We start from the raw sequence: 57201 nt of genomic DNA, 5'->3' as shown, positions 1-57201 counted from the left end.
GCGTTCCTGTTGATCGTGGTCATCGGTGGCACTGCACTGACAGGAATAACGCTGCGCGGCGGAGAATTGCCAACGATCGCGGCCTCTGGCGCTGCAGAGCGATTGAGGTCCATCGCCCGCCCGAAGAATCTCCTCACGGTCACGGTAACGCTACTGACCGGCTGCGCTTCTCTGGGGCTTTATACCTACCTGACCGTCGTACTGTCCGCGGGAAGCCTTGCGTCGCATCAGACCATGGCAATTTGGGTTTGGGGGTTCGGTGGAGCGGTCGGAGCGTTGGGCATCGGGCGTTTCGTGGACAGGTGCAATCCGCTGCGGCTTAGCGCTTTCATCCTCACTGGCCTCACCTGTGCGCTAGTCGGTATGACTCTGGGGCAGGTCCCTGGGATCGTGGTGGTCAGTCTTTTCGTCTGGGGACTGTGCGGTTGGGCTTCTCTCGCACCCCAGCAGCATGTACTGCTCCAGACGAATCCTGCTGATGGTGCTACGGCGGTGGCTGCGAATGCGTCGGCGAACTATTTGGGCTCGGCGCTGGGTGCGGTCATTGGCTCACTGTTGGTCGCTGCGCATGCGACGCCTGCCATGCTGTGTGGTTCCGCGGCGGCACTTGCAGCAGTCGCACTGCTCTGCCAGCTTGCTCGCCAGCGCATGGATTCCGAGTCGTAGACGTGCATCCCAACGTCGCGTTCAGCCAAGGCCACCAGCCCCACGCGGTCTACAGGAGCCAGACTCCCATTTGACGATTCACCAACGTGCCCCGTCGGCACTGCTACAGCAGCTCGACGAGGAAGGACAGCTCGTCCGGGTGGTAGAACGCCAGGTAGTTGTCCTGAGCGTCGCCCACGGCGAGTTCGGCATCTTGGTCGCCGAGATCGGCGGCGTCGATAAGCTCAGTGGCTTTTTTCGTGGCTTCTTCGGCAGCGGCGATGTCGACATGGATCGCGGCGACATCCTCGCGGTTGATGGCCACGGACAGCTTGACCACGGACTCGCCCATATCGGGCTGCGGGACGGCGTCGACGTCGGCGGAGATGACCACGCGGCGGTGTGGGAAATCCGGCTCGTCGCCGATGGCGAGCAGGCGCAGGGAGGCCAGCGCGGCATCGTCGAATGCGACGGCCTCGATCTCCTCCTCGTCGCCGGAGGTGAAGAACTCGACCAGTGCCGGCGTCGCGGCGAAACCCCAGCCGCTGCGGGCGTGAATGGTGCCCTCAGCGTCGAGCTCCTTGAGCATCGCGAAGGTGGCGGGAATGTAGACGCGCACTAGAACTCGCCCTCGATGCCGTAGAGGGACTGAATTTCCACCACAGTGCGGTCGAATGCGGTGTGCAAGATGCCGATGAGGCCCGCTTCAACAGCGCCACGGACGTTGAGGATGTCGTCGTCGATCATCGTGCAGTCCTCCAGCGGCATGCCGATCGCATCGGCGGCTGCCTGGAATGCGGCCTTTTCCGGCTTTTCCGCGCCGACCTCGCCGGAGAGGATCACAGCGTCGACGTGGCCGCGGAACTCCCATTCGCGGATGGCGTCTGCCTCCGGGCCGCCCGGGTCATTGGACAGGATGGCGGTGCTGATCTCGTTGGCCTTGAGCTCTGCAAGCAGCGTCTGCCAGCGCTTGATGTCCTCGGCGTCCGCGTCGAGCACGCCAGCATAATCGATAATCAAACCCTGCATCAACGACCTCGTTTCCTCGCTTTGTTCTTCATTGTCTACTTCAGTAGACATCAACGACCGTGTTTCCAAGGACAACCGGTCCGGATTCCGGCACAATACTACCTAGCCCACGCCGCGTCTGCCCCTGGGGTGAAGCGCCGCGGAACACTGAATTTTCAAGAATCTGTTCTCGCTGGCGCACGCACACACTAGGAGGCTAGATAGATGTATTACCCCGTTCCCGGTCTCACGCACATGAAAGTGCTGCTGCCTGCACCAGGCAGACGCGCAGCACCGCCGCCTATATCCGGCAAAGCTGGCGCAATGACCGGCGATACACCGACATTCTCACCGCTCATCCGGGTCGCGCTCGATGCGGCCTTTGGTATTCGGGATCTCAAAGCGCTGCAAGCACGCACCTTCGCGCCGATGGTGCGGACGTATGTCCGGGCACGCCGCATCGGCGGGCTGCCGCCCGGAGTGGTCAAAGTGTCCACCAGCCGGCGGCGCGGCCAGGAATTCTACGGGACGGCCGAAGCTGCGGGCGCGCGCTACGCCTGGGTGGCGCGCGTCAACGCCGGCCGCCTCGTGTCCTTCCGGGTGCTGTGAGGGCGCCGCCTATGCCTGCTCGGTCGTCGGCTGCTGCTCCTGCTGCTCGAACTGCTTGCGCAGCATGAACAGCTGGCGGACGGTCTCTTCCTTCACGCCGTCGTTCATGGCGTTGAACATGTCGCCACCCTCCTTCTGGTACTCGACCAGAGGATCGCGCTGAGCCATCGCGCGCAGGCCGATGCCCTCCTTGAGGTAATCCATCTCGTAGAGGTGCTCGCGCCACTTGGTGTCGATGATCGGCAGGATCACCATGCGCTCCACATTGCGCATCTGGTCTTCGCCGCCGATGGAGATGACATTGTCCTCGAGCTTGTCGTAGGACTCGTGGGCATCATCGAGCACTGCCTGACGCAGCTGGGAAGAGGTGAGCTCGCCGGGCGAGCCGTACTCGGAGCCGTCGATAAGCTCCTGCGGTGTGACCGTCGGCCCGTACAGCGAATCGAGCGCATTCCACAGCTCGTCCAAGTCCCAGTCCTCGACGTAGCCGTCGTACGTGGCACCGTCGACGTACGCGCCGATGGTGTCATCGATCATGCTGCGGATCTGGTCCTTGATGTCCTTCGACTCGAGGATCTCCAAGCGCTCGCGGTAGACGACCTTGCGCTGCTCGTTGAGCACCTCGTCGTACTTGAGAACGTTCTTACGGGTCTCGAAGTTCTGGTTCTCCACCTGGGACTGCGCGCCCTTGATGGAGCGGGAGACCATGCCGGCCTCGATCGGCACATCGTCCGGGACGTTAAGGCGGTTCATCATGTTCTCCATGGACGCGCCGACGAAGCGGACCATCAGGTCGTCGCGCATGGAGAGGTAGAAGCGGGTCTCGCCCGGGTCGCCCTGACGGCCAGAACGGCCGCGGAGCTGGTTGTCGATGCGGCGGGACTCGTGGCGCTCGGTGCCGATGACGTACAGGCCGCCGGCCTCACGCACCTCGTCGCCAAGCTGCTTGGAGCGCTCCTTCGCCGCCGGAAGCTGCTCGTCCCACGCTTCCTGGTACGCCTCTTCGTCCTCGAACGGGTCGAGGCCCTGCTCCTTGAGCTTGGCGTCCAGCAGGACTTCCGGGTTGCCACCCAGCACGATATCGGTACCACGGCCAGCCATGTTGGTGGACACCGTGACATTGCCGGGCAGACCCGCCTCGGCGATGATGCGGCCCTCTTCCTCGTGGTGCTTCGCGTTGAGGACGTTGTGCTTGATGCCCTTGCGTGCCAGCAGCTGGGAGAGGTACTCGGAACGCTCGACGGACGTGGTGCCCACGAGGACCGGCTGGCCGTTCTCCACGTGCTCGGCGATGTCCTCTGCGACGGCAGCGAACTTCGCTTCCTGCGTCTTGTAGATCAGGTCATCCTTGTCCTGGCGGATATTCGGCTTATTCGGCGGAATAGCCACGACACCGAGCTTGTAGATCTGGTTGAGCTCCGCTGCCTCAGTCTCAGCGGTACCGGTCATGCCGGCGAGCTTGTCGTAGAGACGGAAGTAGTTCTGCAGCGTGACCGTAGCCAGGGTCTGGTTCTCGTTTTTGATCTCCACGCCCTCTTTGGCCTCGATGGCCTGGTGCATGCCCTCGTTGTAGCGGCGGCCCGGCAGGATGCGGCCGGTGAACGAGTCGACGATGAGGACCTCGCCCTTGCGGATGATGTAGTCCTTGTCGCGCTCGAAGAGCTCCTTCGCCTTCAGCGCGTTATTGAGGTAGCTGACCAGCTGGGAGTTCTCCGGCGCATAAAGGTTGTCGATGCCGAGCTGATCCTCGACGAACTCGACACCTTCCTCGGAAACGCCGACGGTACGCTTACGCTGGTCCACTTCGTAGTGGATGCCCTCACGCATGCGGGGCGCCAGCTGGGAGAAGACGGTGTAGAACTGGCTCGAACCGTCGACCGGTCCGGAAATGATCAGCGGGGTACGCGCTTCGTCGATAAGAATCGAGTCAACCTCGTCCACGATGGCGAAGTTGTGGCCGCGCTGGACCATATCATCCACCGACTTGGTCATGTTGTCGCGCAGGTAATCGAAGCCGAGCTCGTTATTGGTGCCGTAGGTGATGTCGGCGGCATAGGCCTGCTTGCGCTCCGGCGGGCGCATTTCAGACAGGATCACGCCGACCTCGAGACCTAGGAAGCGGTGGACACGGCCCATCATCTCCGCGTCACGCTTGGCCAGGTAGTCGTTGACGGTGACGATGTGGACGCCCTTGCCCTCCAGGCCGTTGAGGTACGCCGGGAGCACGGAGGTCAGGGTCTTGCCCTCACCGGTCTTCATCTCGGCGACGGAGCCGAAGTGCAGGGCGGCACCGCCCATGACCTGAACCTTGTAGTGCTTCTGGCCGAGCACGCGCCACGACGCCTCACGCGCGGTGGCGAATGCGTCGAGCAGGATGTCATCCATGGACTTGCCGTCCGCAAGCGCTTCCTTGAACTCCTCGGTCTTAGCCTTGAGCTCTTCGTCGGTCAACGCGGCGTAATCGTCCTCCAGAGCGAGAACGTCGTCCGCGATCTTGGAAAGGCGCTTTACTGTGCGGCCTTCGCCGGCGCGCAGCAGCTTGGACAGTCCGAACACGTTGTGCTTCCTTTTTCGGTTGGATACATCGGGCGTAAGCGAGAGCTAGGGCGCTTAGTCAACGCAACAACTCTGCTCGTTATTCAAACCGCCATTGTACGCACGCGCATGTTTGCAACCACTTTCAGGCGTGCAGTTGTCCTGGCAGAAAGCTGTGAAAACGCTGCTGCCCGCTCCCCCAGCACTCGGTGCGGGGAAACGGGCAGGCGGTCAGCGGGGCTGGGACTAGTTGTCCGCGCCCTCCTCAGGCACGAGGGTGATCAAGCCGTAGTCGTACGCGTGGCGGCGGTACACCACGGACGGGCGAGAGGTCTCCTCATTGATGAACAAGTAGAAGTCGTGGCCCACCAGCTCCATCTCGGACAGCGCGGCATCCACGCTCATCGGGGTGGCCGGGTGCTCCTTGGTGCGCACGACCTGGCCCGGCAGCTGATCCTCGATCTGCGCTGCGTACGGGTCGGCGGGCTGCTCCTGGTTCTCCTTGGCGCGTGCCTGCTCTGCCTCTGCGGCGAGTTCGGCTGCGATCTCGCCGGTGGACTTCGGCTTGCGGTGGCCGCCCATGGAGATCTCGCGGCGGACCTTCACCTTGCGCAGGGAGCGCTCCATCTTGCCGATCGCGGATTCGAGTGCGGCGTAGAAGCTGTCTTCCTTGGCCTCGGCGCGTGCGAGGTGGCCCTTGCCGGTCGCGGTGATCTGGATACGGTTGGCCTGTGCTTCACGGCGCGGGTTCGGCTCGTGCTGCAGCTCAACGTGGAAGAAGGTCAACGTCGGATCGAGCTTTTCGATCTTGGCCAGCTTGCCATTCACGCGCTCTTGGAAGTGCTCCGGAACTTCGACGTTGCGGCCCGTGATGGTCACCTGTGCGGCGGGGCTCAGGGCTTCGTTCTTGTTCTCGTTTGCAGAGGTCATCTGCTTTCCTCCTTCTAGTCGGACACGTCGAACGCGATCGCTCGCTCTACTTAGAATTATACCTACCGCCATCGCACGGTTTACATGAGTTCACATGTTTGTAACGCGGAAATCAGGCGGCTGCCAGAACGACGCACCCACGCACATCCGCGCCGTGGGCAAGCAGTATCTCAACACTCGCTTGCAGCGTCGCCCCCGTGGTCACCACATCGTCCACCACGACCAGGGGGCCGGATGGGACAGAGTCGAGGAAGACATTGCCCTGCAGGTTCCGCCGACGCCCGGCTTCACTAAGTGCACCCTGGTCGGGAGTGTCCTCCGCCAGCCGAAGCACATTGTGCACGGTCCGGCCGCTGAAGCCGCAGACTCCGGCCACCGGGTCTCCACCGCGGTCGCGGGCCGAGGACGGCCGTGTCGGTGCGGGAACGAGCGCTGAGCACTCCGCCAACTCCCCGTTGGCTTCGAGCCGGAACAGCATCGCACCGAGTACCGCGCCGATCTCGCGCCGCACCGCGAGATTCTTGCGCTCCTTCATCGCGAGGATCACACCGCGGTGCGGGTCGGAATATGTGCCGAGCGCATACACCGGAACGTGAACCGGAACGCGCGGTGTGACGCGGAAAGGCGGCGATAAAAGCTGCTTCTGGCACCGCTGGCACAGCTTTTCTCCGGGAGTCCGGCATCCGGCGCACTGGCGCGGAAACAACAGGTCGAAGATCATGGCCGCGGCACAACCGGGGCGGCGCGCACGCCTTGCTGGCCGGGAACCTCACGCCAGTTCAGCGAATCTTTCGTGGGTAGCGGCATGTGCATGAGCACCTTCGAGTCAGTGATGTACATCATCTCCGCGGTAGCGCCGACAGCGACGACGGGACCGCCGACATTGCCGGACGGCAGCGCGGTAAGCGAAGAGCCGTCCTGCTCGACACGCACCACGGGGCGCTGGCTGGCGGACGTGCCCACCAGAAGCGAACCGTCCGGCTGCCAATCCACGCTGACAGCGGAGCCGTCGAGCTCCACCTCGGCGTATTTGACGGTGTTGACCACGGCGCGCTGACCATCGTCGCGGCGCTCCACCACACCGACGATGAGGTGGCCGTCGACGATCATGGCCACCCGGGAGCCGCTGCCGGACAAGCGCAGGTAGGTGATTTCACCGTCCACATTCTCGGGCAATTCCACCTGCACACTGTTCACGCTCACCTCGCCGGTCGCCGTGGAGCGTTCAGCGCGGATCACGCCCTTGCCGTCGGCCACCGCCCAGGCGGCATTGTGGTCGGGCTCTAAACTCGGGCGGGTGAAGCTGCCGGCGCGCTGCACTTCTTTGTTGGTGCCGTCGACATCGCCGACCACGAGCGCTTGCTCGTCGTCGCTGACGTTGATCACGGCGGCGAAATTGCCCTCGTCGCCGATGTCCACCGACGACACGCTGCCGAGCTTGTTGAGCGATTCGACGGGCTCCACCACCGGCTCTTCTTCCTCGGAGACGGTGTCCACACTGCTCACCCGCCCATCGCTCAGGGTGTACAGGGCAGGTCCGCCCTCGAGCTGCTTGATCGGGTTGAGGTCCCGGAACTGATCTGTGGACAGCTCCGTTGTCTCCCCCACGACCGGCACGCCGTTGAGGGTGACCGGGTACGGGCCGGGCACACCGGCGGCAGCGAGTGTCCACACCACTTGCGCGGCGAAGCGGGCGCGGGTCTTTTCTTCTGCATCGGCCAGACCGGTGAAGCGGTACACGCCGTCGGTGGAGCCGGTGTAGGCGACATCGTCTGCCACGGCGGTAGACGCGGCCGGGGCGATCACGGACGAGGGGCCGCCGACGAGCAGGTTGAGCAACGCGTCCTCTTTCGACGCAGCACCGGCGTAGACCCAGCGGCGGTCCGGGGTGAGCCCCTGGTCGGTGGAGTCGTAGAAATAGACGTTCCGGGGCTCGTAGTGGTTGCGCAATTCGATGCGGTCCACCACCACGTCGTTGGGCAGGCCCGCAATGCGCCACTGGCCGTCCTCTTGCGCCAGTTCCATCGTGGCTTCGTACAGTTGGTTATCCGGGCGGAACACTCCGCCGGGGCCCAGCCTGCCCACGATGCGTCCTTCCACCACATACGACCGCTTGGACTGGTCGGTCATGGGCCGGGAGGTGAGCTCGAAGGTGTCCAGGATGAGCGTTTCCTCGTGCGGCTCCCACGCCTGCCCCATCGGCCCGGTGAGGTAGCGGCGCGCCGCTTCGTACTGTCCGGATGGGTTGGCGGAGGCCGCGAAGAATTCGCGCAGTAAGAGATCCGGTTCGGCATCCGGGGTCGGCTCCATGACCAGCTGCGGGTCCGGCCGCCCTTCGAAGGCGTGGAGAACGTGCGGCTCTGTACTCGTGGGCAGAGTCGCGCAGCCTGCGACTGTGAACAGCATTGCTGCCGAGCAGACACCGAGTGCTCCTCGGACCCACCCAGTCTTCTTGGTCACCTGTGCGTGCATCACTGCTCACGCTCCTCGGCCGACTCGGCGGAGCCTTTGGGCGCGGCGAAATCAGAGGCGTCCATCGACGTCGCTGCCTCGGGCCGGGACGTGCCAGAAGGCAGGGCCGGCAGGTCGCGCTGGGTGCGCACGAGCTCAGGCGCTTCCTCTTCCTCGGGCGCGCCGGGAGCACGCAGCTCGAGCGGTGCCTGTGTGTAACCGGCCTCCGGGTCACGCGGCAGCACGAGACGGAACTGGGAGCCGACACCGGCGGTGCCGGCTGCGTCGAGGATGCCGTGGTGAAGTTGCGCGTCCTCGCGGGCGATGGCCAGGCCCAGGCCGGTGCCGCCGGAGTGGCGTTTGCGGGAGGAATCGGCGCGCCAGAAGCGGTTGAACACCAGCTCCTCCTGCCCTGGTTTGAGCCCCACGCCGCCGTCGGTGACGGTGATGGCCACGGCTTCGTCGTTGGCGGCCAGTTCGAGGCACACCGGGTTGCCCTCGGAATGGTCGATCGCGTTGGCCAAAAGGTTGCGCACGATGCGCTCGATGCGGCGGGCATCGCCGACCATGTGCACGGGCTCGTCGGGCACGTCGAATTCGACGGCCACATCGAGCTCCTCGGCCAGCACAGAGGTCTGGGCCCAGGCGGATTCGATCGGCGAGCGCGCGTCCATTTTGGCGGCGGACAGGTCGGCCACACCGGCGTCGTGACGCGAAATCTCCAGCAGGTCTGCGAGCAGCGCTTCGAAGCGGTCGAGCTCGCGGATCATGAGCTGGGAGGCGCGCTGGGTGTGCGGTTCGAGGTTCTCCTCGTCCCCGGCGATCATGTCGGCGGCCATGCGCACTGTGGTCAGAGGTGTGCGCAGCTCGTGCGAGACATCCGAGGTGAACTGACGTTGCAGGTCGCCGTATTCCTCCAGCTGTGTGATCTTGCTGGACAGGTTGTCGGCCATGTCGTTGAAGGACAGCGCCAGGCGCGCCATCTCGTCCTCGCCCTCGACGGCCATGCGTTCGCGCAGGTGTCCGCCAGCGAGCCGCTCGGCAATGCGCGATGCGGAGCGCACGGGGGCGACGAGCTGTTGCGATGACAGCCACGCGATGCCCACGAGCAGCACCACGACGACGATGCCGGCGGAGGTGAGCAGGCCGCGCATGAGCGCGAGCGTCTGACGCTCCGACTGCATGTCCATGACGAGGTAGAGCTGCAGCCCCGGAATATCGGAATCAGTCGGTGTGCCGATGATCAGCGCGTCGTAGATCCGCTCGCCGCTGTTGACGGGGTTGAACTGGTAGGCCACCTGCCCCTGGGCGACGAAATCGGTGAGGCGCTGCGGGACCGTGAAATTCTCCGGGGAGGTGATCACCCCGTTCTTCTGCGGCACCACCAGCACCGGCTCGTAGGCGCCGGTGGCGGGTTGGTCTTGTTGGGAGCTCTGCGCCAATGCCGCACGCGCGGTGTTGAGGCGCCCCTGGGTGGACGCGCCCGTGGCGGAGGTATTGCGCAGCTGCTCCTCCACCGTGCCGCGGACACGCTCGAGGTCGTTCTCTGCGTTTTCCAGTTTCAGGTCCACGAGGCGCTGCGTGACCACGGACGCGAGGGCGAGCGCGAGCACGCCCATGACGATCGCGGAGACGATGAGCACCGTGCCCACGAACCGGACCTGCAGCGAGGTCCGCCACCGTTGGGCAAGGTTGTCCCTGGCCCGTTTCAGGTTGGTAACCAGGGTCTGTTACACCCCCGGCCGTCCAGTCTTGTAGCCCACTCCGCGGACGGTGAGGACGATCTCGGGATTCTCCGGGTCGTGCTCGATCTTGGAGCGCAGGCGCTGGACGTGCACGTTGACCAGTCGGGTGTCAGAGGCATTGCGGTAGCCCCACACGGATTCGAGGAGTTCCTCGCGGGTATGCACCTGGTGCGGCTTGCGCGCCAGCTCGACGAGCAGGTCGAATTCGAGCGGGGTCAGGTTGATCTCGGTGTCGCCGCGGGTGACGATGTGCTGAGGAACGTCGACCGTCAGATCGCCGATCTCGAGCACTTCGCTGGGTTCGTCGGTGTTCTGGCGCAGCCGCGCGCGGATGCGGGCGACGAGCTCACGCGGTTTGAACGGCTTGGTGATGTAGTCGTCCGCGCCGGATTCCAGGCCCAGGACCACGTCGACGGTGTCGGTCTTGGCCGTGAGCATGACGATCGGCACAGCGGATTCCTTGCGGATCTCCTTGCAGATATCCACGCCGCTCATGCCCGGGAGCATGAGGTCCAACAGAATCAGGTCCGGCTGGTATTCACGGAACGCGGGGATCGCCTCAAGGCCGTCGACGACGGGCTTTGCTTCAAACCCTTCAGCCTCCAGCACGATGGTCAGCATCTCGGAGATCGCGGGGTCATCGTCCACGACGAGGATCTTGTTCGTCATCTTTGACTCCTTGCTGCGTTGCGTTACCGCATACCTTAGTGCGCGGGTGGGCGCGAAATTGCGCCGATAGATTGCATGATAGGCCCCGTTTCGCTCGCGCGGAGCCACCGGCCCTCCCAGTCGTGTTCCGCCATGTCGACGTAGGCCGCGTACGTGGCGTCTTGCAGGGCGGTGTCGCGTTCGTAGCGGTCGCGGGTGCGAGAGGCGTCGAGGCTTTCGCGTTTCGCGGCGCGTTCGCGCGCGGTCTCCGGCGAGGTGTCGACGAGGACGTGCAGGTCCGGCCGCGGCAGGCCGAGGCGCTCAAATTCGAGCTCGGCGACCCACGCGCGGTCGCTGGTGCGCCCCGTGCGCGCCGACGTGTACGCCGCATTCGACGCGACGTAGCGGTCGAGCAGGAGCACATCGCTTATCGACGACGCCCAGCGCCGCAGTTCATCCACGACCCCATGCCGGTCAAGCGCGAACATGACGGCCATCCCGTGCGCGGAGTCGGTGAGGTCCCCCATCTTCCCGTGCAGGGCGTCGGCGGCCAGCTGAGCATGGATGGACTCGTTATAACGCGGAAACGCCATCGTGGCCGCGCTGTCGATCCCGTCGACGGTCGGGAGTTCGCGGATCAGTTTTTGAACCAGGGTGTGCTTGCCGGCGCCGTCGATCCCTTCGAGAGCAATGATCATCATGCCACCTCGCTGCTAACTGAGCTCTGCGAAGTTAGTAGCGGTAGTGCTCGGGCTTGAACGGACCAGCGACGTCGACGCCGATGTACTCGGCCTGCTCCTTGGACAGCTCGGTGAGCGTGCCGCCCAGGGCTTCGACGTGAATGCGCGCGACCTTCTCGTCGAGGATCTTCGGCAGGCGGTACACCTGGTTCTCGTACTGGCCGTTATTGGTGAACAGCTCGATCTGCGCGATGGTCTGGTCGGCGAAAGAGTTGGACATGACGAACGACGGGTGGCCAGTGGCGTTGCCCAGGTTGAGCAGGCGGCCCTCGGAGAGCACGATGATGGAATTGCCGCTGGGCAGGGTGAACAGGTCCACCTGCGGCTTGATATTCATCCGGGTGACATCCTCGCGGTGCAGCAGCGAGGCCATATCGATCTCGTTGTCGAAGTGGCCGATATTGCCCAGCACAGCGTGGTCCTTCATCTTGAGCATGTCGTCGAAGGTGATGATGCCCAGGTTGCCGGTGGCAGTGATGATAATGTCGGCATCCCCGATCGCCTCGTCGACGGTGACGACCTTGAAGCCGTCCATGAGCGCCTGCAGCGCGTTGATCGGGTCGACCTCAGTGACGGACACGATCGCGCCCTGGCCGTCGAGCGACTCGGCAACGCCCTTGCCCACGTCGCCGTAGCCGCACACGAGCGCCTTCTTGCCGCCGATGAGCATGTCGGTGCCGCGGTTGAGCCCGTCGATGACGGAGTGGCGAGTGCCGTAGCGGTTGTCGAATTTGGACTTGGTCACCGCGTCATTGACGTTCATCGCCGGGAACGGCAGGGTGCCCTCGTTGGCGAAGTGGTAGAGGCGGTGCACACCGGTGGTGGTCTCCTCGGTGACACCCTGGACGCGATTCGCGGTCTCGGTCCACTTGGTGGAATCCTCCGCCAAGGTTTCGCGGAGCATGTTGAAGAAGGCGACCTGCTCGTCGGAATCGGTGTCCGCGGCGGACGGGACAGCGCCGGCGTTTTCGAACTCGGCACCCTTGATCACAGCCATGGTGGCGTCGCCACCGTCATCGAGGATCATGTTCGGGTACACGCCCTCACCCCAGGTGAAGATCTGCTTCATGCACCACCAGTACTCGTCGAGGGTCTCGCCCTTCCATGCGAAGACGGGCACGCCCTTCGGGTCCTCCGGCGTGCCGTCCTTGCCCACGACGATGGCGGCTGCGGCCGGGTCCTCGGTGGAGAAGATATTGCAGGACGCCCAACGCACCTCGGCGCCAAGGGCGGTCAGGGTCTCGATGAGCACCGCAGTCTGGGTGGTCATGTGGATCGCACCGGCGATGCGTGCACCGGCCAGCGGCTGCTCTTCTGCGTATTCGCGGCGCAGCTGCATAAGTCCCGGCATCTCGTGCTCGGCCAGGTCGATCTGCTTGCGTCCTGCCTCATGCAGGGACAGGTCGGCGACCTTGAAGTCCTGGCTGAGATCCTGGTTCATTGATTTCTCTCCTTGATAATGCAAATGCGCGTCAATGATGTGTCGTGGCCAGCTTAAGGGTTCGGCCGCAGTGCTTAGGACAGTGCCTCGATGAACTGGTCGACGTCCTGCTCGGAGTCGACGTCCTCGAGGATCGTCACCGCTGCATCGATAAGCTTCTCGTCGAGCTCGACGGAAGACGCGCGCAGGAAAGAGTAGGTGTCTGCGGTCTCGCCGGCGCTGAACGGCGCACCCGCCCAGATCGCGGCGATGGTGGCTGCGGCCTGGCCGTTGAGGAGGTCGTCCTCGGAGGCGTTGTCCTTGTCGCGGGCCAGCAGGCACGCATCACGCACCGCTTCTACCCTTTCGTCGAAGTCCATTTCCGCTAGGTCGTCGAGAAAATCGACGTTCACATCCTCATCGAAGATGGCCATGTCCCAGGTGCTCACGCCGTGCTCCTTCCGGCTCGTCCCGTGCGCTTAAGTCAACTACGTCAAGGTCCACTTCTACTGTCTCGCTGGCGGGATGTCCACCACCTATTTCGGGCTCTGCGGGAGGCAGACGCGGTATGTGCGACACGCCGGGCCAAGAATTGGGGGTGGATTCACGCACGATTAATTGGTAGCTTGTTATCGAGTTGTTATGAGCACCACGTGGCCGGGCTCACACGCAGGTCACGGGGGCCTCACGGAACACAATGAAGCACGAGTTAACGCTGAGTCATCAATAGCGATATACCAAGTAACAAGCACACCGCGCAGCCGAACGCGAAAAACACTCAGGGAGGTAAGGAGATGCCGGAGATGGAACTGACCAATCGCCGCTTCGCCATTTTCCTTACCTCTGGCCTGACTCTGGCGGTGCTCGTCGGCCTGCTGGTGTGGAAGGTCTCTGACTCGGGTGTGACCCTGAACAGCCAGGAGACGGAATTCGCTGGCCAGCCTGTCGCCGCCACGGACGCGACCGCGCAGCAGCGCACCGCGGATGAGCCCACGTCCTCCGAGATGTCATCCAGCGAGACCACTGACGGCTCCGCAAGCGCTGGCATGGACGCTTCCACCGGTGCTGGCAATGGCAACGGCGGCGGCAACGTCGCGGGCCCGGTCAAGGATCCGCTGGCCCCGCCGAACGCGAATTTGAACGGCAACCGCGGCGAATCCGCTGAGCCGTCCTACTACCGTCCGACGAATGCCGCGCCGGCACCTGCCCCGGCTCAGCCGCAGCAGCAACAGCCGCAGCCGCAACAGCAGCAGAGCGTCCGCACATCCGCCCCGGCGCCGCAGCGCGCACCGGATAGCGCTGACTCGTCCACCCCGCAGGGCGAGGCACCGGAGGCGACGACGCCGTCGGGCTCCACGACCGTGGTGCCGAATGAACCGTCCGAGCCTAAGCGTCCGTCCGAGCCTGCGGAGCCCGGAGTCCAGGAAGGTGCGCACCCGCCGGCGGTTGATGCGGAACTGCAGTCCGGCAACGACACGATCGAGATTGCCCCATCGGATGCGAGGGCCGCTGCCGAAGCACTGGGTGTCGCTCCCGCTGCCGATGAGAAGCAGGACGCGCCGAAGAAGCGCCCGGAGGACCCGTTCTCCGCATCCACGCGCGTGCAGCAGGCCCCGGCTCCCGAAAACGCCAAGGACGAGGTTCCGGAAACGGCCGAAGGCGCTGCACTGCCCCCGAAGTCGGACGCGCAGGCGAATTCCGCGGAGACCAACTCCACAGAAAAATAGCTAGAAGCAGCTACTTCCCTACCCGCGCGTAGAACACTTCCGCTTGGTCAGAACCGTCACGAGCGCTCACGCGCACATCCGGGTCGCAAGCGGGAATCCACGCGGCGGTGCCCGGGGTCAATTCGAGCGGGCCACAATCGACCGCACCGTCGGTGCACAGAACGATCGCCGGACCAGCGGAGACCGCATCGAAGCCGGCACCGTCAGCGAGCTCGTAGCGGGTGAGGTGGAAATCCCGCACCGGCACGTCGAAAGCACACGCGCCGTCGACCGCATTAGCGGGCACGCGCGGGTTCACCAGCGTGGAAAAATCGGTGATGCGCACCAGTTCCGGCACGTCCACATGCTTGGTGGTCAGCCCGCCGCGGAGCACATTATCCGAGTTCGCCATGATCTCCACGGCCATGCCCGACAGGTAGGCATGCAGCCGCCCGGCACCGAGGTACATCGCCTCGCCGGGGGCGAGCTCAACGAAATTGAGCAGCAGCGACGCCAGCACACCGACATCGCCCGGGTGCGCCTCGTCCAATTCGACGAAGCAGCGCGCGGCTTCGCGCATCCAGTCCGGCGTGCCGGAAAATGCACGCTTATCGACGCATCCCCGCACCCCGTCAATCACCTCCACCCGCTTGGCGCGCGGCAGTGAGATCCACGTGGTGAAAAGTGCCCGAAGGCCTTCTTCCTCGTTTTCCGATTGGAGCATGGCCGAATAGCGGCTGAGCACCGGGCAGTCGAGGTAGTCGAAGAATTCGAGTGTCTGCTTCGCCGGGCGCAGCCCCGCGAGCGCGCGGAAAGGCGTGAGCGCGACGAGCAGTTCGGGCTTGTGGTTCGGGTCTTTGTAATTTCGCTCCGGCGCATCCAGCGCGATCCCGGCGGCGTTCTCCGCCTCGAATCCGGCGCGGGCTTGCGCCGATGTCGGGTGCGCCTGGATGGACAGCGGGGAATCAGCCGCGAGGATCTTCAGCAAGAACGGCAGCGAGTCGCCGTAGCGCCCGCGGACCTCTACCCCGAGTGCGTCGGCGGGGTCATCGGCGATGACCTCGTCCAGCCCCACGCCCTCGATCGTGGCGGGTGCCGCGGGGTGCGAACCGAACCACAGCTCCGCCTCCGGTGTCGCCGACGGGGACTCATCCCCGCGCAGGTCCGCCAATAGTGTTCGCGAGCCCCACGGATAGGTCTGCAGCGCTGGTGTGAGCAGCTCCACGTGTGTTCGCCTCTTCTCCTACTGCGTGTTCTGTTTGCTGTAGTTATCTCACTCGACCTGCATTGCCGTAGCCGCTAGGCCACGCACGATGAGCCGGAGCGCCGCGGAGAACTCGTCTCCTGTAACGGCCGCGCCGTCGGCCTCGACGTATTCGGCGCGTGCCCCGAATAGGTGCGCGTCACGCTGCGCCCAGACGATGGTCTTCACCGGCACCTGGGCGGGCGGCCCGTCAATGAGGGGGTCATAGAAGATATCGTCCGCCGCCCCGCTCGAGTTACCCGCCGACTCGGCGGAAGTCTGCTCCAACGCCCGAGCCAGGTCCTCGCGGCCGACAAAGCCGCTGGGCAGGCCATGGGCGGACCATAGCGCTGAGACCAGCGCGGCCACCGCGGCACCGACAGGGGTGTATCCGGTGTGCAAGATCCGTGCGCCGTCGACGAATTCACGCAGCTGACGCGCAGCATTGACCGACACGTCGCGTTCCGGGGAGAGCTGGCGGAGTTCGAAGTCGATGGCGTCGGCGGGGCCGTCGATAAGCGCTTGCGTGTCCGTGAGTGCGGCGCACACCGCGGCGATCGCGGCGATGGTGCGCAGCGGGGACGCGCCGTCCGCTGTCGGCGGGGCGGGCAGGCAGATCACGCCGCGCGGGATGTCCTCGACCACCGGGCCGGATGCGGGACCGGCGAGCACGACCTCGGCGCCGCGGCCGGCAGCCGCGCTGATCAGGCGGGTGGCGTTCTCCGCGTCGGGGGCATCGCCCACGGCGATGACGACATCGAGGGCGCCGACGAATTCAGGCACGAAACGGGTGACCATCACTGGGGCGCGGCCGAAATCCAGCAGCGCGACAGCGCACTGTGCCGCGGCCTCTGAGACAGCGTCGGTGACCAGCACGACGACGCTGCGCGGCGAGGTGTTCCGCAGTCCGTCGAGAAGCTCTGCTGCTTGCGCGATAGCCCGGACGTGCGCACCTTCGTGGGCGACGTCGAAGAAGCGGACGGACTCGATGTCGTAGCCGGCTGCCCCGTCGTAGTAGCTCCGGTCGTCGGCGCCCAGGTCAGAATTCGTCTCAGGTGCCATTTTCCACGCTCCTTAACCGCGGATGATGCCCAGCACGTCAGCGACGAGCGCGTCGACCTCGTCCTGGGTCTCAGCCTCCACGTTGAGGCGCAGCAGCGGCTCGGTGTTGGAGGCGCGGACATTGAACCAGGCCTTCGTGTCCTTCAGCGATATGGTCACGCCGTCGAGACGGTCGACATTCTCCGTGCGGTCGGCGAAAGCTTCGACCACTGCCTCCATCGTCGCGTCCTGGTCGGCGACCTCGGAGTTGATCTCGCCGGATGCGGCGTAGCAGTTGTAGCTGGCCATGAGCTCGCTCAGCGGGGCGTCCTGCTCCGCCAGGGCGGCGAGCACGTGAAGGGCGGCGACCATGCCGGAATCTGCGTTGAAGAACTCGGCGAAGTAGTAGTGCGCGGAGTGCTCGCCGCCGAACAGCGCACCCTTATCGGCCATCTCAGCCTTGATGTAGGAATGGCCCACGCGCGTGCGCACCGGGGTGCCGCCCTTAGCTTCAATCAGCTCCGGCACAGCCTGTGAGGTGATCGCGTTGTAAATGATCGTCGCACCCGGAGACGCCTTGAGCGTGCGCTCTGCCACCAGCGCGGTGATCGCCGACGGGGAGACTGGTTCGCCCTTCTCGTCTACAACGAAGCAGCGGTCGGCGTCGCCATCGAAGGCGAGGCCGATATCCGCGCCTTGCTTGACGACGAACTCCTGCAGGTCCACCAGGTTCTTCGGATCCAGCGGATTCGCCTCGTGGTTGGGGAACGTGCCGTCGAGTTCGAAATAGAGCGGACGGATATCGAGGTTCTCCTCAGCTCCCAGCACCGCCGGGACGGTGTGGCCAGCCATGCCGTTGGCCGCGTCGACGGCGACGACCAATTTCCGGTCGTTCGGCACCGGAACAAGGTCGCGGAGGAAGTCCGCGTACTCGCCGAGAATATCGCGCTGGCTGACCGTGCCAGACTCGCCGTCGTAGGCGGGCACGCCCTCAACCAGCATGTCGGTGATCTCCGCCAGACCCGTGTCCTGGGAGACCGGGGTGGCGCCGGTGCGGCAGAGCTTGATGCCGTTGTACTGCGCCGGGTTGTGGGAGGCGGTGAACATCGCACCGGCGCAGCCGATCACGCCGGCGGCGAAGTAGAGCTCGTCGGTAGACGTCAGGCCCAGTTCGATGACGTTCAGGCCCAGGCTGGTCACACCGCGGCCGAATGCGGCGGCCAGCGCCGGCGACGACGGGCGCATGTCGTGGCCGACAGCGAGGGTGGTCTCCCCTTCCCCACGCAGGATGGAGGCGAATGCTGCGCCGGCATCGAAGACGAAGTCCTCGTCGACAGTGGCCTGATCAGCCGGTTCGACGACACCGCGAATGTCGTAGGCCTTGATGGCCGCCTCGACATCCTCGCGGGAGCGAGTGCGGGTGCGGTTCTGGTGTGCGGGCTGTGACGGTTGTTCAGTCATGACCCCCGATCTTAAACGCGTTCGGGGTGCTACGGGTCGACCTGTCGGCCACTCCCAGAGCAGTCCCAGGCGCCCGCTAGCGTGAATCGGCGCTCGCTAGCGCGAATCGGTGTCTGTCTGTTCTGTATCTGTATCCGTATCCGGATCGGGCACGACAGTCAGGTGCGCGCGGCGGGCGGCCTTGTGCTCGGCGAGGTGCTCGCCGACACGCTTCGTCCGGTACACGGGGTGGTTGGACGTGTCCGGGTTGGTGAAATCACGCTCGGTGTCGAATTCGATCGGGTCCTGAGTGGTATCCACCAGGCCCGTGGTCACGCGCCCGGCCTCGCTGACGGCCTGGGCTAGGGCGGTGATCTCTTCTTCGTCGGAGAGCTCGATATTGTCGATGCGCACCATCTCCCAGCCCACGGGGGCGGTGATGTGCTCGGAGTGGCGCTGGCACAGATCCCACGCGTGCGGGTCCGGCGACGGGGACAGCGGCCCGACGATGGCGGTTTTCTCGGAGTACGCGTAGACGAGCGTGGCGATGGCGGGGCGGCCACACCCGGGGCGACAGCAACGGCGGAAGGTACTCACGGGGCAATAGTCTAAACCCAAGGTTTAGTTTTTGGCTCGCGACGCGCGGCGCGTCCGCACTCGCCCCACTGGCGCACAGTCCTAGATTGATAGCTATGACTCACCCCGGCGCACATCCCGCACGCTTGGACACCAGCTCCGGCAACGGCCCCGGCCACGGCCCGGCCGCAGGCGCAGGCACGGACACCGCGCGCCTTCCCGTGCGGCGCGACCGGCACGGCCACAGTGTGCGGGGGCCGCTCATGCCGGTGTCCGTCCCGCGCTACCGCACCCGCTCCATGGACTTCGACCAGGCAGTGCTCGAAGCATATGCGCCGCTGCAGAACCGCTATTTCGACCATCTGACCGGCGTGGACCTGGCAGTAGACACGATCCCGCGCATGCGGCTGCGTTCCGACATGATCATGCCCGACGAGATCTACGCCGACGGCCCGATCCCGCTGGGCCGCGTACTGCAGGCGGGCGTGGACCGCGCCGGGAATCCGACGCGCGCACGCATCGTGATCTTCCGCATGCCGATCGAGCAGCGCTGCACAAATGCAGTAGAGCGGTCAGAACTACTCACTGTGGTTCTGACCGCTCTGGTCGCGCATTATCTGAATCTGGACCCGCGGGATATCGACCCGAATTTCCAGTACTGAGTGAAGCGTTAGCCGATCTGCTTGCGCAGGCGGCGACGCTCACGGTCGGAGAGACCGCCCCAAATGCCGAAGCGCTCATCGTGCTCGAGTGCGTATTCAAGGCACTCGTCGCGCACTGCACATGCCTGGCAGATGCGCTTTGCCTCGCGTGTGGATCCACCCTTTTCAGGAAAGAATGCCTCCGGATCGGTCTGAGCGCACAGGGCCTGGTCCTGCCACTCCTGCTCGACGGTGCCGAACAGTTCGTCGAGGGTCATTCCGCCCGCAGCCGCGCCGCGGAGAGTGGCGCCTGAAACCATGTCTTCCACGCCGTCCCCTTTCTGAGTCTTGTTTGTCGCCGTGTTGCTGTCGTGGCGCTGATTGCCAATGCCCGCCATAATGCCATGCCGTCAGCACCGCCCCCACCGTGTGGCCGCCGCTGATTACACAAGTGTGATTCAACCCTCGCGCACTAAATAGCGTCAACACGAAGCGGGACAAAACTATCGCTTCGCTGGGCATTAGCGCGGGTTTCGGCCGTCGCACGCAACATCAGTCACATGCGCCACATACCCCTCGCGGCGGGGGTGGAGCGCGGGGGTACTAGATATAGTGGTGGGTACCCCCGCGAGCAACTAATGCGCTGGTTCCCCGGCGTGTCGCTACGCGTCCGGCGAAAAACGCACTCCCAGGTCTGGAATATCCACGCCCGGCCACACACGCATTCCGCCCTGCAGCTCGCAGCGCGCACCGATATTCACGCCGTCGCCAATCACGCAGTCCTGGATGCGCGCATTCGCACCGATGGTCGTGCCGGAGGCGATGATGGAGTCACGGATCATGGCGCCGGGCTCGATGGTGACACCGTCGAAGACCACGCAGTCATCGAGGCGGCAGCCCGCGCCGATGGTGGAGCCGCGGCCGACAGAGGTTCCTCCGACGAGGATGGCGCCGCCAGCAACACCAGCGGATTCGTCGATAAGCGATTCTCCCGTGCGCCCCTCCAACAGCGGACTGGGCGCGATACCGCGGACGAGGTCCGACGAGCCCTGGACGAAGTCCGACGGGCGGCCCATGTCGCGCCAGTAGCTTGCATCGACGTGGCCGTAGACGCGTGCGCCGGATTTGAGCAGGCCGGGGAATGTCTCGCGCTCGACGGAGACGACGCGGCCTTCCGGAATCGCACGGATGACGTCGCGCTCGAAGACGTAGCAGCCGGCGTTGATCTGGTCTGTCGGCGGCGCCTCCGTCTTCTCCAGGAAGGCCTCCACGCGGCCATCCGCGTCAGTGGGCACGGAGCCGAACTGGCTCGGATCCGGCACGCGCACGAGGTGCAGCGTGACATCCGCTTCCTTATCGGCGTGCGTCTGCAAAATGCCGCTCAAGTCCGCACCGGAGAGCACGTCGCCATTGAAGATCATGGCCGTGTCGAAGCGCAGGCGCGACTCGACGTTGCGGATGCCGCCGCCGGTACCCAGCGCTTCCTCCTCCACGACGTACTCGATATCCAGGCCCATCTCGGAGCCGTCGCCGAAGTATTCCTCGAAGACCTCCGCCTTATAAGAGGTACCCATGACCACGTGCTCGATGCCCGCGGCCTTGATGCGCGCGAGCAGGTGCGCCAAAAACGGGTAACCGGCGGTGGGCAGCATCGGCTTGGGCGTGGACACCGTCAGCGGACGCAGGCGTGTTCCCTGCCCGCCGACCAGCACGACTGCATCGATCTGGGAGGGGTCTACCGTGGGAGCCATTGTGTGGTGCGGCCTTTCTGTTGGTTGCTACCGTTCGTCGTCTCGTTGATGAAGGTATGGAATTGAACTCACCCGCAGCGGCACCGCCGCGGGAGAAGCTTGCGCATTAACCTAACGGTTCGGTCTGCCAATAGGGCGCTTTGACGGGGCCAAGCGACTGGACAGTGGCTAGGAACTCGCCTGGAAAGCCCTCTTTCAAGCACTGCCCCACAGGCCCGCGAGCGCGGCGCGGCCTTTGAGTCCCAGCCACAGCGCGGCGCGGATCGGCGCCTGCCAGGCGTGCGGGTGACGGTCGGCCTGGAAGCGGTAGGCGGAATCGTGGTGCGCGGGCACGGTGACGCGGGAATGCTTCTTCGCCGAGTGGCCCTGGTCGTGGAAGATCACGGAATCAGGGCAGAAGATATTGTCCCAACCGGCGCGGGATAGACGGTCGCCGAAGTCGATGTCTTCGAAGTACATGAAGTAGCGCTCGTCAAAGCCGCCGATCGCGTCGAAAGCTTCCCAGCGCACGAGCAGGCACGAGCCCGACAGCCAGCCGGCGGGGCGGACCGTCGTTAAGTTCTCCCCCGCTTTATATGCCTTACTGAAGGGGTTGCCCGGCCACACCGGGTAGAGCACGGCGTGCCCGATGCCGGTGACCAGCGTGGGCACTTCGCGCGCTGACGGGTAGGCCGAGCCGTCGAGCTCCTCGATACGCGGACCGACCGCCCCGGCGCGCGGGTGCTCGCGCGCGCACTCGAGCAGTCGGTCGAGGGAACCGGGGCTGAATTCCACATCGGGGTTGACGATGAGGAAGTACTCGCCGTCGATCTCGCCAGCCTCACGCGCCGCGGCGAGGTGACGGGCAGCAGCGTTGATGGCCGCACCGTAGCCGATATTTCCGCCGGTGGGCATGAAGTCCACGTCCGCGCGCTCCGCGGCCAGCGCCTGCGGCACGCCGTCGGTGGAACCGTTATCCGCGCAGATCAGGCGCGTTTCGCATTCAGAGGCGGAGCTGAGCGTATCGACGAGCCCCGCCAGGTGCTTCCCCGGCGAGAACGTCACAGTGATCACGGCCAACGGGGCAGCGCCCTGCCCCGCCGCGGCATCTCGTCCAAAAGTCGTACTCACAGTGTGGCAGCTTACAGCCGACAGCTGCTGCTGGATCCCGGCGCGCGCGGGAGTGTGCACTATACTTTCCACCTAATGTGAACAACCCTCCGCGCGGGGTTCCGCTGGGCTGCTCGTGGCAGCCCGCACCTCCGCACGGCAGGCGGCGTGTGGACGAGACTTAGAGGGGCAATTTTCGTGAGCGTGAAATACCGGCCGGTGCGCGATATCCAGCCGGCCCCTTCCCGCGTGAAGGACATCAGTCAGGCAGGCCACCCGGCACTGAAGGCAGTGCTGGCGGTGCTGTCTGCCCTCATCCTGCTCGTCTCCGCGTTGGGGTACTACTCCGTGGGCCGCTTGGGCGGGAACCTCTCCTCCACGGATCTGACATTGTCGGACGACAACCTCGACGGCGAGGACGGCGCAGTGGACATCCTGCTGGTCGGCTCCGATTCCCGCACCGATGCCCAGGGCAACCCGCTTTCCGCAGACGAGTTGGCGCGCCTGAATGCGGGCGAGGCAGACGGTGAGCTGAACACAGACACGATCATGGTGATCCGTGTGCCCAACGACGGTTCCCGCGCCACCGCCGTATCCATCCCACGCGACACGTACATCCACGATTCGACCTACGGCAATACGAAGATCAACGGCGTCTACGGCCAGTACGCGAACGATAAGCGCGAGGAACTTCTCGAAGACGGGGAGAAGGAAGGCAAGGAGCTCGAGGAGAAGGCCGCCCAAGCTGGGCAGCAGGGGCTTATCGACGCCGTCGCTGACCTCACCGGCGTCGAAGTCGACCACTACGCCCAGGTGGGCCTGCTCGGCTTCGTGCTGCTGACCGACGCTGTCGGCGGCGTGGAGGTCTGCCTGAACGAGGCAGTCGACGAGCCGCTGTCCGGCGCGAAATTCCCCGCCGGCCGCTCCACTTTGGACGGCACGAAGGCTCTGGCATTTGTCCGCCAGCGCCACGACCTGCCACGCGGCGATCTGGACCGCATCGTCCGCCAGCAGGCATTCATGGCCTCCCTGGTCAACGAGGCGATCTCCGCCGGCACCCTGTCGAACCCGGCGAAGCTGCGCGAACTGTCCAATGCGGTGGAGCGTTCCGTCAATGTCGATTCCGGCTGGAATGTCATGGGCCTGGTGAGCCAGATGTCCGACCTGGCCGCCGGCAATGTCACCTTCTCCACCATCCCGGTCACCTCCGTCAACGGCGTGGGCGATTATGGCGAGTCCATCGTCACCGTCGACCCGCAGCAGGTCCACGACTTCATGGACGACTTGGCCCAGAAGCAGGAAGAGACCGCCGAGCCGACCGACGAGACCGGCACCGACAACCCCGATGGCACGGACGGCGCCGCCGATATCTCCGCCGCTTTGACCGGTGCGTCGGTCACTTTGCTGAACGCCGGCAGCACTCCGGGCTTGGCTGCTGCCGTCGGCGGCTTCCTGGAGGAGAAGAAGCTCACGATCGAGAGCATCGGCAACGCCACCCCCGGCATTTACGCCACCTCCCAGGTCGTCGCCCCCACCGCCGACGACCCGGCTGCTACGGAACTCGCTGAATTGCTCGGCGGCCTGCCCGTCACCGTCAACGAGTCCCTCGACCCCGGCTCCGTCATCGTGGTCACCGCCGACGATTACACCGGCCCCGCCTCCGACGAAGTCGACCCCGATGCCGGTGCCGACGAGCTGACGGAGGAAGACACCGTGGGCACCCCGGGCGAGGACTTCGGCGCCGCCGAGGTCGCCCCGGAGATCAACGCCGGTGGCTCCGGCCCCCGCTGCGTGAACTAACTCCCCGCTCACCCGGCCGCAGCGTTTTCCCTACGATGGGTTGCCATGAGCCTGCTCACGCCGATCGTGTCCACCGACCCTGCCAGCCCCCGGCTGACGGTCTACGACGAGACCGCCGGCACGCGGATGGAGTTCTCCGGCGTGACACTGGAGAACTGGGCCAACAAGATCGCCAACATGCTCGTCGAGGAATTCGAATTCGACGACCCCTCCGCCGCACCCACGATCGTCGTGGACCTACCCATCTCCTGGCAGGCCGCCGTCCTGCCCATCGGCATCTACAACGCCGGCCTGACCTTCACCGTCAGCCCGGGCGCCGGCGACACAAACACCGATGCCGGTGATACAAACACCCCGAACCCGAACCTGGTCTTCACCACCGTCGACCGGCTGGAGAACTGGCCGAAGGGCACCGATGTCGTGGTGGTCTCGAATGATCCTTTCGGCCGCGGCGTGACGGAGACCGGCGGGACGCTCCCGCCCGGCATCGTCGACTTCGGCCCGACCGTCCGCTTCTACGGCGACCAGTACTTCGGCGACTCCCCCGAGCTCGCCGACTGGAGCGCCCCCACAGACGGTGAATCAGCAACGGGAACGACAGCCGAACGCATTCTCATTCCCGCTTGGTCATCGCGCGAGGAATTCGACGCGAATGTGATGGCGCCACTCGCCGCTGGCGGCTCCGTGGTGGTCATCGCCGGGATGGCGTCCGCCGACCGCATCGAGCAGATCGCCGAGACCGAGAAGGTCACCATCCGCCGCGCCTAGTCGCCGCCGGGCGAGAAGCAGCTTCTACCGCCCGAACCAGCGACGGACGAGTTTGCGCCACACCACCCGTGCGGCGGAGTGCGGGACGGCGATGATCTCCCGGGAGTAGTTCTTCAACCGGGACGTCTTCGGCGTCGGAGCAGCCACTACCGTGATGGGCACGCCGAGGTGCGCGGCCCAGACTTTCGTGCGCGCGACATGGAAACCGTTGGTGACCACGATAAGTCGCGCGGCATCCGGAAAGAGCTTCCGGGAATTCTCCAAGTTCTCGTTGGTGGAGGTCGCCTCGGGTTCCTCCACGATGCGTGAAGCGGGCAGACCGTGCTCGATGAGCCAGCGCGCCATCACTGCTGATTCCCCTTTTCCCGTCACCACGACGGGGGCGGTGGAATGCGTCGACGCGACAGACAGCGCCGTTGCCAGGCGCGCTTCGAGCATGCGCGACGGCCGGCCGTCGATAATGCGCGCCCCGAGCACCACCACGGGGTTCGGGGTACTATTCACCGCCGCCGAGGAGACGCTCGCGCAGCGCCTCGTCCTTGCGCTCGACCTCTTGGGCCATATTCGCCTGGTAGTCGACCATGCGGCGCTGGATCGCCGGGTCCGAAGAGCCGAGAATGCGCGCGGCGAGCAGGCCGGCGTTCTTCGCGCCGCCAATGGACACCGTGGCCACGGGCACCCCACCCGGCATCTGCACGATGGACAGCAGCGAGTCGAGGCCGTCTAAGTCCTTCAGCGCACGCGGGATGCCGATGACCGGCAACGGCGTGGCGGCAGCGACCATGCCCGGCAGGTGTGCCGCACCACCGGCGCAGGCGATGATGACCTGCAGGCCGCGCTCATGCGCACCCTTGGCGTACGCCAGCATTTTCTCCGGCGTGCGGTGCGCGGAGACAACCCCGACCTCGAAGCGGATGCCGAACTCAGCGAGGATCTCCGCCGCGGGCGCGACGGTGTCCCAGTCCGAGTCGGACCCCATGATGATTCCTACCTGCGGTTCCATGCGTGCTCCTTATGCGTCCTGCAATGTCCTAGTCTTGCCCGGCAGCACCACTGCCGTTAACGATGATGTCCGCCGCCGCGGTCGCCCGCTCCAGCACGGTGTCCAAGTCCGTGCCGGAGACATTGACGTGCCCCATCTTGCGGCCCGGACGGTGGCCCTTGCCGTAGAGGTGGACCTTGGCGTCCGGGTAGCGGCGCATGACCTCGATGACGCGGTCTTCCATCGGCTCTTCCGGCTCGGTGTCCGCGCCGAGGGTGTTCACCATGACGGTGTACACCGCGGTGGTCTCCACCGAACCCAGCGGCCAGTCCAGCACCGCGCGCAGGTGCTGCTCGAACTGGCTGGTGACACAGCCATCCTGCGTCCAGTGGCCGGTGTTATGCGGGCGCATGGCGAGTTCGTTGACGATCACGCTCTTTTCCTCATCCGCGCATTCGAAGAGCTCCACGGCGAGAACGCCGGTGACATCCAACTCGGTGGCGATCTTCTTCGCCAGCTCGCGGCAGTACTCCGCCTGCTTATCAGTCATACCCGGCGCGGGCGCGATCGCTTCGACGCAAATGCCGTCGCGCTGGCGCGATTCCACGACCGGCCATGCACGGACCTCGCCGGATGGGGTGCGCGCGACCATGGCGGAGAGCTCGCGGCCGAAATCGACCTTGCGCTCGGCGTACAGCGGCGTGCCCTTGTCCAGCAGATCCGCCACGAGGCTTTCCGCCTCCTCGCGGGTATCCGGGAACCAGACACCGTGGCCGTCGTATCCGCCGCGGGTGGCCTTCAGGCACATCTCGCCAGCGACGGACTCGAAGAACTCACCGGCATCCGTGGCTGACTCGATCGGCGCGAATTCCGGCACCGGCGCACCGATCTCCTTCATTTTGCGGCGCTGCTCGAGCTTGTCCTGGGCGTAGATCAGCGCCCGCGGCTGCGGCTGCACGCTGACACCCGCCGCGATGAGTTCGTCCAAGAACTCGTTGGGCACGTGCTCGTGGTCAAAGGTGGCGGCGGTGGCACCGTCGCAGACTTTCTGCACGTCGTCGAGGTTCTTGTAGTCGCCGATGACGACATCGCCGAAGACTTGCGCTGCCGAAGCATCGTAGCTGCCTGCAAGGATGCGGGGCTTCAGGCCGAGTTCAATTGCCTCGGTGTGCATCATGCGGGCGAGTTGGCCGTCGCCGATCACGGCGACGATGGGCATTCCTTGGGGATCTCTCACGCCTGACTAGCTTAGTGAGCCTTGACGACGGGAAAGAGCCCAGGCACTAAAACGCACCACACACAGCACCCAGTGCACGGCCAGCACAGCCAGAAGCGCCTGACTTATCGCATTCATCCAGCCCCACCCGTCCAGCTCCGAGAGCAGGTGCATCCCCAAACACAATGTGCCCACCGGGAAGGTCGACCCCCACCAGCCCGGGGTGTAGTTGGCCCAAGCAGCCACGCCGCGCAGCAAGCGCTGGGAAGCATAAATGAACGGCAGCACACCGATCGCCAGGATGGTCACGCCATAAATTAGGCTGGCGCGTTCGTCGAAAAGCACGTGCGCGGCGGCCGTGGACTGCCCCACCACACCGAGCGGGATCCATGCCGTGCCGGCCAATCCGTCGGGAATGTTCATGCGCCCGCGCAGCAGAGACACGTAGCAGTATCCGAAGACCGGCAGCGCCGCGCATATCGCGAGTAGGAAAGATGCCACGCCAGCCCCGTGGTACCCCAGCTGACCGGCGCTCGTTGCGGCGACCATCGGTGCGACGAGTGCGAGGCCCCATTGGAAGGTCGGCGAGCCTTCGAAACGCCTCAGCTGGTTCAAGCACACCGCCCACCCCAGCGGAGCACCGATCCACCACGACAGCACCTGCCACGACTGCGCGCCGGTGACCTCCGCTGCTGCGGACCCGAGCGCCAACACCCCCATAGAGAACATGCCCCACGGCCCCATCGCGGCACTGTCCCACCCCGGAGTGCGGTGGCGCAGCCATCCGGCCACGATGACCACCAGCACACACACGGCCACAGCAAGAAGTACCCACGGCGCGACGGGCACGCCGTGAATGTGGCACAGGGTGGCCAGGATCGCCGTGCCCATCAAGGAGCCGGCCCAAGCGGGTCCCGGCGGCGGCAATTGGTTCATGCCGCAACGCTATCCCCGTGAGGCGCCCAACACGGATGACGAGCTTCCCTGTGAGGGGTACCATGCAATCATGTATCCCGCTTTACCTGCGATGGCGGACCTTGAGACGTTGCTGGCCGTTGCCCACGCCGGCTCGATCTCTCGCGCCGCACGCACGGCTGGACTCAACCAGCAGACGATGTCCACCCGCGTCTCCAGGGCCGAAGAAACGCTGGGAATCACGGTCTTCGAACGCTCGCCATACGGCGTGCGGCTCACAGACCCAGGAGCGTTGCTTATCGGCGCCCTTCCCGACCTGATCCAGGCCCGCACCAAGTTCCTCGACACGGTGCAGCGGCTCAGGGACTCCGGCACCCCGCGCCGCATGACGGTCGCGGTGTCCAACACGGTGGCGGAAGTCTACTACCCCGCCTGGGCGGCCCGTTTCCACGCCGCACACCCGGCGGTGAAGATGACCATGATGCAGGGCAATTCCCACGAGGTACGTGAGGTCGTGGCCAGCGGGAAGATAGACCTCGGTCTCGTTGAGGGAGGGCGACCCCACCATGACCTCGCAGAGACTGTGCTGTGCCGCGACGAGCTGGTGTTGGCTGTACCGGCCGGTCACCCGTGGGCCAGCGCCGAAACCGCAATCACCGCCGCGCAACTCCGCAAGACCCCGCTGGTTGTGCGCGAGCCGCAATCCGGCAGCAGGGCGCTCGTCGAGAAGGTCTTGGGCGAGCTCGCCGAACCGGCCGGTGAGTTCGGCTCGCTGTCAGCGCAGAGGGCGGGCATGCTTGCCCTTGGGGAGCCAACTGTTATTCCACAGGCGGCGGTGACCGACCAGGTGACGCTCGGCGAGGTGGCCATCGTGAAGGCTGAGCCGCTCTTCGTTCGCGACATCTCCGCCGTGGTCCGCCGTGGCTCGCAGCCCTCTCACGACGTAGCGGCCTTCATCGCGATAGCTCTCGCCTCCGAATAGCTACCATCGGCCACATGAACGCTTTCAGCCGCCACACGGTTTTCCAGAATTCGCTGATGTCCGCGCTCCTCGACGGGATCTACGACGGGGAGATGACCATCGGCCAGATCCTGTCCAAGGGCAATTTCGGCCTGGGCACCTTCGACGGCCTGGACGGCGAGATGATCATCCTCGACGGCACGTGCTACCAGCTACGCAGCGACGGCACGGCGACTATCGCTGACCTTGACCAGAAGAGCCCGTTCGCGCAGGTGACCAATTTCGTGCCGAAGATCGTGGAGCCCGCACCAAAGGGCATGAAGCGCAAGGAGCTCTCCGCGTTCATCGACGATCTGGAGCCGTCGGGCAATTACTTCCACGCGGTGCGCATTTCGGGCTCGTTCACCAACGTTGTCACCCGCACGGTGACGAAGCAGTCCAAGCCGTACCCGCCGATGCGCGATGCGGTGGGCGACGACAAGGAGATCACGTTCGACAACGCCCGCGGCATCATCGGCGGTTTCCGCACCCCGAAGTACGCGAAGGGCATCGGCATCCCAGGCTGCCACGTCCACTTCATCGATGAGGAGCGCACTTCCGGTGGCCACGTCCTCGACTACACGGTCGACGACGCGACAATCGAGCTGTGCCCCGGCACCGACATGGAGCTCCACCTGCCGCTCACCGCGGACTTCGCCGCCGGCAACCTCTCCCCCGACGACATCGACGAGCAGATTCACACCACAGAGGTGAAGAGCTAAACTCCGCCCCCACGACGACGCTCTAGGAGCACAATGAACTCAAGTAGAGACATCACCACTTTTTCCACATCCATGCTCGTCAGCGCGTTGGACACGTTGCAGATTGCTGCCGCGGAGGACGACGGCGACTGGGGCGCGGAGTTCCCGCAAGGCACCGTCATCTTCGTTCCCGACGGCGACTACTTCACCATCCGCATTGAGTCCTCCGGGATTGTCCCGGAGGACTCAATGCCAGTGGCCATGAACGCCATTAACGCGATGAACGACAACCTCGCCTTCGGCAAAGTGGTGCCCAACGTCATCGAGGGGCGCCCGACAATCGTTTTCCGCAACCATTTCAACTTCACCCAGGGCGTGTCCCAAATGCAGCTAGACACGCTTATCGACGCAAGCCTGCAGGTCGGTTTCAATGCGCTGGACCAGATTGAAACCCTGCTGAAAGGAGCGAATTAAGACCATGGGGTTGTTCGGAAAAAATCAGCCAGCACTACGCGAAGCATCTGTCGAATCCATCGGTGAAGCGCTCACCGCGCAGGGTTTCAGCTGCTCTCCGCTGTCCACCGGCGGTCTGCTGACTAAGGTGAACGGGGTTCCGGTCTACATCGTGGACCAAGACCAGAACATTGGTATTGGCGGGATGATTCAGGCGCGTCAGTCCGCGGGGGAGGATTTCAACTGGATCAGCGACTTCAACAATCGTGCGCTGTGGCCGGTGGTTTTCCGCGCAGAGCAGAATGGCACAAGCGTCATTCACGCTGAGCACCGGATCATCAAGGGCGTTGAGTACTCCGAAGCACAGCTGCGCGACGAGGCCGAGCTCGGGGCCACGCTCGTCGCTGACACCTTGCTTCGTTACAGCGCGGAGCACCCGCAGTAAGGCTGCGGCAAGTCGGTCTAAACCAACCGCTCCGCGATCATCGCCTCGACCCGCTTCGCACGCCCGACATCGGGGAAGTGCACGGCCTCGCCGTAGCCGAGCAGGCCGATGTCGATGCCACCGCGGCGTCGGCGCACGTCGCTGATTTGGGCGAAGGGGATAGATTCGGTTCGCCCGCGCCCGCCGGGGACGAACATGACGCGCTTGTTGGTCACCATGAAACGTTGGCGCCGCTGCCGGATGAGCGGAAGCAAAAACCGCCAGAGCACGACGAGGAACCAGATGCCCACGACAGCGTTGCGGATGCCCGCGTCCATGCCAGCGGTATCCATCCACCCGATGAGCATCCAGAACAGGGCGGTCGCGATGATCAGCTCAAGGAAGGGGTAGATCACGCCGCGCAGCGGCGGCGCCATGTCCGCCAGGACTACTTCTCCCCTACCGAGCTTGATCTTTGCCACGGCCAAAAGATTAATCGCTCGTACGCAGGTGCGTCACGTCGCCAGTGGAGTAACTGACACCATCGACGACAATCGCGCCACGCTTATCGACGTCCCCCGCAAGCCCTTCCACGATCCCCTCCACCGTGTCGAGCCGCACCGCCTGGCCAAGCGTGGCCGACACCGCGCGGTAGTCGTCCAGCAATGTTTCGTCGCGGTCCTGCCACTGCTCCAGTCGGCGTCCCAGGGCCTTCAGCAGATCGATGGTGAACTCGTCCCAGTCCACGTCGATGCCTTCGAGGTTCAGCGCCGTTGACCAGTCCGTGGGCAGGTCCTCCTGGCGCCATGCCACATTCACGCCGAGCCCCACCACGAGTTTCGGGATCTCCGCAGTCGTGTCGATCTCGCCGAGAATGCCCACGAATTTCTTGCCGTTCAGCAGCACATCGTTCGGCCACTTCAGCTGTGCGTTCGGGATCACGTCGGTCACGGCCAGTCCCGCCGCCAACGACACCAGCCCCAGATCATCAGTGTGGACCAATTCGATCGCCACACTCATGAGCAGGCTCGCCCCAGCGGGCGCTTCCCACACGCGTCCGAGCCGGCCCTTGCCGCCGGTCTGCTGCTCGGCGATGAGCACGTGCCCCGGCTCCCCCGACGCCATCAGCTCCGTGTTCGTCGAGGACGCCGTTTCCACGTAGCGCACCTGCCCCCAATACTGGGCTACTTCAGATTCAATTCGGGCAATGTCCTGAACTGTCATGCGCACCAGAATATCTGGCAGCCCGAGCGGATCGGGACACCCCAGGTGGGTACAAAAGTCTCCTATGGAGATACGAACTTTCCTTGCATGCGTTAACTCCGTACTCAGCAGGTAGCGCACTTGTAATTTCGAATGTTTTCAACCAATTCGGACCACAGGAGATCCCACTAACTATCCTCGGCGATCCCCCAGCCAGGTTCACATCGGCAAGAGCTGGATTTTGTCGATTCTCATCACAGCCATTTTCATGCACGCCCCAACGCTATTCAGCGACAACCATGTCCCCTACCGGGCGTGCGGCCTGAAATTCCTCGCGCTGCTCGCTGGTATCTACACAATCAGCAGCATCACCCTTCCAAAGGGGCACAGAGTTGGTTGTCTCGGCTGCGCCAGAATCCGAAATCGGTGGAATCGATTCCTTTTCGGGGTACCTACGTGTTCTCAAGGTCGCCTTTTTGTGCGGCCTAAACTATGGCTCCCCGGGCCATCGGGCGAACAGAGTCTTTCACCCATGCTCTCGGTAATTTCCGGAGTCTTCTGAGCGACGCTTGGATTGAAAACAGCATATTCTGCATGTGTGCAAAACATCCCTGGCTTTATCTCGGCTTTTAATCTAGAGACTTGGTGGACGACGAGGTTAACACCCAAAGAAAGAGAAACGTTCGTCGATGTGCTTTTGGATTATGACCCAGAGGTACTTCACCCGAACTACGCCGGCTCTCCCGATTCCGTCGATTCAGAAGGAAATCAAGTTTCCCGCCTGTCTACAGAGCTTGACCGGATAGTAAATGGCCCTTTCACACGCGCGATCTACGCACCAATTCGGGTAAAAATTCTCCAGCTTTACTTGCTGGTGCTCGAGGAAGAGGGCGACATTTTTAGAAAACATCTAGCTTTGACGTGGCTAGGAGATGCTTACTACAAAATGCGAGATATCCCTTTAATGATCGAGCATGCTGTTGAAGCGTACGAAAAATGCCTTGGCATGAGCACCGAAGTCGCACAGAACTTGCCGTGGGATGGCCCTTTGCCGTCGCATAACGCAGCGAAGAGATTATCCATAATTTACGCGGACTGGGGTGATTACCCTGCCGCTCTGAGAGTCAACTTCAAAATGAAGTTAGAGGGTTGGAACGGCGATTGGGACAAACGGATCTCACGCATCGCCAAAAAAGGGCAGTTTTCCGATGAAGAGTTGGCGCTAATCGAAATGGGCGTAGACGTATCGCGGCCCATACTCGAACACAAGCACATCGATATTCCACCGACAGTTAGTTATCACCACGAACTATTGGTGCAGAGATCCGGTATCTCCATCACTATCGATATGGGAAACCAATGCTTTGAAGTCAACGCAAGCGGCACTAGAAAAACTGCATCTTTCCCACCCCACGAAAGCTCCGGCTCCGCGGTCACATGGCAAGAATTCTTAAACGTAGTGGCTTCCCTAACAGCTCGTGAAGGGAACCAAGTCGAGGGATCAGACCAATGGTGGCTACTGGAAACAGATCCCCTAGATCTTGAGCACGCCTATGGAGCTGAGATTCCTCCCCACACGCTTACTCTGTTGAAGGGCAACCCCTACGGGATAGTGTTCCCCGAGGATCCGTTTCCGCGCCGGTTCCGTGAGGAAGCTCAAAATTCGAACCTAAAAAGCCTTTATTCAAAACCCAGCACAACAGACAACTTTTCTGCCTATCTCTACACATACGCCGACCACAGAAGTAAGCGTGATAGCTGTGGTTTTATTTCCCCGACCGGCGAGGAGTCTTGGGGTAGTCGCGTGGAACTTGGCGGATCCTATGGAAATCAAAATCTGGATTTGTACAGTGAGCTGCGTTGGACAATCGAGCAAGGCCTTAAGGAAGGCCTCACTCCTACGGGCCCCTGGATTGGAAGAATAATCACCGGCCCCCTAGACGGAATGTTTCGATCTACCTTTTATGCATCTGCAGAATTTAAGCCTCCTGGATTCAAACAACCCTTGTGGAGATGAAAATTAACCTGGCCCTGAACTTACACTGGGCGCCATGTCGGACATGAAGCTTTTCACCATCGGATATTCGAAGAAGAGCGCGGAAGAATTCTTTGACCTGCTGCGCGAAAACGGCGTGAAGCGGGTGGTGGACATCCGGCGGCACAACACGAATCAGCTCGCCGGCTTCACCAAGAAAGACGATCTCGCGTGGTTCCTCGCGACCATCGCGGACATCGATTACGAGCACGTTCTGGAACTCGCGCCGAGTGAGGAGCTCATGCACGCCTACAGGAAGGACGGCCTGCCGTTCGACGAGTTCGCGGACAAGCTCCGCGCACAATTCGACGACCGGGAGATGCCCACCAAGGCCACTTTCGACCACGCGGCCTTGCTGTGTTCCGAGGCTGACCCCTCCACGTGCCACCGCATCGTGGCTGCGGAGTACCTGGCGGAGAAGTGGTCTGGGGTGGACGTCGTCCATCTCTAACACCCCGAACCTGTGGAAGAGTGAGTTCAAGGAACCGAGACGAGGGAAACACCCATGCCACTGCCCGACCTGACAGACGAAGAAAAACAGGCCATCGTTCAGGCGCTCCAAGAAGCGAATACCAGTTGGCCTGGCTTCCAGGCCGAGGCGGAGTGGTACAAGGATTTTCTCGTCGTCGGCTACTGGTGTCCAGAATTCGACACTGAACCCGACTTCGTAGTCATCGGCCACGGCCCCGCGATCGTGGATACCCGCGACAACTCCGTTATGTTCTATGGATCAGCCCCAGTCGGATGGACTGATGTGGTCTTCGCCGACGACTTTCCCCACGGGGTCGTTCAACTCTCCGACGAGCCGATCCCGGGATGCCCGGAGATCAAAGGGGAGCCGATCCCTGAAGAGGAGATCCGCGCAACGCCGAGGAATACCTGGCAGGGATTGCGTCGGTGGGAAAACTAGTCGTTCCCAAGCACGTCACCGACGAGTGCGCGGACTTTCGCGTCAATGTCGTCGCGGACCAAACGCATGCGCTCCATGCCCTCAATACCGCGTGTCGACGGCTCGTCCGTCACCCACCGCTCGAGAGTTCCGCTCGCATCGTCGGGCAGTTCGAGCTGTGCTTCTTCACCGATGACCACAACACGGTCCGCGGTGCGGAGAAGCTCCGGGTCGATCGCTTTCGGGTGCCCGCCCGACATGTCTGCGCCGACCTCTTCCAAGGAGGCTGCCGATTCAGCGTTGATCGACGTTCCCGGTTCCGTGCCGGCGGAGTGGATGTCGAGCTTGTCCCCCGCGTGCTTTTCCGCCAATGCAGCAGCCATTTGGGATTTGCCGCCGTTGCGGACGCACACGAACAGAACTTTCGGAGTGTTTGCCATCATGAGTCCTTTCTACGCCGCAGTGCTGACCGCGGTCGTCCGATTAGGCAACGTCGGGTCGCCAGGGAACAGCTTCGGGCCAATCCCCCGCATGACGTAAACGAGACCGACCAGGATCGGGATTTCGATCAGCGGACCGATCGTGCCAGCCAGCGCCTGCGCCGACTCCGCACCGAAGGTGCCGATGGCCACCGCGATCGCCAGCTCGAAGTTATTGCCCGCAGCGGTGAACGCCACCGATGCCGACTGCGCATAACCCATACCCGACATCTTGGATGCGATGAGCCCCAGCGCAAACATGCCGACGAAGTAGATCAGCAACGGAACCGCCACCCGCGCCACCGTCCACGGACGGGCGATGATCTGCTCACCCTGGAGGGAGAACAACAGCACGATCGTGTACAGCAGGCCGATCAGCGCCAACGGGGAGATCGCCGGAAGGAATTTCTCCTCGTACCAATTACGCCCCTTGGTCTTCTCCCCGATGATGCGCGAGAGCACGCCAGCAAGCAGTGGAATGCCCAAGAAAACCAACACGGAAGTCACGATCGCCCAGAAGGAGAAGTTCACAGACGTGGTGGACAGCCCCAGCCAGTTAGGCAGGATCTGCAGGTAGAACCAGCCCAGCACGCCGAACATGAGTACCTGGAAGACCGAGTTGATCGCCACGAGCACCGCTGTCGCTTCCCGGTCCGCGCACGACAAGTCCGACCACACCAAGACCATCGCGATACAACGCGCCAGGCCGACGATGATCAGGCCCGTGCGCAGCTCCGGTTCATCAGCGAGGAAGATCCATGCCAGCGCGAACATGACCGCCGGGCCGACGAGCCAGTTGAGGATGAGCGACACCGTCATCAACCTCTTATCGCTGGTGATCTCCTTCGTCTTGTCGTAGCGCACCTTCGCCAGCGGCGGGTACATCATCACCAACAAGCCGAGCGCGATCGGCAGAGAGATTCCACCGACCTCCATGCCTTGCAATGCACCGCTGAGCCCAGGGAACCAGTTCCCTAGCCCAAGGCCCAGTGCCATCGCCAAGATGATCCAGACAGGCAAAAATCGGTCGAGAAATGACATGCGCGCAGGTTCCCGCGCCGCAACCGGGTCGGACATAGCCCACCTTTCGTATCGACGACTATCAATACGAAACGTAAGGCTATTATTGATCCCTGTCAATATGAGAGAGTGAGAATCATGGCCGCCCCGAACACCCCACCAGCAGCAGATCCGACAGCCTGCTGCTCGCTGAGCTCCGGTCTACTCACCGACGAGGAAGCCGACCGCTACGCCCAGCTCTTCAAAGTGCTCGCCGACCCAGCCCGCCTACGACTCCTCTCCCAGCTCGCCGAAGACGGCTGCGGCCCGATCAGCGTCTCCGAGCTCGCCGAGCAATCCGGCCTGAGCCAACCCACGGTCTCCCACCACCTGAAAAAGCTCACCGACGCCGGCCTACTCACCAAAACCCGCCGCGGAAAAACCGTCACCCACAGCGTCTGCCCCGCACCATTCGCCGAGCTGCGCACGGTCCTGCAGATGGATTAGCGCTGGCCAGGAAGACCACCATGAAACCGCAGCCGGTTACATCATCTGGGCCGCACAGTTTTCGGTCCATCCACTAGTGCCGTCGGTGAAGAATGTCGTGCCAGTCTCGTGAATGCTCGGATCACCGCAGGACGCGATCTGCTTTTCCATGACGTGTGGTTCTTCTTGTCCCGGCGCCTCGGTGTAACCGACGACCGGATCCTCCTCAGTTTCAGCTGGAGCTGCGGGCGGCTGTTCAACGGTCGTTTTCTCAGCCGGCTGCTCGGACTTCTCCGTGGTCTGCTGGGAAGTCGACTCTGAGGTGGTCGCCTCTTCGGCAGCCTCTACCTTCGTGAGATCGAATTTCGAATTAGCAATTCCGAGTTCCTTCGCGCCCTGCGGGATGAGATAGGAACCGTAGATCCTCACTTTCTCGTCCATTTTCGCAGGGAGGGAGTTCCACAGCTCCTGCTGTTGTGGGATGTCACAGAACTTTGCCCATTCAGCTGTCGTCTTGAAGTCCTCAGAATCCCAGGCAACTGGTGTCTCTGGCAACGCCCCTAGCTCGGCACCGGTGTCGTCGGTCACTTCCTTCGTAGCGGTAAGAACGCCACTGATCTGAACCAGCTGCATTCCTTCAGGCGCATCCTCCGCAATTAACGGAACTTCGCACTCACCACCGAGCTGGATCTTTTCGACCTTCAGTTCACCCGAGCATTCATTTCCCGCGCAATCCACCGGAATTGTGTCACCGATCTGTGCAAACTCCGGCTTGACTTCTTCGGTAGTCGTTTCCTGAATTGCGGTCTCCTCAGCATGGTCCGTGGTGTCCGAACATCCCGCGAGCAAAAGAGCACAACTAGCCAAGGTGGCACCGATAATCCGCTTCATCATCCATCCTTCTTCAGTTTTGGAAGCAACAGTTCGGATCCTATGGTGCGGGAACGACACAGGACGCCGATTGGTCGATTATCCGTTCGACTGACCGATGAAGTCTCAGTTCTACTTCTCCGACACCGGCAAAAGCTCCGACGGTTCGCCAGTCGCGGTGATGACCAACTCATCGCGCGCACGCGAAGCAGCAACGTAAAGCAACGACCGCTCGCGCTGCAGCGCTTCCCGAGCGTCTTCCTCCGAGAGATCTTTGAGCCTGAACCGGAGTGGCATGAGCTCTTTGCCTACCCCCATCAGGAGCACGTGGGTGAACTCCATACCTTTAGCGCCGTGCATCGTCATCACGGACACCTGCTCGTGGGATGCGCGCTCCGCATTGCGGGTTGCGACAGCGTCGATGCCCTTGTCGGCAAGCCCTGAAACAACACGAGAAATTTGGCCGCGGGTACGGCACATGACGCCGATGTGAACGTCGCGTTCAGAGTCCAACCACTGCGAGATGTAGTGGTCCGCAACATCGAACTCTTGCTCCTCAGAGTCGACACGCACTAGGTACGGCTGCGGGCCTGTTCGCGCGGAGCGGTAACCAGCAACGGAATCCGTTTCGCCTTCGCCATCCAGATAGGCCAGCCCCTCTTCGCCGGCCAAGATCTGCAACGCGTATTCGAGGTTCTCTTTGGTTGTGCGGTAGTTGAGAGTGAGACGACTAGAAGCGCGGCCGCGCGTAGAGATGCCAAAGCGGGACAACCGCAGCGGTTGACCGTAAATGCGTTGGTGTGAGTCCTCAGCGATGAAAATGTCGTTGGGCCCCTCGGCGACGCATGCCCGGAGGAAGCGCCAATGGCCGGCATTGAAATCCTGTGCCTCATCGACCACGACGTGATCAAAGAGTGAGCCTCCGCCGTTCTCGTAGCGCACGTTCAATACCTCTGCCCCAATTGCAGACATCGTGGGCCAGAACAGCTGTCCGTCCACGGCCTGGGTCTGCATCACAGATTGCATGATGGTCCAAACAAGCTTGCGTTGCTTGCGGTTCAGAGGCGTCCCGCGCCCAGTGCGCGCAACCTTCAGGTACCCGGCCTGGTCTGTGATGTCATTGGCCAGGACCACGCCTTCGTATTCCTGCTGGAGGAAGATCAGATTCGCGATGGAGCGCGGAAGTTCCTCACTGGCGGTTTCCAGGGCCGTTTCCCATACTCGCTCGGCGTCACGCTCCAGATAGGGACGCACTCGAGGCGCAGGGTGCCCCAGCACACGCTTGGTAGCTTCCTCCACCTCGGACGTGGAGGCCAGATTCAGCACCTGGCGCACCACCGCATCGACGTTGTCCACCCAGATCCCTCCTTCACCTGGGTTCGGTGCTTCAGGGAAGTGCGGATTCAACGCATTGAGCTGAGATTTCAGCCCCTGGGCAAGACCCTTGGTGAAGGTGGTGAGAAGTACACGAGGGGGCAACTCCCCAGGGTCTTGGTTCGGAATCGAGCGGCGCGCGAGATTGTTCGCACGGTGAACAGCCACCACTGTCTTGCCGGTGCCAGCACCGCCGAACACACGCGAAGAACCGCTGCGCGCTCCCTCTGCCATGCGACGCTGCTCGGGATGAATGTACACGCGCCACTGATCGAAGGAGCCAGCATCGATAACCGCTCGGAGGGAGTCGGTATCCACATCATCGACGTACGCGAAATCCAACTCAGCAGCGGGGTGACGCAGGCCCGCAAGCAAACGTGCATCTTCGTCAGCAGCATCTTCCTGCGGGTCAAGCTTCTGCAAGCCGAGCGATTCACGGACCTGCTCAACGGTGTAGCCGGCGACGAGACCGAGGATGGCGTCGTGTTCCCAGGTAGGTCGGCCATCGAGGAGCATTTCAAGCTCCTTTTCTGATTCGATGCGCCACACGGCTTCGGTGAGTGCCTCTTCAACACCGAGTTCTTCGTACAGGCTTGCTGGGGTGTAGCCGTTGCGCTCCATTTCTGCACGAGGAGCTGGCTTTTGCTTATCGACGACAACGGCATCCACCCCCTTCTCCTTTGACAGTTCAGAAGCCTGGAGTTGCTGTTGCTCGGCGAGCTTCTTCGCAGCCTCTGCCGCAGCTTTCGCCTTTCGCTCAGACTCTGTTTCCGAATCGGAAGAACCACTGTCTGCTGTAGAAGGAGCTTCTTCCTGGATGAGCTGTGTCAGTCCGTTCACGGGATTGACTGCCAGGCGCAAGCGGGCGGGATCGAGTCGCTCAGCCTTCGCGTTGCCCTCATCGTGTGAGTCGACGTCGACGAGCACAAAGTGGTGTGTCTCCGAGTCCTTGATCTCAAACAAAACGGCGCGGAATTGATCATTTACCCGGCCGGTCCGCACACGCTTGTCCACAGCGTTGTTCAGCGTTTTGATGCGAAGCGAAGGGTTGGTGGGATCTTCCGCAAGCTTCTGCAGGAAGTTCATTACCGGTTTGTACAGCGCGCCGTCGAGGCTCAGACCACTGTAGAAGCTGAACGTCACCATCTGTCTCACTCCTTAGCCAGCAACACTGCCGGGATTGTCTGCTCGTTGAGTGTATCCGGGTACATCAACGTCCAGCCGTCATTGCGTAGCTTGTTCTCCGCATCTGCGTAGGAATCATCGCGTTCAATCAGCAACGCGATCTTGCGGTCTGGCCACGCCACTGCGGTGGGTAGACTGCCGACCTCTTCGCCGATCTCTTCGGTCGTTTCGGCACCCGCGCGTGCGAGCAGTCGAAGTGCCGCTACAACCGAGGATTCGTCTTCGAATTCCTCAATGGCATCTGCCCATACAGCAGGAAGTTCAGTGCTGTCCTTGGCAATGGAGACTCCTGCCGGAACTTCCGGCGCGGTGTGAGCTGCCGAGGCCTCGTCGTACTCACTGGTGGCAACGACGACCGGAGCATCAGCCAGCCACAGAATATTGGCGAAGCGTAGGAAATCCCGCCAATTGTCATCAGTGATGGAACCAGCCGTCGGCGCATCCACATAAAGCCGCTTGGGGTGGAACTGCCCCCCCGTGACGGACCCCCCGACGTGGATTTGATTGTTGAATGTGAGCCGTGGCCCGCCGGGAGTGTTCGCTGCACGCACCTTTGATACGAGAAGCAGCCAGAGCGCTTTCGCCGACATCTCGTACATGCTGGTCACCGGGTTGGCCAGATAGGTCAGCAACTGAGTCACCGGCGAGGATTTGAGAAAGCTCCATCCGCCTGCGCCAAACCCCGCAAGCTCAGGTTGATTCCGCACCACCGTCCAGAAGGGAGGTTCCGCGACCCGATCTTGCTCAGCCTTGAACCACTCGATATCTGCATCGGTGACACTCCACGGCAGCCAGGATTCTTCGAAGTGAAGACGGTTACGCTTCACGATGTCATCCGGGAAGCGATAGTGCGTCTCGCTGATATGGAACGCCGCACCATCGGTGTACACAGCAATTGGACGGACCCCGGGGTTCGTGCGGTGGGTGAACACGAAGTCAGGTGTGGTGTAGCCCTTGTTCACCTGCTCGCGCATCTTCCAAGACTCGCCGTTAGTGAACGTGATCTGCCATTCCACTTGCCCGGCGTTGGGCACGTCCTTCACCGTCGCATGGCGGTCTACCAGCGCTTTGCGCAGCACTTCACGGAACTTCACCTCAAGGTGGGAGGCGTTATCGTGCTCTGGTGCCTCAGTCTGCGTCTCCCATGTGACCGTCAACGGGTCGAGTTCTGGCGTCGGGTGATCTTGGTCGGCGAGTATCGAGCGCAGAGCACGTTCAGCTGCTGCCCGGGAGGTGACCTCGATCTGGGTCCAGTGAGTGTAGGGCAAGAGGCAGTCCGGGCAGGCGAGGCGTTCATCGCTTGCGCACGAGCATCCCTTGACCCGGATGAAGGCCTGCTCGAGCAGGCGGCGCACATCTTCGGGAGAAGCGAACTGCGAGAGGTATCCCGTTCCACCGGGCACGTTGTCGTGCATCAACAACGCCTCGACAGTGTCACCCTTGTGATCCGGCACGCGCACCGTGACCACGCCCAAGTGATCCGGATCTCCGCCCAGCACCTCCTTGAAACCCAACCGAATGGCAGCGGTCAGACTGGGAATGGTCGAGTTGTCGCCGGCGGTCAACTGCACCGGCACGTGCAGCAACACACCCTGGGTTTGCAGCGTGCGGTTTAGCGCCACCGTCACCGATTCTTCCTCGCGCGCGGTGCGCTTGGGGCACCACGGGCGGTGGTCCCACTTTGAGTTCTCGCCGTTTTGAGAATCTAGGTGGCCGCAGTAGTTGCACACGGTGAACAGTGGTGCGTCGATTTCTTTATCCGCAAACACCTTCTTCGCCGATGGACCTCGGCCTAGGTTGAACCAGCTCAGGTTCACGTACCGCAGGTACTCCGCTCCAAAGCCCTGGGAGAGGAACCAGCGGGCACCGCGCCCGCCCTCAGACACGGAGAAACTCAAGGCGGTGTGATAGCGCAGTTCGTGGCGGGAGTCGCGGGAGTCGTCGATAAGCGCGCGTGCTTTGTCCACCTCTGCGGAAACGCGGCGCATGCGCACGGTTTCCACAATCTGTCCCTTATCAGCAAAGGCGCTGGCTCCGCACTCGGGGCACGCCCCAGAGTGAGTCGACGCAACTACCCGCTCACCGTAAGAGCAGGCTGGGCACAACCGCCACTGCTCGATATCGGCGCCGTTCATGCCAAGCTCAACCGCGTCCACCTTGGCGGCGATGCCGCGGGCGTAGAAGGTGTTGCCTGGCGCGAGTTCTGTAAGCGCCGAGGACACCCCGCGGGAGAGTTCGAACGTCTCCGGGTTGAACTGCATGGTGGAGGGGTCGAGCTGGGACACGACGACGGCGAGCTCCACCGCATCGTCCAGCAGCGTGAAGTTAGGCAGAAGGCCGTAGCGCTCCATGGCGGAAATCCAGTGCTCGTCCTTGAGGATCGAGTTGAGATCCCGCGAGATCCGCTTGTATGCCGCCTTGGTGCTACGTTTCTCGCGCTCCAAATCCGGGTCAGCGTTCTCAGTTCCCGCGTTCGGGTCCACCTTTGACTCGAGTTCGACCAACCGCTCCTGCAATGTGTCCCGGCGCGAAGTGAACTCTTTCACCTCGCCATCCCACAGCGTGCGGGTGCGCTGCATCTCCCCGGTGAGCGAATCGGGCCCCTGTCCGCACACCCACTCGCGCACACCGTCCACAGTGGCCTCGTCCACGAACCCGGCAATAGTTGCACCGAACGCCTCAACGCGCGCCTCGACCCCCTGGCCGATCTCGTCCGCCAGTACATCGAGCAGCGACACCTTATGGAAGCTGAAAACATCGCTCGCCCTCTGCACATGCAACCCATGCGCGTTGAAGTCGAGCGTGTCCACCAGGTACGCGGTGGCTTGGCGGCGCAGGATCTCTGTAGCGGAAAGGAACGCCGCCGGCGGCACCACATTGCCCGCGATAACGGACAGCGGCTGGTTCAGTTTCGGCAGCGTGGTACCGCGCCCCTGCACGAACGCGAGCACGAACGAGTTACCGGTGAGACGCCCGGCGCGCCCAACGCGCTGCACGTACGAGGACACGGACTTGGGCAGGGAGGCGAGCATGACGGTGGAGAGGTCCCCGATATCAATACCCATCTCCAACGTTGGCGTGGCCACCAGCACGTTCGGCGCGCTGGGTTCGTTCGTGTCCTCACCGCCGCGAAACGCACGCTCAAGCGTCAGGCGCTCCTCCTTAGGAATCAACCCCGTGTGCTCCCGCGCCACAATCGCACGCGGGGTGGTCGAGGAGTACAGCTGCGAGTAGTAGTTCGCAGTAACTTCCTCCACGCCAAGCATTCCTGGGCACCCGGGTGTCGGGCACGGCACACCATCAAGCAAATCGCGGGCATGCTTATCCACGCCCAAGGTCGCATTGCACACCTCACACTGCAGCAGCGCCGGTTCCTCTTCGCACCGCACCACCACGTGCTGCGGCGCAATGGCGTACATGGCACCGCCGGTGTCCGTGGACACCGCCATCACTACTTCGCGCCGAGCCAACTCGCGGAACACGTTGGTGAGCACCAGCGCCGCATCGTGCGTGGACATCCCCAGCACCTTCGACGTCCATCGCGCATAGCGCCCACGCGGGCTGCCTAGCGGGGTGACACCGCGGTCCTTGTCGTCCAACGCCGGGCCTGAACGCGGGAACTCCGGCGCACCACCCTTAGGAAAGCGCCGCATGCCGCGCGCCTTGGCGTATCGGTTGTGCAGGCGCCACGAGTTCGCGTCATCCTGCAAGTAACTATCGAACATCGGCGTGTACACGCCGCCGCGGTCGCGCACCTGCTCTAACAGCCCGCGTATCCACCGCAGTTGCACCTCTTCTGCGTCCGCATCGACGACATCGAAAAGCCCAGCGTCAATGCTCTTCAGCGCCTCCCGTGCAGCCTCCACCAACACCGCATCATCCACCGCCACCGACGGCGCGAGCGCACCCGTGGACACTAGCGAGCGCGGTAAGTGCGCGCGCTGCCCGAACTCTAACGCCGCGTCCAGCTCCAACCGCTGCAGCACCGCAGTAGTGGCGGCGCGCCGGGCGTTCTCGTCCGCGTCCTTGGACCAGAACGGGATGAACGTGGGCGCATCTGCGATCTCCGGCGGCAAGAGCTCAAAACGGGCGCGCAGCGGGTCCTCTGCGGCATCAGCGCGCTCGAGGATCCGTAGCGGCATCTGCGCGATCGTCACCCCTTCTTCGTTGGCGCCGGAGCCTGCGACGGCGCCAACGACCGCCCGCATCAACGTACGAATCCCAAATGCCCGCGCCCGCGATTGCACGAAGCCTGCCCGGTGCGCGGCATCCTGCACCGAGTCCGCGAACACCAGCGTCTTCTTCTCCTCCTGGGCAAGCGAGGGCATACCAAAGAGGTTCGACAGCCCCACCGAGAGCAGCGTGGCCACGCGCGAACCGATGTAACGCACCGCGTCCGGCTCCCCGCAGTTCGGGCACACCTGGTCGCGCGCGTAGTCCTCCGCACCCAGGCCCGAGTACGTGAGAACCGGCACCGAGCTGCCCTCCGCACGCGCTTCTTCGCTCGGCTCGGTGGTGCTCAGCGTGCGCGTGGACGTGTGGAACCACATCAGCGCGCGCTTGCCGTCCTCATCATCGAACACGCTCAGCTCCGCTCCGTCGGCGACCGCGCGACGGTACTCGTTCGTGGCATCGATGAGGGGACGCTGGAGCTCAGGCTTATCGACGCTCGCCTTCCTGATCGCCCCACCATCCAACACCACCGCATCTGTACCGGGCTCAAGCGCCGTCATCCACCCGGCGCGGCCGCACTCACGGCAGTAGATAGCGGGCAGCCACACCGCGGCGTCCCCGTCACCGAGTTGTCCATCGTCCCCGAAGCGGAACACCTGGCCGTCTTCCGTCGGCGTGACAGCGCGCTCGATGCGGGAGACCTCACGCACCCACAGGTGCGTCTCCACACCGGGCAGGCGCTTGCCTCCGAAGCCGTACTCCTCCCCCGCGAGCGCGCGCACGTGCGCCACGGCGGTGAGCAGGTGGGTGATAAACTCCCGTGCCGTGTCCTCACCCAAGCTGCGCAGCACAATCGGGTCGAACATTGCGGAAGGCAGTGTCTTCTCGTCCTCGCCCTCGCGCTGGATGAGGGGCTTAGCTTTACCGTCCCCATCCAGCAGCGCCTTAGTGATCGGGTGCGCCGCGTACGCCGCGATCGTCGCGTCCAGGTTCGCACCCGCCTCCAGGCCCCACAGCTGCGTACGGAAGATGTCCAGCACCACGTCCGCGTGGTCGCGCCCGGAGATGTCGTTCGCGACCGCGTCCACGATCCCGCGCAGTTCATCGATGTCCGGCGGCAGGACAGCGGCGCCACGCCCGAAGGTCTGGCCGATCTCATCAGTCCACTCGTCGTACGTGAGCGTCTTCTCACTCACCATCGCATCCGGCGTGAACCCTTCCCCGAAGATGGTGCCCGCGAACTCCAGCACCTTGGAGCAGTCATCGTCCCCGCCCAGCGTCGCCGAGGTTGCTACCGGCGTGACCCGCCCCAACGGGTTCGGCGCATATTCACCCACGAAGCCGTCCGGCTGGTGCTCCTTCAGCATCAACCCGAGACGGCGCAGCAGCAGAGCAACGTCGGTACCCTGCGCACCGTCGTACGTATGGAACTCATCCAACACCAAGTACTGCAACGACGTCGCAGACTTGCGCCAGATCTCCCGGTCTTCGGGGCGCAACAGCAACTGATCCAGCATCTTGTAGTTGGTGAGCAAAATGTCCGGCGGGTTCAGACGCATCTGATCACGATCCGTGATCAGCGAATCACGAGTCACCTTTCGAACATTGCCTCTGGCCTCACCGGTGTAGATACCCGCCGTGACCCCCGCCAGCGCCGGCTCATCCGTAATCAGTTTGGCCAACCGATCAGCCTGGTCGTTCGCCAGCGCGTTCATCGGGTACAGCAGCAGCGCCTTCACACCTGTGTGCCCCTCCGCCCGAGCACGCGCCGCGTGATCCAGCACCGGGTACAGGAAGGACTCCGTCTTACCCGAACCAGTACCCGTGATCACCAGCGTGGGATCCGGGCGGCGATCCCCATGCTCATCCCGGCTACGCAGCCGACGGAACGCCTCCGCCTGGTGGTGGTACGGCGTGAACCACGGCGGCAGCCAGTCCAAGATCCCGTCCCACCCAAGTGCACGCGCATACGGCAACCGCACCCGCACGTACGGCCCGTGGAACATGCCCCGCTCCGTGTCTTCCAGAAACGCCTTCAGTGCATTGGACGTCTCCGGATTCGCCAACGAAAACGCGGTGGCCAGGTACTCGGAGACACCTCCTAGGACGTGCTCCGATGCGTGGACGGGGATGAGGGAGGACACGGGAGTGAGTGTATCGGGGCTGACGTCGAAGACAACTAGGATTTATTCTAGTGATTCGTTAGTAGCAGACAATTTTGACTGTGCTCTTGTCGCGTCGACCTCATATGCCAGCATGACCGGGTTATAGGTTTTCCGCTTGAGATGGTCCTCCAAGGCCGATGAAGAGACTATGCTGGAGCGATCAGGAGGTGAGCGGCATGGGCTACAGCACAGAACTGGCAGCGGCGTTAACAGGCGCTACTGTTCATCAGCTTCACAGCTGGCGGCGTCGAGGAATGCTCGTTCCCGAATTCGATAAACTAAGACCTAGGGAGTATTCGTTCAGAGATCTCGTTGCTCTTCGGTCTATCGCACGCTTGCGTGCCTACACGTCCCTTCAGCAGATTCGTAAAGCCATCGAGTCGCTAAGCGAGTACGAGATGGTTAACCACTTATCCGAGTACGTCTTTGCAACCGACGGAAAAACGGTCAAAGTTCGCACTGACCATGGATTCTTGAATCTTAATGAAGCCCATAAGGGCCAGTACGAGTTTCACGGTCTTGACTACATCTACAAACCCTTCCGGAATATGAACGGGAGACTTGTTCCAGACTTCCAAAGACCCAGACCGAATCTTTCGGTCGACCCGAATCGGTTGGGGGGCTTTCCGGCGATCGCGGGGTCTCGAATCCCGTACACAGATGTCGCCGAGTTACTCGCGGACGGCGCACTAAAGCCGGTCGAGATTGCCGAATTCTATCCTCAGGTTTCAGAAGACGCGGCCCGCGACGCTCTAGATTTCCATCAAACGGTTCTCGAGGTCTCATGATCTTCTTCCTGGATGAGTGCATGAACGTCAAGGTAGACGCAACTCTGCACGATTGGTTCAAAAACGACCAGTTCATTCGCTCGGGCAAGTATCCCATCCCGTACGGTCTCGACGATATCAGCCTTGTGCGGCGACTCGGGAAGATGAAGGTGGACGCAGTGATAACCTGCGACATCAAGCAGATGCGCTCGCCTGATCGAACCAAAGAGCGAGATGAATACCGATCACAGCACATTCATTGGGTGGGCCTGCCCCACAGTCTTGTCAAGGGCGCCACCCAGCCATATCTCGAGGCTGCCAACTTACTTTCGGCTATGCACTTTATAAAGACCCAACTGAAGAACGCTAGCAAACCGCTTGCGATCGAACTGAAGCGTGGCCATAGAAAGTATGATGATCCGGTGTCGTCCACCTTCGATATTTGATTTTCTCAGGATTACAGAACGGTCATTCTAAGTTTCTGCTGTTCTCGAGGCGAGGTAGCCGACGAGGTTTGCTTGGCCGAGAACGGTGGAGGAGGGGGCAGTTACCCCCTAGACCCCAAAACAACGCTTTCGCGCGCCTCCCGATCCTTCACATCAAGTAGGCCATTCTTCGGCTCGGAAGCGGAGCCGTTTTCGCTCGGTCAAGGCGGTAGCGCTGCACGCGTCCGTTTGCGGAATCGAAATCCAACCTCAACTGCTCGTCCGGGTTAGACGAAGAGGATCTCAATCGTTCCGCGCGCTAATATCGGTTGATTCCATCCGCTCGGCAAAGGCCTGGATTGAAGCCGTCGATAACGTGGGGCAGTTTACATCCGTGCTTTTCCTGCCCTCGAACCCAGTATTTTCCTTTCATCCGCCGTCAAGCGAGGGTCCCCCCCCCCCTTCTCTGTGTAGTTCTCTTCAGTTTCGCCTGGCCATCCCCTCGAACCGCACATACGCCTCCCGCATATCCGCCTCCCGATCTAACTGCCTAAACGGATACTCAAAGACATACTCCACACCCGACTGCGGATGTGTCCACGTCCGATCCGCCACTGACAACTCCGCGCCGTCTTTCAACTTCGCGTCCGCCTTCACAATCTCCTTCGGCGCCTTCCGACCATTCGCATCAAAACGATCCTCCTGGTCATACCGACGCATCACCGGGAACTGCGTCCGATAAATCATGCACAACTCATCCGCCGTCACACCCAACGACAACGCCACAATCGCATCAATCTCCACCTGCGCAGCACGCCGCCCCTCATCCTTACGCAAAGGCTTATCGACGCCCCACGCCGCCCCCACAACCTCCTCCGACATCATCTACCCTTCTCAGACCGAGATTTCCCTACCACTTTGCGTCAATCACTCGCGGAGAGAACCCTGCCGGAGGCGTGACTGAGAATCCGAGCTCCTCCAGCGACTTTGCCGCGGCTTCCGGGTAGTCCCGTGCTGCGGCAGCCGTTTGCTTGAACAACCATTCTTGCCGCCGTCGCAGCAAGGTCGGCTCCCAGCCCGGGTTGCCCCGAAACCCGCACTCAGCGATAACGAAGTAAAGGAATTCTTCGAGCGACGGACGAAACCGTCTGCCACCCACCGGTAAGTGCAGTTCTTCTAGCCGTCCTTTCTTCCTCGGGTTTCCAGACTTCCCTTGGAAGTTTTGCATTAGAGCCGGACTCAGCAATCCAGTGACTCCCGAGTAATGAATGTGGGCGCATGGAGCGCTGGTGTACCCCCGTTCGTATTCAAACCGAATGCCTGGGGACGTAGCTACCCGCAGCTCGAATTTACTTCTTTCCACGGCGAGGAACTTGCCGGTGGAATCGGAAGTTAATTCGTAGCGGACGATGACGCGGAATAGCTGGCTGTAGTCTTGGCTTTCAACTTCGCTTTCGAGCTGACCGGCACCGTGGATAACCGGGGCATCAAATTCACCGACAACGATGTTCGTATCGGCGTTAAGCCACGCCTCCGTTTCGATATCCCCTTCAGATGCGAGTGGGAGAGCATCTATAAGCGTGCTTCTCACCTCATCGAGAAACAGCTCAGCCTCGTCACGCAGATTCAAGTTGTCCCTCACCCAACAGCATCAATACGACGCTTAAATCGTCGTAAAGGGCCCGCTCGGACTTATCTAGCATGCCCGAGTGGGCGAGCGTACGTAGTTCTTCAATGCTCGCAGAAGGCTGGCGTGTAGACCTGCGGAGAGCAGCGAGATAGTCTCGCTTCTTCTCCCAGAGTTCCTTGTTGTTGGTGGTCTTAATTTCAACTGCCATCTCAATCACCTCAGCTCGCTGGGTTATCGTTCTAGTCCCGAATAATAGCCAACAGCGCGCCACCAACGACCTGCGCTGTAGAACGCTTGTTCGACAGTGTAGGTCGAGATGCTCGCCCATAACACTGATCTCGACGAGCCGGATGCGCTCGTGCTTCTCTCCTTGCTGGGCGTTTAACCCATCCCCTCAAACCGCGCGTACGCCTCCCGCATATCCGCCTCCCGATCCAACTGCCTAAACGGATACTCAAATACGTACTCCACACCCGACTGCGGATGCACCCACGTCCGATCCGCCACCGACAACTGCGCGCCATCCTTCAACATCGAGTCCGCCTTCACAATCCCCTTCGGCACCTTCCGACCATTCACATCAAACCGATCCTCCTGGTCATACCGACGCATCACCGGAAACTGCGTCCGATAAATCATGCACAACTCATCCGCCGTTACACCCAACGACAACGCCACAATCGCATCAATCTCCACCTGCGCGGCACGCCGCTCCTCATCCTTGCGCAAAGGCTTATCGACGTCCCACGCCGCCCCCATCAACTTCTCCCTCAACGGCGCATAGGCCTCGGTCGACCATTGCACAATGGGCGATAAGAATGACACCGGTAGCGGCTCTAAATAGGCTTGACAAGATAGGCTTTCCAAGGGTCCCAATCTTCGGCCCAGCACAAAGTCGGTAGTTCAGCACCCGATAGTCCAGCCAGTTCAAGAGCTGCCTTTCCCAAACTGTGGGCCGATCTGATACTTTCACCATTCGCAACAGATGCGTAAAAACGCGCGGCGTAACCGATGGCATCAGCGTCATCGATACTGTCGGCCATTCCGATAGCAAAAGGGACTATCTCCTCGACTAGCTTCGCGGCTTGAGGGGCCGAGCTGCAGGAGTTGAGAACAACAAGGGTAGGGGAGTAATCGGTTGCCTGTATCGCGCTTGAAAAAGCTCTAGCTGTCACCACCACACCGTCATGCAGGCCGTCTTCATCATCCTCAAACTGGATCAAGCTGGAGTTCCCGTGCCCAGAAAAGTGGACAACATGGGGTCGGAATTTGCTCAGCCCGTCGAGTAGGTCATCCGGTGTCGCAGAAGGACGCGCATCGATCTCAATCTGGTCGCGGTGCAACGCTGATTCAACCGCTGCGCGGATGCGGCTCTGTTCCCGTGAGACGCGGAGATCGCCCCTTGAAGCGGCTCCCAATAGCAAGACCCGGAGCTTTTCGGGTTTAGCTGAAGGTATTCTCGACGCAATTTCCCGTAAAGATTTTTCAGTTGATTCAATCCTTCTCGAGATTGATGCCTGCTGCCTTTCAGCCTTTTGTGCCGCCTGCCGCTGCTCGCGCTGGCGCTGTCGCGCCAGCGCGTCGGCTTCCGCATTCTCCTCTTTGTTGAGCTTCGTATGCAACCGGTCCTCCTCTTTACGAAGGGTATCTAGTTTTCTCTGCCATGAAGATGCCTCCTTTCCAGCAGAAATAGCATCTTTTTCTTTGCGTTCGGCCTCGCGCAATCTACTCTTGCGGGTCGATTCACTTGCCGCTTTGTCGGCTTGTTGGCGAAGTTTGACTGCCTCGGAGAATTTTGAAGACTCCTTGGTTCGAGACTCCCCTAACTTCTTTTCGGCATCCAACCTTTGCTTGCGTTTGCGTTCAAGCTGACTACGAACCTGCGAAACACTCATCGCTTAACTCCCTTCGACTCGTGCATACGTTACAAAAATGATCGACACCCGACAGGGGTATGTCGCACATATTTTCGGCATACTTTGCGACCGTTGACCTAGGCCCTCTTCGCTTGTGCAAACCTCTTGTACGCCTCCCGCATATCCGCCTCCCGATCCAACTGCCTAAACGGATACTCAAATACGTACTCCACACCCGACTGCGGATGCACCCACGTCCGATCCGCCACCGACAACTGCGCGCCATCCTTCAACATCGAGTCCGCCTTCACAATCCCCTTCGGCACCTTCCGACCATTCACATCAAACCGATCCTCCTGGTCATACCGACGCATCACCGGAAACTGCGTCCGATAAATCATGCACAACTCATCCGCCGTCACCCCCAACGACAACGCCACAATCACATCAATCTCCACCTGCGCAGCCCGCCGCTCCACATCCCTACGCAAAGGCGTATCGACGCCCCACGCCTCCCCCATCAACTCCTCCCAGAGAGGCGCATACGCCTCGGTGAGGCAGTTGAGTCGGAGGTACCGCTCGACCACCAGCTGTGATGAAGCTGTCACACCGAATGGCAGACCGTTCACGTTGGAGTATGTCAACTCACTAGCGCCAGCACAGCGTGCCCAAAAATCCGACGCTAGGGAGGACATGACTACCGCCGCCTGAATTGTAAGTCGCGTGTCGTTAGTTACGGCAGCAGTGTGAACTGGATGCACATGCTTCCCACGAGGAGGAATCAGTGCCGGATAAATGGTTCTAAAGCCTGTGGTTGCTGCCATTCGACGCCAAGCCACTCGGTAAAAGTCACTAGCTGATCTAGATCCGTTCGAAGTTGACCATTTCGGGTAGTCGGCATCGTAGGTTGGTTTGCCCGAGCGATCAGGCTGGTACGCCGTCGCGGGAATGAAGTCGGCGGACATGGCCTCGAGGTCGACTTCAGACCAGTCTTGATTGTGCTTCAGGGTGGGGTTGGGTTGCTTGATCATCGGTGTCGATACGCCGAGGTGCGGGCCCTGAAGAATGACATCGTCCCACGAATCGGGGTGCGCCCACCCCGTATCGAAGTAGCCTGCTTTCTTGTCGGCAGTCTCGTGCCAACCGGCGGAGAATTGAAGTCCGAGTTCGCGAATACGGGGTGCGGCCGCAAGCTTCTTGAGCACTGCCGCGGCTTCGGTGTTGACCGTGTAGACCATACGGGATTCGATCGGCGGAACCGATTCGTCCTCAAGAATGGAGTGCCACACCTCGAGCACCTTGAGATCAACCGTTTGGATTCGGTCACGGTGTGGCCGTAGATCCCAGTTCCCGTTGTCGTCTTTCAGGCCAGGTAGATTGCCGGATCCGTTATGGGGGAACGACTCCTGCACGGTGGAAGGGTGGTACAACGAGGTCGCGTGGTCGAAGTTCGGCACCTCCTGCTGTGCCCCGTAAGCGTGTACTCCGTACGCATTGTGGTGGTCAATTTCGAACAGAACCAACTCGTTGATGAACTGCCAGTGGCGCCGTAACCGCACGTACGCACCACGCCGCAAAGGCGCAGCCTTCTTCTCGGTGAAGTGAGACTCAGGGTGGATAAGTGAGGTGACACCATCGTCCGACGCGTTGCCCCATGTGCGCTCCATGAACCCGCGGTAGAGATCCGGCTGCTGGCCCACGAGGTGCGGGTAGCGCGTGATGTCTGTGAATACCGCCGCGGTAGCCACCGATTCACCAAGCCCTCGGTAGACAACCTCGCGGACAGAGGGATCAATGTTCCACTGCTCGCGGCGTTCGTTCTTCGCGGCCTGGGTCGGCTTATGCGCCAACGAGAACCACGGATCCGCCTCGGAGTACAGAGCGTCAAGGTCGGTGCGTGGCCGCACCCACGGCGGGTTACCCACCTGCAGGTCGAAGCCACCGCGAGCAAACACTGCCGCGAAGTCGAGGTCCCAGTGGAAGAAGCCTTGGTCGGCGGCGACGGACTGCACCACGCGCAACCACGGGTGGTTCGTGATCACGGTGTCCATTGCGCGGGCACCGGAGAGGCCAATTTCGGTGCGCTCGAGCTCGACAAGCTCGTCCCAGTCGGTGGCGCTGGCCAGGCGGATCTGGTTGGCGTCGCGCGCAGTGGTGTCCACGCCAATGACGTCGGTAAGCGTGGCAAGCCACTCGTCGAGATCCGGTAGCTGCTCGGTGGCGGTAAGCGGCCAGAAGGTCAGCGCGTTCCACGCGTCCATGATGAGGCGGAGGCGCAAGTAGGCACCTTCGGCGTCGTGAAGCAGCTCGCGCTCGATCTGCTCGCGGCGCACGTTCTTCGCTGTGTGTTCGGTGTCGCGGCCCCAGATGTCGATGTCGCGGCGGATCTGGTCCTCGGCGATGCGCATCTTGGACAAGGTGATAGCCCAGAGCGTCTCAACGCGAGTGGCCAGGTTGGTCAGCTTCTTCGCCTGCTCCTTGGTGGGCACCTTGGCGGTGACAGACTTCTTCCACGCCTTCATGGCCTTGATCTCGTCGGCGGCAAGCTTCTTCAGGTCCTTGGCATCCGCGGCGGCACCCCAGGTGACAGACGGCAGGAGGAATTGGTGGATGCGGCCGGCGGCGTTGGCGTCGCGGGTCTCGCCGGCGTCGATAGCCTGGGCCAAGTTCTTCACCGGTTCCCGGCGCGGCACGGCGGTGAGCCACTCGCGCTTCTTCAACTGTGCGGTTGAGTACGTGGAGCGCAGCGCGCCGATGAGCGAATTGCCGCGGCGCAGGTGCAGGCCGAACCACGGGGCCTTGAGCTGGCTGGTCATGGTGTCCAACCACAGCGAGATCTCGGCGAGCTCCACCGCGGTGGGGTTTAGGTCCACGCCGTAGACCTGGTGCAGAGCGATGTGGGCCTTGACCTTTTGTAGTTCGATCGTGCGCTGCTCAGGTTCGACCTGGGTGTCCAGTTCATCCTCGCGCAGCTTGAGGTAGAGCTCCGCGAGCTGGCGCACGGCCTCCACGGCGAAAGCGCCGGAGCCCATGGCGGGCTCGCAAATGGTCAGGCTGAGCACGTCCTCGGAAGTGGTGATGCGACCCTCCTCCTGAAGGACCTCGATGGCCTGGCCCACGGTGAACTCCGTGAGCACCTGCGGGGTGTAAAAGGACGCGGAGCGCTCCCGGTCGCGGCTGGACTGGCGGAACACGAACGAGCCCTTGATATGTTTACGAGGGATCAGTGCAGTTCCTCCTTCTTCCATTCGTTTGGACACCATCACGTAACTGTCATCGGGGACCGCTTTAATTTCTCGTAGAACAGTGGGAATCACCCACGAGCCCTTGGAGGCGTCGCCCTTTGGAGCGACTTCGTACAGATCCTCCTGGGCAATGAAGCCGTGATAGGACATCAGGCCCTCGTACACTTGGCCCAGCTCGGTCACACCGAGCGTGGCGTAGGAGATGAAGCCGCGGTCTTTGCTGGCGGAGACTTTGGACAAAAGGAGGTTCTGCAGCACTTGGGTGAGGGCGGCGTTGGAGAGCTTGGTGTCGTCGATAAGCGATGTGCTCTCGCGCTTGAATAGGTCGGCCTCGAGGTTGCGGAAGGTCAGGCCCTCGTTCTGCGCGTCCTTGTCGGCGCCGGGAGCCTCCAGCGGGTCGTGACCCTCGTTGACCTTGGTGAACAAGAGCTGCAGCGAGTCGTAGAGGTGCGTTCCGCGGCGCGCTTTGTCGGTGACGGGTGGGTTGAGGATCTGGTCGCGGAGTCGATCCAGGCCGTAGCCGTCGACGTATTCGGGCGCGCCGGTGGGCAGGATGGCAAGCTCCGGGGACGCTTCCGCGAAGAGCAGGAAGAGGATGCGGTAGAGGTAGCGCAGGGATTGTCGGGCAAGCTCGTTGCCGTCGAGGTCGTCGATGGAAAGGTTCTGTTCGCGGCGCCGGTCCAGCACGTCGTTGCCGATGATCTCGATGGATTCGCGCACGGCGTCGCGGAGGTCGCCGGAGACTTTCACTGCGTGCTGCTGGGATTCCTCGCGCGTCTGCGCCCACCACGTGGTGCCGTCGGCGGCGCGCTCAAGATTCTCCCGGGCGAGGATGACCGCAATGCGTTCCAGCTCGCCGGCCTTCTTAGTGTCGTTGCGTTCGACGGCCAGCTGAAGGTTGATAACCAGGTAGCGGCCCAGCGGCCACGATTCGCGCTCTGCCAGAAGCACCCACGTTCCCGCGACGACCATGATGAATTCGGGCGAGTCCTGGGAGAGGAAGAGATCACCGATGAGCTTGGATACCTTGATGGGCTGCGGTTCCTTGCCCGCTGGGGTCACTCCCCCAGCGACCGGGAGAGAAATAAGAGTGTCTTCGGTGACGTCGTTGCTTGTTTCGTCCTCCTCCCTGTCATGGGTGTCGGCTGCGGGTGTTGCGCTGACGACGATCAAGGTGCCGGCGTTGCCGTGCCAGCCGTCGTAGGAGAGCTCTTCGCCGGCGCGCGTGTAGGTCTTAGATTCTGGTGCTCCGAACCCGAATGCGCTGCGGATGAGCGAATCGGTCGCGTCTGCACTGGCGTTCGTCGCAAATGCTTTTTGGAGATCGCCGCGGTACTGCTGGAAACGCTTAACCGGCGAGATCGTTCCTGTCTCTCCCTCGAGCTCGGCCCACTCTTTGGTGCGGTTCTTCACGCGTTTAGTGAAGGACTCACCCTTAGTTTCATCGGTGGTGAAATAGTGGTCGCTGATCCACTCGTCGACATTGAGGATGGATTCGTATGCAGCCATTGGTTAACGTCTCCTAGTTGGTATCGGCGCTGGCGTCAGCGGGGAGAATGAGCACGAGCGGGCGAATCAGCTCGCGGTCGGGTTCGAGTGAGGAGATGAGCGATTTCTCTTCGCTAATGAGCGACGCCGAGCGGCCAACCTTGGCGGTCTTAGTCACGTCTGCTTTCGCCTGATCCCAGTTCTCAGCACGCTGCACCCAGTATCCGATGCGGTCGTGGGCGTGAGCACGCGCGGCGGACATCATCGGTTGCAGCTGACCGCTGGCCACCTGCACTGACTGAGCGATGAGCTCCTGGGCGTTGTCGGGCAGGGTGAGCGTGCCCGGATTGATCGCCCTCTCGGTCAATCCAGCTGCGCGCAGCCACGCGATGGGGTCCGGCACATCCTGTGGGATCATGCCATCCATTACCGCCACGAAAGCTCGGGAGACGACCTGGCCCCGCTTGTTGGTCAAGGTCGCCATGAGCAACACGGTCGGTGCGGGGACGTCGCCGCTGAAAGCGGTGATCTGGCCGGAAGAGAGCGACGCGAGTGCACGGTCGGTAGCCCAATCTGTCACAGGGTGCAAAGGACCCAGGTAGTGCGCCTTCGGCCACGTTGAACCGTCCTGGCCCGTGCGGGCGCGTCGCATGACCTCGTTGCCGATGTCCATGTTTGTGGCCAGCTGGAAGCGCTCACTCACTTTCCGGTCTGCCAGGTAGTCCTGCGGTAGCACCTCAAGGCGTCGTCGGAGATCCTCCGGTGGAGTGAGCTCCGCGACCTGGTTCTGGTGGCGCACATACCCCACGCCGTTGGCGGCAAGGTCCTTTTCCGGTGCACCATGGAAAGCCTCGCTCAGCGCGTCTTCTAAGTACGCGACCTCAGAGGTGTACAGGCTGCCGCGGACCCCGCCCGGGGATGCGGACGCGGTGTCGATGAGTGCATTATTCGAGGCCGCAGGATCAAAGTTTCCGTCTTCATCGAGCTCAAGACCGAACCCGGCCATCCACTGATCAAGGAGGTCTTCTTCAGACTCCGCTGTTTCCTCAGCGATCTGTTCCGGGACCTTCACCACCTCATCGAAACCGGCTTGGTTCTGAATGATCTTGCGGATCTCATCCTCCTCGCCCTTGACCGAGTGCTGGCCGATGAGCGAGCCGACATCGCCGAGGATCTCGTGGGCCTGGTGCTCGCGCTCGATGAGCTTCTGCAGCACGTGGAGCTCACCGACATAACCGCCCTGCTTTGTGTCAAGAAGAAGTGCCGTGATCTGAGGTGACTCGGTCTGCCCGTAGCGGTCAATGCGGCCATTGCGTTGCTGGATGCGAATGAGCGACCACGGGATGTCATAGTGGACCAGGTGGTGGCACAGCGTGTGCAAGTTGACGCCCTCAGAGGCGACATCGCCGGTGACCAGGATGCGCAGTTTGGAGTCCTCGCGCTTGAATTCGTCGA

52 protein-coding genes (2 of these 52 running past the window's edge) are annotated in these 57201 nt (G+C 62.5%); 16 read left to right on the top strand and 36 right to left on the bottom strand.

Annotation, left to right across the window (positions count from 1 at the left end; all coding sequences use genetic code 11):
* Positions 1–666, top strand: the 3' portion of a protein-coding gene (locus ACUY2Y_RS06175) for an MFS transporter (RefSeq protein ID WP_448325255.1). It extends 468 nt beyond the left edge of the window; the window shows 666 of its 1134 coding nt (coding positions 469–1134); its start codon lies beyond the left edge, outside the window; the stop codon is at positions 664–666.
* A 103-nt stretch (positions 667–769) separates the two neighbouring features.
* Here ACUY2Y_RS06175 and ACUY2Y_RS06170 read toward each other — a convergent pair whose 3' ends face one another.
* Both ACUY2Y_RS06170 and ACUY2Y_RS06165 read right to left on the bottom strand, forming a co-directional pair.
* Positions 770–1264, bottom strand: a complete 495-nt coding sequence (locus tag ACUY2Y_RS06170) for a DUF6912 family protein (RefSeq protein ID WP_448325254.1) — start codon at positions 1262–1264, stop codon at positions 770–772.
* Positions 1264–1725 (bottom strand): HAD family hydrolase, encoded by a 462-nt coding sequence (locus tag ACUY2Y_RS06165; protein WP_259900912.1) that lies wholly within the window; start codon positions 1723–1725, stop codon positions 1264–1266. Before ACUY2Y_RS06165 ends, ACUY2Y_RS06170 begins: the two co-directional genes overlap by 1 nt.
* 252 nt (positions 1726–1977) lie before the next feature.
* Here ACUY2Y_RS06165 and ACUY2Y_RS06160 point away from each other — a divergent pair, with 252 nt between their 5' ends.
* A complete protein-coding gene (locus ACUY2Y_RS06160) occupies positions 1978–2262 on the top strand; it encodes a hypothetical protein (protein WP_448325253.1) in 285 nt (94 codons plus the stop codon).
* 9 nt (positions 2263–2271) lie between these two features.
* On the opposite strand, the gene secA is transcribed toward ACUY2Y_RS06160, so the two are convergent.
* The 9 genes from secA to ACUY2Y_RS06115 all read right to left on the bottom strand — a co-directional run bounded on the left by secA (position 2272) and on the right by ACUY2Y_RS06115 (position 13180).
* Positions 2272–4818 (bottom strand): preprotein translocase subunit SecA, encoded by a 2547-nt coding sequence (gene secA, locus ACUY2Y_RS06155; protein WP_448325252.1) that lies wholly within the window; start codon positions 4816–4818, stop codon positions 2272–2274.
* Positions 4819–5043: 225 nt separating this feature from the next.
* Positions 5044–5727 carry a ribosome hibernation-promoting factor, HPF/YfiA family gene (gene hpf / locus ACUY2Y_RS06150; protein ID WP_210574153.1) on the bottom strand — a complete coding sequence of 228 codons (684 nt, stop codon included), beginning with the start codon at positions 5725–5727 and terminating at the stop codon, positions 5044–5046.
* 112 nt (positions 5728–5839) lie between these two features.
* Positions 5840–6448 carry a ComF family protein gene (locus ACUY2Y_RS06145; RefSeq protein ID WP_448325251.1) on the bottom strand — a complete coding sequence of 203 codons (609 nt, stop codon included), beginning with the start codon at positions 6446–6448 and terminating at the stop codon, positions 5840–5842.
* Positions 6445–8199, bottom strand: coding sequence for an LpqB family beta-propeller domain-containing protein (locus tag ACUY2Y_RS06140; RefSeq protein WP_448325295.1), 1755 nt, complete (start codon positions 8197–8199; stop codon positions 6445–6447). The genes ACUY2Y_RS06145 and ACUY2Y_RS06140 overlap by 4 nt, the downstream gene beginning before the upstream one ends.
* Positions 8199–9845 (bottom strand): MtrAB system histidine kinase MtrB, encoded by a 1647-nt coding sequence (gene mtrB / locus ACUY2Y_RS06135; RefSeq protein ID WP_448325294.1) that lies wholly within the window; start codon positions 9843–9845, stop codon positions 8199–8201. Before mtrB ends, ACUY2Y_RS06140 begins: the two co-directional genes overlap by 1 nt.
* Before the next feature lie 63 nt (positions 9846–9908).
* Positions 9909–10592: an MtrAB system response regulator MtrA gene (gene mtrA / locus ACUY2Y_RS06130; protein ID WP_210574159.1), complete on the bottom strand. Its 684-nt coding sequence runs from the start codon at positions 10590–10592 to the stop codon at positions 9909–9911.
* Positions 10593–10627: 35 nt separating this feature from the next.
* Positions 10628–11269, bottom strand: coding sequence for a dTMP kinase (locus ACUY2Y_RS06125; protein ID WP_448325293.1), 642 nt, complete (start codon positions 11267–11269; stop codon positions 10628–10630).
* A 34-nt stretch (positions 11270–11303) separates the two neighbouring features.
* Complete coding sequence (ahcY, locus tag ACUY2Y_RS06120; RefSeq protein ID WP_296147902.1) at positions 11304–12752, bottom strand: adenosylhomocysteinase; 1449 nt, start codon at positions 12750–12752, stop codon at positions 11304–11306.
* Between the two features lie 74 nt (positions 12753–12826).
* On the bottom strand, positions 12827–13180 hold the full coding sequence (locus ACUY2Y_RS06115; RefSeq protein ID WP_210574162.1) for a DUF4259 domain-containing protein: 354 nt from the start codon (positions 13178–13180) through the stop codon (positions 12827–12829).
* A 354-nt stretch (positions 13181–13534) separates the two neighbouring features.
* Here ACUY2Y_RS06115 and ACUY2Y_RS06110 point away from each other — a divergent pair, with 354 nt between their 5' ends.
* The gene (locus ACUY2Y_RS06110) at positions 13535–14458 is read left to right on the top strand and encodes a hypothetical protein (RefSeq protein ID WP_448325250.1); all 924 of its coding nucleotides are present in this window, start codon (positions 13535–13537) and stop codon (positions 14456–14458) included.
* Positions 14459–14468: 10 nt separating this feature from the next.
* On the opposite strand, the gene manA is transcribed toward ACUY2Y_RS06110, so the two are convergent.
* From manA to ACUY2Y_RS06090, 4 genes are all read right to left on the bottom strand, one after another.
* Positions 14469–15662 (bottom strand): mannose-6-phosphate isomerase, class I, encoded by a 1194-nt coding sequence (gene manA / locus ACUY2Y_RS06105; protein WP_448325249.1) that lies wholly within the window; start codon positions 15660–15662, stop codon positions 14469–14471.
* A gap of 48 nt (positions 15663–15710) precedes the next feature.
* Positions 15711–16742 (bottom strand): hypothetical protein, encoded by a 1032-nt coding sequence (locus ACUY2Y_RS06100; protein WP_448325248.1) that lies wholly within the window; start codon positions 16740–16742, stop codon positions 15711–15713.
* A gap of 12 nt (positions 16743–16754) precedes the next feature.
* The gene (locus ACUY2Y_RS06095; RefSeq protein WP_448325247.1) at positions 16755–18182 is read right to left on the bottom strand and encodes a phosphomannomutase/phosphoglucomutase; all 1428 of its coding nucleotides are present in this window, start codon (positions 18180–18182) and stop codon (positions 16755–16757) included.
* A gap of 96 nt (positions 18183–18278) precedes the next feature.
* Entirely contained in the window at positions 18279–18758 is a 480-nt protein-coding gene (locus ACUY2Y_RS06090) for a DUF3499 domain-containing protein (RefSeq protein WP_448325246.1), read from the bottom strand.
* Between the two features lie 242 nt (positions 18759–19000).
* Here ACUY2Y_RS06090 and ACUY2Y_RS06085 point away from each other — a divergent pair, with 242 nt between their 5' ends.
* Positions 19001–19399, top strand: a complete 399-nt coding sequence (locus tag ACUY2Y_RS06085) for a metallopeptidase family protein (RefSeq protein ID WP_246875155.1) — start codon at positions 19001–19003, stop codon at positions 19397–19399.
* 8 nt (positions 19400–19407) lie between these two features.
* On the opposite strand, the gene ACUY2Y_RS06080 is transcribed toward ACUY2Y_RS06085, so the two are convergent.
* From ACUY2Y_RS06080 to ACUY2Y_RS06070, 3 genes are all read right to left on the bottom strand, one after another.
* A complete protein-coding gene (locus tag ACUY2Y_RS06080) occupies positions 19408–19698 on the bottom strand; it encodes a WhiB family transcriptional regulator (RefSeq protein ID WP_282597884.1) in 291 nt (96 codons plus the stop codon).
* Between the two features lie 342 nt (positions 19699–20040).
* Positions 20041–21129 carry a sugar phosphate nucleotidyltransferase gene (locus tag ACUY2Y_RS06075; RefSeq protein ID WP_448325245.1) on the bottom strand — a complete coding sequence of 363 codons (1089 nt, stop codon included), beginning with the start codon at positions 21127–21129 and terminating at the stop codon, positions 20041–20043.
* A gap of 195 nt (positions 21130–21324) precedes the next feature.
* Positions 21325–22239, bottom strand: a complete 915-nt coding sequence (locus ACUY2Y_RS06070) for a glycosyltransferase family 2 protein (RefSeq protein ID WP_448325244.1) — start codon at positions 22237–22239, stop codon at positions 21325–21327.
* Positions 22240–22416: 177 nt separating this feature from the next.
* On the opposite strand from ACUY2Y_RS06070, the gene ACUY2Y_RS06065 reads away from it, so the two are divergent.
* Complete coding sequence (locus tag ACUY2Y_RS06065; protein ID WP_448325243.1) at positions 22417–24018, top strand: LCP family protein; 1602 nt, start codon at positions 22417–22419, stop codon at positions 24016–24018.
* Positions 24019–24063: 45 nt separating this feature from the next.
* Entirely contained in the window at positions 24064–24786 is a 723-nt protein-coding gene (locus tag ACUY2Y_RS06060; RefSeq protein ID WP_448325242.1) for a TIGR03089 family protein, read from the top strand.
* 24 nt (positions 24787–24810) lie between these two features.
* On the opposite strand, the gene ACUY2Y_RS06055 is transcribed toward ACUY2Y_RS06060, so the two are convergent.
* From ACUY2Y_RS06055 to ACUY2Y_RS06040, 4 genes are read right to left on the bottom strand one after another with little or no spacing between them, the layout of a single operon-like run.
* Entirely contained in the window at positions 24811–25290 is a 480-nt protein-coding gene (locus ACUY2Y_RS06055; RefSeq protein WP_448325241.1) for a YdcF family protein, read from the bottom strand.
* Entirely contained in the window at positions 25283–25789 is a 507-nt protein-coding gene (gene purE, locus ACUY2Y_RS06050) for a 5-(carboxyamino)imidazole ribonucleotide mutase (protein ID WP_448325240.1), read from the bottom strand. Before purE ends, ACUY2Y_RS06055 begins: the two co-directional genes overlap by 8 nt.
* A 28-nt stretch (positions 25790–25817) precedes the next feature.
* Complete coding sequence (locus ACUY2Y_RS06045) at positions 25818–26987, bottom strand: 5-(carboxyamino)imidazole ribonucleotide synthase (RefSeq protein ID WP_448325292.1); 1170 nt, start codon at positions 26985–26987, stop codon at positions 25818–25820.
* 24 nt (positions 26988–27011) lie between these two features.
* Positions 27012–27920 (bottom strand): SLAC1 family transporter, encoded by a 909-nt coding sequence (locus ACUY2Y_RS06040; protein WP_448325239.1) that lies wholly within the window; start codon positions 27918–27920, stop codon positions 27012–27014.
* Positions 27921–27990: 70 nt separating this feature from the next.
* Here ACUY2Y_RS06040 and ACUY2Y_RS06035 point away from each other — a divergent pair, with 70 nt between their 5' ends.
* The 4 genes from ACUY2Y_RS06035 to ACUY2Y_RS06020 are packed head-to-tail and all read left to right on the top strand — an operon-like array spanning position 27991 to position 30498.
* On the top strand, positions 27991–28881 hold the full coding sequence (locus tag ACUY2Y_RS06035; protein WP_448325238.1) for a LysR family transcriptional regulator: 891 nt from the start codon (positions 27991–27993) through the stop codon (positions 28879–28881).
* A 14-nt stretch (positions 28882–28895) separates the two neighbouring features.
* The gene (budA, locus tag ACUY2Y_RS06030; RefSeq protein WP_448325237.1) at positions 28896–29621 is read left to right on the top strand and encodes an acetolactate decarboxylase; all 726 of its coding nucleotides are present in this window, start codon (positions 28896–28898) and stop codon (positions 29619–29621) included.
* A 33-nt stretch (positions 29622–29654) separates the two neighbouring features.
* The gene (locus ACUY2Y_RS06025) at positions 29655–30074 is read left to right on the top strand and encodes a YbjN domain-containing protein (RefSeq protein ID WP_448325236.1); all 420 of its coding nucleotides are present in this window, start codon (positions 29655–29657) and stop codon (positions 30072–30074) included.
* Between the two features lie 4 nt (positions 30075–30078).
* Positions 30079–30498 carry a hypothetical protein gene (locus tag ACUY2Y_RS06020; RefSeq protein ID WP_448325235.1) on the top strand — a complete coding sequence of 140 codons (420 nt, stop codon included), beginning with the start codon at positions 30079–30081 and terminating at the stop codon, positions 30496–30498.
* 17 nt (positions 30499–30515) lie between these two features.
* Here the strand turns inward: ACUY2Y_RS06020 and ACUY2Y_RS06015 are convergent, their stop codons facing one another.
* On the bottom strand, positions 30516–30959 hold the full coding sequence (locus tag ACUY2Y_RS06015) for a hypothetical protein (protein WP_448325234.1): 444 nt from the start codon (positions 30957–30959) through the stop codon (positions 30516–30518).
* A 10-nt stretch (positions 30960–30969) separates the two neighbouring features.
* Positions 30970–31701, bottom strand: coding sequence for a biotin--[acetyl-CoA-carboxylase] ligase (locus ACUY2Y_RS06010; RefSeq protein WP_448325233.1), 732 nt, complete (start codon positions 31699–31701; stop codon positions 30970–30972).
* Positions 31702–32278: 577 nt separating this feature from the next.
* On the opposite strand from ACUY2Y_RS06010, the gene ACUY2Y_RS06005 reads away from it, so the two are divergent.
* The 3 genes from ACUY2Y_RS06005 to ACUY2Y_RS05995 are packed head-to-tail and all read left to right on the top strand — an operon-like array spanning position 32279 to position 34625.
* Positions 32279–33697 (top strand): hypothetical protein, encoded by a 1419-nt coding sequence (locus ACUY2Y_RS06005; RefSeq protein ID WP_448325232.1) that lies wholly within the window; start codon positions 32279–32281, stop codon positions 33695–33697.
* A 34-nt stretch (positions 33698–33731) separates the two neighbouring features.
* Complete coding sequence (locus tag ACUY2Y_RS06000; protein WP_448325231.1) at positions 33732–34166, top strand: DUF488 domain-containing protein; 435 nt, start codon at positions 33732–33734, stop codon at positions 34164–34166.
* 54 nt (positions 34167–34220) lie between these two features.
* A complete protein-coding gene (locus ACUY2Y_RS05995) occupies positions 34221–34625 on the top strand; it encodes a hypothetical protein (RefSeq protein WP_448325230.1) in 405 nt (134 codons plus the stop codon).
* Here the strand turns inward: ACUY2Y_RS05995 and ACUY2Y_RS05990 are convergent.
* Both ACUY2Y_RS05990 and arsB read right to left on the bottom strand, forming a co-directional pair.
* Positions 34622–35044, bottom strand: a complete 423-nt coding sequence (locus tag ACUY2Y_RS05990; protein WP_448325291.1) for an arsenate-mycothiol transferase ArsC — start codon at positions 35042–35044, stop codon at positions 34622–34624. The genes ACUY2Y_RS05995 and ACUY2Y_RS05990 overlap by 4 nt on opposite strands.
* A gap of 12 nt (positions 35045–35056) precedes the next feature.
* Positions 35057–36160 (bottom strand): ACR3 family arsenite efflux transporter, encoded by a 1104-nt coding sequence (gene arsB / locus ACUY2Y_RS05985; protein ID WP_448325229.1) that lies wholly within the window; start codon positions 36158–36160, stop codon positions 35057–35059.
* An 81-nt stretch (positions 36161–36241) separates the two neighbouring features.
* Here arsB and ACUY2Y_RS05980 point away from each other — a divergent pair, with 81 nt between their 5' ends.
* Positions 36242–36589: an ArsR/SmtB family transcription factor gene (locus tag ACUY2Y_RS05980; protein WP_448325228.1), complete on the top strand. Its 348-nt coding sequence runs from the start codon at positions 36242–36244 to the stop codon at positions 36587–36589.
* A gap of 36 nt (positions 36590–36625) precedes the next feature.
* On the opposite strand, the gene ACUY2Y_RS05975 is transcribed toward ACUY2Y_RS05980, so the two are convergent.
* The 3 genes from ACUY2Y_RS05975 to ACUY2Y_RS05965 all read right to left on the bottom strand — a co-directional run bounded on the left by ACUY2Y_RS05975 (position 36626) and on the right by ACUY2Y_RS05965 (position 46314).
* Positions 36626–37462: a hypothetical protein gene (locus ACUY2Y_RS05975; protein WP_448325227.1), complete on the bottom strand. Its 837-nt coding sequence runs from the start codon at positions 37460–37462 to the stop codon at positions 36626–36628.
* Positions 37463–37570: 108 nt separating this feature from the next.
* The gene (locus ACUY2Y_RS05970; RefSeq protein ID WP_448325226.1) at positions 37571–39958 is read right to left on the bottom strand and encodes a 3'-5' exonuclease; all 2388 of its coding nucleotides are present in this window, start codon (positions 39956–39958) and stop codon (positions 37571–37573) included.
* A gap of 5 nt (positions 39959–39963) precedes the next feature.
* A complete protein-coding gene (locus ACUY2Y_RS05965) occupies positions 39964–46314 on the bottom strand; it encodes a DEAD/DEAH box helicase (RefSeq protein WP_448325225.1) in 6351 nt (2116 codons plus the stop codon).
* Between the two features lie 197 nt (positions 46315–46511).
* Between ACUY2Y_RS05965 and ACUY2Y_RS05960 the strand changes: the two genes are divergently transcribed.
* Positions 46512–47123 carry a DUF433 domain-containing protein gene (locus tag ACUY2Y_RS05960; RefSeq protein ID WP_448325224.1) on the top strand — a complete coding sequence of 204 codons (612 nt, stop codon included), beginning with the start codon at positions 46512–46514 and terminating at the stop codon, positions 47121–47123.
* The gene (locus ACUY2Y_RS05955) at positions 47120–47548 is read left to right on the top strand and encodes a hypothetical protein (RefSeq protein WP_448325223.1); all 429 of its coding nucleotides are present in this window, start codon (positions 47120–47122) and stop codon (positions 47546–47548) included. The genes ACUY2Y_RS05960 and ACUY2Y_RS05955 overlap by 4 nt, the downstream gene beginning before the upstream one ends.
* A gap of 459 nt (positions 47549–48007) precedes the next feature.
* Here ACUY2Y_RS05955 and ACUY2Y_RS05950 read toward each other — a convergent pair whose 3' ends face one another.
* From ACUY2Y_RS05950 to ACUY2Y_RS05920, 7 genes are all read right to left on the bottom strand, one after another.
* Complete coding sequence (locus ACUY2Y_RS05950; RefSeq protein ID WP_448325222.1) at positions 48008–48412, bottom strand: hypothetical protein; 405 nt, start codon at positions 48410–48412, stop codon at positions 48008–48010.
* Positions 48413–48437: 25 nt separating this feature from the next.
* On the bottom strand, positions 48438–49157 hold the full coding sequence (locus ACUY2Y_RS05945; protein ID WP_448325221.1) for a hypothetical protein: 720 nt from the start codon (positions 49155–49157) through the stop codon (positions 48438–48440).
* The gene (locus ACUY2Y_RS05940; RefSeq protein WP_194559883.1) at positions 49144–49365 is read right to left on the bottom strand and encodes a hypothetical protein; all 222 of its coding nucleotides are present in this window, start codon (positions 49363–49365) and stop codon (positions 49144–49146) included. The genes ACUY2Y_RS05945 and ACUY2Y_RS05940 overlap by 14 nt, the downstream gene beginning before the upstream one ends.
* Positions 49366–49538: 173 nt before the next feature.
* Positions 49539–49961: a hypothetical protein gene (locus ACUY2Y_RS05935; protein ID WP_448325220.1), complete on the bottom strand. Its 423-nt coding sequence runs from the start codon at positions 49959–49961 to the stop codon at positions 49539–49541.
* Positions 49962–49993: 32 nt separating this feature from the next.
* Positions 49994–51052, bottom strand: a complete 1059-nt coding sequence (locus tag ACUY2Y_RS05930; protein WP_448325219.1) for a CHAT domain-containing protein — start codon at positions 51050–51052, stop codon at positions 49994–49996.
* Between the two features lie 98 nt (positions 51053–51150).
* Positions 51151–55767, bottom strand: a complete 4617-nt coding sequence (locus ACUY2Y_RS05925) for an Eco57I restriction-modification methylase domain-containing protein (protein ID WP_448325218.1) — start codon at positions 55765–55767, stop codon at positions 51151–51153.
* Positions 55768–55780: 13 nt separating this feature from the next.
* Positions 55781–57201, bottom strand: partial view of a helicase-related protein gene (locus ACUY2Y_RS05920; protein ID WP_448325217.1) — the 3' end only. Its footprint extends 1465 nt past the window's final position; only the last 1421 of its 2886 coding nucleotides appear in the window; its start codon lies beyond the right edge, outside the window; the stop codon is at positions 55781–55783.

The sequence above is a fragment of the Corynebacterium sp. 20-84 genome, assembly GCF_053479455.1.
Note: the sequence above shows the minus strand (reverse complement) of the source record. Positions and strands in the feature narration are given on the sequence as shown.

Excerpts from the sequence above, each read along its gene's own strand:
- ACUY2Y_RS06165 (WP_259900912.1), bottom strand. The coding sequence starts at position 1,725 with ATGTCTACTGAAGTAGACAATGAAGAACAAAGCGAGGAAACGAGGTCG.
- ACUY2Y_RS06160 (WP_448325253.1), top strand. The coding sequence starts at position 1,978 with ATGACCGGCGATACACCGACATTCTCACCGCTCATCCGGGTCGCGCTC.
- hpf (WP_210574153.1), bottom strand. The coding sequence starts at position 5,727 with ATGACCTCTGCAAACGAGAACAAGAACGAAGCCCTGAGCCCCGCCGCA.
- ACUY2Y_RS06145 (WP_448325251.1), bottom strand. The coding sequence starts at position 6,448 with ATGATCTTCGACCTGTTGTTTCCGCGCCAGTGCGCCGGATGCCGGACT.
- ACUY2Y_RS06140 (WP_448325295.1), bottom strand. The coding sequence starts at position 8,199 with ATGCACGCACAGGTGACCAAGAAGACTGGGTGGGTCCGAGGAGCACTC.
- mtrA (WP_210574159.1), bottom strand. The coding sequence starts at position 10,592 with ATGACGAACAAGATCCTCGTCGTGGACGATGACCCCGCGATCTCCGAG.
- ACUY2Y_RS06125 (WP_448325293.1), bottom strand. The coding sequence starts at position 11,269 with ATGATCATTGCTCTCGAAGGGATCGACGGCGCCGGCAAGCACACCCTG.
- ahcY (WP_296147902.1), bottom strand. The coding sequence starts at position 12,752 with ATGAACCAGGATCTCAGCCAGGACTTCAAGGTCGCCGACCTGTCCCTG.
- ACUY2Y_RS06110 (WP_448325250.1), top strand. The coding sequence starts at position 13,535 with ATGGAACTGACCAATCGCCGCTTCGCCATTTTCCTTACCTCTGGCCTG.
- ACUY2Y_RS06100 (WP_448325248.1), bottom strand. The coding sequence starts at position 16,742 with ATGGCACCTGAGACGAATTCTGACCTGGGCGCCGACGACCGGAGCTAC.
- ACUY2Y_RS06095 (WP_448325247.1), bottom strand. The coding sequence starts at position 18,182 with ATGACTGAACAACCGTCACAGCCCGCACACCAGAACCGCACCCGCACT.
- ACUY2Y_RS06085 (WP_246875155.1), top strand. The coding sequence starts at position 19,001 with ATGCCGGTGTCCGTCCCGCGCTACCGCACCCGCTCCATGGACTTCGAC.
- ACUY2Y_RS06080 (WP_282597884.1), bottom strand. The coding sequence starts at position 19,698 with ATGGTTTCAGGCGCCACTCTCCGCGGCGCGGCTGCGGGCGGAATGACC.
- ACUY2Y_RS06075 (WP_448325245.1), bottom strand. The coding sequence starts at position 21,129 with ATGGCTCCCACGGTAGACCCCTCCCAGATCGATGCAGTCGTGCTGGTC.
- ACUY2Y_RS06060 (WP_448325242.1), top strand. The coding sequence starts at position 24,064 with ATGAGCCTGCTCACGCCGATCGTGTCCACCGACCCTGCCAGCCCCCGG.
- purE (WP_448325240.1), bottom strand. The coding sequence starts at position 25,789 with ATGGAACCGCAGGTAGGAATCATCATGGGGTCCGACTCGGACTGGGAC.
- ACUY2Y_RS06045 (WP_448325292.1), bottom strand. The coding sequence starts at position 26,987 with ATGCCCATCGTCGCCGTGATCGGCGACGGCCAACTCGCCCGCATGATG.
- ACUY2Y_RS06040 (WP_448325239.1), bottom strand. The coding sequence starts at position 27,920 with ATGAACCAATTGCCGCCGCCGGGACCCGCTTGGGCCGGCTCCTTGATG.
- ACUY2Y_RS06035 (WP_448325238.1), top strand. The coding sequence starts at position 27,991 with ATGTATCCCGCTTTACCTGCGATGGCGGACCTTGAGACGTTGCTGGCC.
- budA (WP_448325237.1), top strand. The coding sequence starts at position 28,896 with ATGAACGCTTTCAGCCGCCACACGGTTTTCCAGAATTCGCTGATGTCC.
- ACUY2Y_RS06025 (WP_448325236.1), top strand. The coding sequence starts at position 29,655 with ATGAACTCAAGTAGAGACATCACCACTTTTTCCACATCCATGCTCGTC.
- ACUY2Y_RS06020 (WP_448325235.1), top strand. The coding sequence starts at position 30,079 with ATGGGGTTGTTCGGAAAAAATCAGCCAGCACTACGCGAAGCATCTGTC.
- ACUY2Y_RS06010 (WP_448325233.1), bottom strand. The coding sequence starts at position 31,701 with ATGACAGTTCAGGACATTGCCCGAATTGAATCTGAAGTAGCCCAGTAT.
- ACUY2Y_RS06000 (WP_448325231.1), top strand. The coding sequence starts at position 33,732 with ATGTCGGACATGAAGCTTTTCACCATCGGATATTCGAAGAAGAGCGCG.
- ACUY2Y_RS05995 (WP_448325230.1), top strand. The coding sequence starts at position 34,221 with ATGCCACTGCCCGACCTGACAGACGAAGAAAAACAGGCCATCGTTCAG.
- ACUY2Y_RS05990 (WP_448325291.1), bottom strand. The coding sequence starts at position 35,044 with ATGGCAAACACTCCGAAAGTTCTGTTCGTGTGCGTCCGCAACGGCGGC.
- arsB (WP_448325229.1), bottom strand. The coding sequence starts at position 36,160 with ATGTCCGACCCGGTTGCGGCGCGGGAACCTGCGCGCATGTCATTTCTC.
- ACUY2Y_RS05980 (WP_448325228.1), top strand. The coding sequence starts at position 36,242 with ATGGCCGCCCCGAACACCCCACCAGCAGCAGATCCGACAGCCTGCTGC.
- ACUY2Y_RS05975 (WP_448325227.1), bottom strand. The coding sequence starts at position 37,462 with ATGATGAAGCGGATTATCGGTGCCACCTTGGCTAGTTGTGCTCTTTTG.
- ACUY2Y_RS05970 (WP_448325226.1), bottom strand. The coding sequence starts at position 39,958 with ATGGTGACGTTCAGCTTCTACAGTGGTCTGAGCCTCGACGGCGCGCTG.
- ACUY2Y_RS05960 (WP_448325224.1), top strand. The coding sequence starts at position 46,512 with ATGGGCTACAGCACAGAACTGGCAGCGGCGTTAACAGGCGCTACTGTT.
- ACUY2Y_RS05955 (WP_448325223.1), top strand. The coding sequence starts at position 47,120 with ATGATCTTCTTCCTGGATGAGTGCATGAACGTCAAGGTAGACGCAACT.
- ACUY2Y_RS05950 (WP_448325222.1), bottom strand. The coding sequence starts at position 48,412 with ATGATGTCGGAGGAGGTTGTGGGGGCGGCGTGGGGCGTCGATAAGCCT.
- ACUY2Y_RS05940 (WP_194559883.1), bottom strand. The coding sequence starts at position 49,365 with ATGGCAGTTGAAATTAAGACCACCAACAACAAGGAACTCTGGGAGAAG.
- ACUY2Y_RS05930 (WP_448325219.1), bottom strand. The coding sequence starts at position 51,052 with ATGAGTGTTTCGCAGGTTCGTAGTCAGCTTGAACGCAAACGCAAGCAA.
- ACUY2Y_RS05925 (WP_448325218.1), bottom strand. The coding sequence starts at position 55,767 with ATGGCTGCATACGAATCCATCCTCAATGTCGACGAGTGGATCAGCGAC.